Raw genomic sequence first — 55,340 nt, 5'->3', positions numbered from 1 at the left:
TAAAGTCCTTCATCGGAGAGGTAAAAGAGCTTTTCCTTTAGTTCGTTTATTACTGTATCTATCACCGAACTCGGGATTTCCGGTACTATAGAGCTGAGCTTGAGCTCTCTTATGCTGCTACCCCTCTCCCCTCTGCCCGAGAAGGATGTCATAAATATAGTTGTGCTTACAACAGTTCCCAATCTGTAGGGCTTATAGGAAAGCAGGGATTCATCAACCTTCTTTGCTCCGGAGTCGGGAGAAGTTATATCCTGTGCTATTATGCTATCCCACTCTTGTCCTATATGTTTGACAAGCTCCCTCCTAATTTCATTATTGTTTAGATTGAAATCTCCCAAGCGTATAAAGGGTATCTTTTCCTCAAGAAGGTCATGAACCACTAAAGAAAGAAGTCTCAAAACCCCACGAGTTCTCTGGAAAGTAGGAAAGGAACCCCACCTTTTGTACAGAATGTCTATAACGTCTGGCTTGAAAGGGTAGCTTTTGATGAACCTTTCCCTGAACAGTCCTTCCTCATCTTCCTTGAGCAGCCCTTCCTTTCTCGCATAGCTCACGAATTCATCAACTACTTTTTTAGCTTCCGTGAGATCTATATGTTGAAATAACCTCGCTCTGATAACGTGTTCTATCTCTTCGTCCTCTACAGGAGTGTATATTTTTTCCATTCTTCCCGTTATCTTCTGAAGCTGCTGGAACATCCTCTCCGCAGTTTCATCGTAGTGTTCAAGGATACTTGCGGGTAGGGTTATTACGAGGAGGGCGTTCGGCACCGTTGAAACCGCACCGCTCAGCTCCTGTATGAATGCAAGAAGCTGAGAAGCGAGGTTAGAGTCTCCCACTCTCACACCTGCCGCTTTCGTTGCGTATTCAAGGATTTCATCCATAAGTATGAGAACCGGAGAGCTTGAGGATATAAGGTCTACGATTTTTTCTTTTCCTGGAGAGATCTCTCCCTTAGTTATTTCGATCTTACCCGTTAGCTGTCTCTCAATTTCCTCCCAGGGTCTAACTTCTGCAGGATTGAAAGCCGTTCCATCAAAAACAGCAACTTTTGCGTTCCACTCCTTCGCTTTGTGATACAGAGCTATAAGTGCATGGGTCTTCCCCCCTCCGAAGGGTGTCTGAAGCTGGATTACAGAATCACCGATATTTCCACTTAATCTTTTCTCTGCGACTTCAATTATGTTCTGCAATCCTTTAGTCATATAAGTCTTTTTAAAGAAAAGGTCAGGATCTTTATAGTCCGCAGGAGCTTTTCCCGTAACGACCTGCCACAGGTCCGCTGCGAAAATATCCATAGTAAGCTTTCCTTCAACAACGTCCCTGTGAGGAATCGCAACCTGCGCAAACGCTTTCATCACCATATTCTCCCCTGCTTTTTATCCTCTTTTATTATCTCACCTACAAGCTTATCCTTTCCGCTGAGAAATCCGTCAAGAAGCTTCTTCTCCTTATTGTCCTGAGACAGCGTTTCAGAAATAGCTTGGGCTACCCTGTAAAAGGTTTCCCTCTGCCCGTAACCGGTCTCTCTAAGTATCTTCTTCATTTCCTCCTTCATTCCTGCTTTCCAGAGGAGCAGAACCTTGTGGAGAACGTCTATCATCTCATAGGCATCACCTATTTCCTCAAGCTTCCTGCTCTGAGGCCCGAGAACTTCTACAAACTCCCCTGACTTCCTTATAAACCCTCTGTTCCATTCCTTTTCAAGGTCAATTCCCACGGATTGTGCGAGCTTTCGGGCATCGTCAAAGGGGACTTTACTTTCCCCGTAAGTCCACCTCCACAGAATATAAAAGCGTGTTAGAGGAGATAGCTCTTCCGATATGCCGTTGTGTAATATCTGCTTTATTGCATACTCTGTTACAAGCTCCCTCACGTATTCAAGCAACTTTCCCGAATCTATCTCATTCCCTTCGTAGTCCATCACCTTTTTATACTTGCCGAACACCTCTATAGATGAACCTATGGCCGACACGTAATAGTCCGCACCGCTCACCCCTTCCTGCCACAGATACTCCAGCTTGTTATGGATGTGCTTTCTTATCTCGTCCTTAACCTCCGGTAGCCAGCCTATCTCTTTCCTCACCATCTTTCTGCATACGAGGTAGATTGAAGAAGCGAGAGCGGCATTTCCTTTAGCCAACAACCTTGCTTTCATCTCGGTATCTATTGGCCACGATGCGGTGGGGATAAGGTCTGATTCAAGGAGAGAGTTTATGAGAGTTTCCCAACCGGATGTTGACTTGTGGGTATAGACTATTACCGCTATGCCTTCCGGCTTTAGAACCCTTGAGATTTCCTCAAAGGACTTTTTAAGCATTTCCTCAAAGTATCTCTTTCCTCCCTCGTATCCTCCCTGATTGTGAGAGTATGCGACTATCTCCTTGGATTTCGGAGTAAGCGGAGTGGTAAAGAGTTCAGGGTAAAGGTCTCCTATGCTTCTTTTGAGCCACACGTAAAAGAAATCAGCAAGTGTTGAATAATTAATATTATCGTAATAGGGAGGGTCTGTAAAAACCGCATCAAAGTAATTGTCAGGATAGGGAAGTTCCGTGGCAGAACCTTGAAGGACTTGGGGGATTAAGATCTTCCTTCCCATATTTCTTCCACCTCTTCAAAGAATTCATCATGGTTAAATCCTTCACAGGGAAAAAATGTGTAGTGGTGTCTGTCCGCTCCTGTTTTATAGAGGTCTCCTTTATCAGGGCGATATTTTCCTCTTACGAGCTTATATTTTTGTTTGGGAAGTTTCTCATTGATAATATTTATTACAGCCTCTTTAGAGGGAAATACTGAAAGTCCGCATCCTAAGCATGCAGGTATTTTTTTCTTTGCTCTCTTTTTATAGAGCTTTGGAGCACAAATAAAGTAAGGATATTTATCCTTAACTCCCTTTATAAACCTCCATATTTCCATTTCGCTGTTTACTTTATTTGCTTTTCTTATTAATTTTTCTGGACATTTTTCCTTAATGCTTTCAGCTATCCTTTTAATTTCCTCATCATTTACCTTACCTATAAGTGCTATATAATGGTATCTCCTCTCATTGCACATATCTACTTCGGAGGTTTAACTTTCATAGGAGGATAAGGAGGAATAAATATTCTTGCTTCTCGGTGCAAAAGATCTGCTGTATGTCTTATGTAAGGATATACGGTTAAGAGACCTGTTCCTTCGGCGTATTTCATTAAAACATCTTCTTCCGAGATAACCTCTTTAACTTCTTCTGTATGTTTAAGAAGAAGATTCAATGCGTATTCTATCCTCAAGTCAGCTACATTTTCCTTATCTTCATTTTCTTCTACAGAAGATAGTTTCTCTTCATGTACGTATTTTATGACAACTGCGTAGTATTTTCCTTTACCATTTTCCTGCTCAGCTTCGCTTTGACTTAAACCTATACTGAGCCTATGTTCAGCTTCTAATTTTTTAGGGCGCACTTCTACAAGCTCGGATAACCTGTTAAAGTCAACTTTGTTAAGAATTATGAACTGGCGCTCTATGCTGTCTATTAAGGTTTGCAATTGCTTCTGTAAATCCTTGGAACCTCCCTTTTTCTTTTTCATGCCGCTATGGATATCTCAGCTTCAATCTCTTGGAATTCTACATCGGTAAACTCTTGACTATTAAGGATTGTGTTTTCCTCACTAATAATGGAGCGCATTAAAGACTTTATCTCCCTGAGCGTTCCCTCATCTATCTCAATTTTTGCTCTGTAAGTGGGAAGCTCGTTTTCTTTTATAAATCCTTCCTCTATCTTCTTCTCAAGAGGTTCAAGATACTCTATTACATCATCCCCACCTTCATAGCTCCTGAATCCTACATACACCTTCCCACTGTCAAATATATCCCTTACAGACTTCTTTCCTTCAAGGTATTCCTGTATGATCTGAGGATTTGTTTCAATAACATACCACCACTCTCCGCCCTTATTTTCGTCATCCATAAGAAGGAGGAGGTAAAGCTCCCCGTCATCGGACACATACTCGACAGGGAAGTCAAGTATCTCGAGGGGCAGAAACTCCTTCTCTATCTTCTTCCCGCTTAGCTCTATTCCTATCTTCTCCTTTTCCCATACGTAAGTCATTTCCATATCCTCCTCATCTATATACTGTTACCGCCTACCTTCCTCTCTATGATTTATATTACCACTTTCGGGCGGAGATGGCCGTCCTTTAACCCTCTTCCACAGGGGGAATTTGGGAAAGGTGGGAGAGGACCTGGAGAATCCAGTCTAAAGCTGAGTTCCAGTCTCCTGTTGCTTGACTCCAAGGACATAGTTCAAAGTAATCCCACACCATTGGTAGTGCTTGACGTGTATTTGTGTTTCCAATAAACTCTCCATGTGCAACCCACCTTGATAAAGAAGAATTATAATCAGCCAACCTATTTACTCCCAACCCCAAATAACTCACCACCGCTTTTGCATACTCCTCCTCGTATCCTTCCTCAAGCATCTTCTGATAGGCAAGCCGAACCTTTTCGGTGAAGGTTATAAGTGCCAGCTTCTGGCGGGGGTTGAAAAGATCGCCCCAGACTTTAAAACCGTATCCTCTACCGGCAACTGTAGTAGGATCTTTGGTATCCATTTGTTCATCCGGCACCGGGTCCATTCCCCACTCTTCCATTAGCTTCTGTCTCTTCTCCTTCAGATACTCCTCCGCTTTTTTAAATACTTCAATATCCTTCTGTATGGCAGTTCTGTATCTTTTTCCTTGCTCGCCGGGTTTGTGGAGAACTACCGCAACCATTCTCTCCCCTGCCTTTTCTTCCTGAAAGAGCTTCCTTGTGGTGTTTGCATCGACAACTGAACCGCAAACCGGACAATTCGCTATAGCTCTTGAAACTGTCCCTTTGGAAGGGTTAAAGCCCTCGGGCATGGGTTCATAGCCCGTTCCTACGATTTTGAACTTTACCTTTCCCTCCTCCACGTAAGGGTAAAGAGACACCTTTTTATTGCTCTTTTTGGCAAGCCAGAACTGACGCATGAGAGGTATCTCAGCTCCGCAAGCGGGGTTCTGGCAGGGAATTGTCCTTGCCCATATGTATCCCACAGGAACTGAGCCGTCCTTATTGGGAGGGTAGAACTCTCCTATTTCCTTTCTCGCTTCTTCAAGGATCCAGTTCCCCCATTTTTCCACGTCCTCAATAAGCGGATTGGTTTCTATCTCTTTCTCAAGGAGTCCTTCTTTTATCTTCTTTTTAATTTTTCTTCCATATTTTTGAGGATACTCAAGGGTGCACTTTAGAATTAAGACTGCAACGGGATTGTACTCAAGGGCGTGAACCTCGTAGCCGAGCCGATAAGCTTCAAGGGGTATAGAGCCACCTCCGGAAAAGGGGTCAAGTATGCGGGGAGGTTTTCCACCGTTCGCTTTGAGTATGTCCTCCCTTGCTCTTTTTATTACTTTTTCCTTCAGAGAGTTTTCCCACTTTGCAAGCTCAACTATAAACTTCTTCTTTTTTTCAACTTCTTCCTTACCTTCGGGAAAGGGAATGAGGGCTGCATAGCTCGTTGCCCTTGAGCTTGCGAGCGGTCTCCTTGCCCACCATATGTGCAAGGTAGATATGTGCCCGTGTCTTATGTTCTTCTCCTTTGAGGAGATTTCGCTCACTTCCTTCAGCGGGAATATTTCCTCAATAAAACGTTTTTCCTTCATACCCTCCACACCTCTTGTTTCTTGTTTTTCCACTCATCAGGAGGTATAACGAACCTAACGACCTCCACCTTCTCTACCGCCGTCAAATTTTCTGCAGGGTTATTGATTATGTAAAGTGTAGGATTCGTCAGAGCATTTTCAACTACGTAGAGCCAGTAATTTTCTTTAAACCTCTTTGCTTTCATCCACTCGTTGGGTGTGAGTGCTACTTCTCCCGTTCCCGCCCTCGCTTTCACCTCAATATACCTTACCTCTTTTTCTCCCTTTGACCTTATATCAAATCCGAGATTCCGGTCAGACACGTCTTCCGGCTCTCTTCCGCATTCCCTTTCATATCTCATCGCTATTTCCATTCCTATCCTCTCAACTTCTTCACTTTCAACCATGTCAGAACTCTCAGATATGACTCTGATGACGGTCAAAAGCTCCGGCTGGGTTATGCTTAAGTTCTGCTCCCTTTCAATTTCCTCCGCCAGATTTTTCCTCGCTTCTTCGTATCTCTTCTTCTGCTCCTCCTTATTCCTTATAGGTAAATCCACCTTCTCACCCTTTTCCTGTCTTTCGTAGAGCTTAATGAGATCCTCATCGAGCTTCCCGATGAGGTAGTCAAGGGATTTAAGCCCGTACTTTTTCTTTATCTCTCCCTGTCTTCTCCTTTCCTCCTTTATCTCCTCCTTGTAGTTCTCAACTACCTTTATAGCTTCAAGAAAGGGGGGTTCCTCCGCGAGTTTTCTGTTTTCCAAATTAACGTCTTTTGCGGGCACCAGATCCCACAGAACCGAAGGTTCTATCTCCCTGATACCCTTTTCATCCTGATATAGAGCGAATATCCTCCTACCCGCCACCTCACCTTTACCGTCTTTGACTTCTCCGATGTAGAACCAGATATAGCCGTCAAGCTTGCCCGAAGGGTCTTTAAACACCGCTCCCTTTTTCACCTCCTCCTTGTAGTTCCTGATGACCCACTCTATTAGAGCTTCCAATAGGGGATGTCCGAAGGATATGAACTCAGCGTCAGGGTTTTTCATGGCTTTCTCTTTGTCAAAGGTAGCTTTCGGATACCTTCTCTGGACTATTCCATACTTGTTCTTGAACTCCACACTTTCCACAATACTCCTGATCTCGTAAGGGATTGAGTCTATCGCTATAAATCCATCTTTGAGTTCTCTAAGTTTTCCTCCCGCATTTTTGAAAGCTCTCTTGAAGAACTCTTCAACGTATTCGGGTATGAGCTTCCTTTCCTTTGCTACTTGTTCCATTTCCCTTATACGGGTGTAGTCTATGTATCTCGTGGCTAAGCTCTCTCCGAGGACATCTTTTATCTTCTTTATATACTCTTCGTTGGGAGTTATGTCCAACTCGTTTAAAATCTCGTCCATACTCTTCGCATTTGTTACTGCATCTATAATGAGCTGGTAAAGGTTCTTTCCCTCAAAGACATCTCCGATAACATCAAACACCCTATCGCTTCCGAGCTTCTCCCTTATCTCCTCGAGCTTGTCAAATAACTTCGATAGAACCATACCCTCCCGTGTGTCCTCTGCGACCAAGTTGAATATGTAAACGTCCTTCTGCTGTCCGTACCTGTGTATCCTGCCCATTCTCTGCTCAAGACGGTTAGGATTCCAAGGTATATCGTAGTTAATCATCACGTGGCAGAACTGAAGGTTTATACCTTCTCCCGCCGCTTCAGTAGCTACCATAACGTCGGTTTCGTCTCTAAATGTCTTTTCAGCCTTTATCCTGTCGTCTATGTTCATACCACCGTGTATGAAGTTAACCTTGTACCCCCACGATCTTATCTTTCCGACAAGATAATCTAACGTGTCCTTTGATTCTGTAAAGATAAGTATCTTATGTCGCCCTCCCATTTCCTCAGTTTTTCTGAACCCCTCCTCTATAGCTTCCTTAAGTTCCCTCAACTTGACCTCCTCTTCTCTGTCTATTATTTCCTGTGCTTGGCGAATAAGTTTTTCGATAGTTTCTATCTCTTTTTTTATCTCTTCGGGATTTTCAGCTATAGTTACAGTCTCCCACTCCTCTTCCCTCTTCCATCTTGCACTCTCTTCAAGGTCTTCAACTTCCTCAAGATCGAGGTATACCTCTCTCCGTTGTTTCTCGCTTCCTTTGAGTATCTTTTCCAAGCGTTCCTTTCTTCTTTCAAGGGATCTCAGGAGCGCATAAGTACTTGAAGCCATCCTCCTCTGAAGTATCATCAGCGCAAAAGCCACGTTTCTTTTTTTGTCAGACTGCAGAGCTTTGTTATATTGCTCGATAACATACCTTGAAACATTGAGATATAAGTCTTTTTCTTCCTCAGAGAGTCTATACTTTATAGTTTTTGGGAATCTCCTTGTGAATATAGGTTTTCCCTCGAAGTCCCTAAGATCCTCTTTAAGTCTCCTTATAAAGAGCGGGTTGTCTCTGTTTTTCAGAGATTCCTCAACCATGTCAGGTGTGGCAAAGAACCCCGGCACAAGCAAGTCGAGGAAGAGTCTGAAGTTTTCAGGATCTCCTTTGTGGGGTGTAGCTGTCAAAAATAGAAGGTGATTTGAAGTTCTGGAGAGGACCTCTCCGAGTTTGTATCGTTGGGTTCTCGTTATCTTGTCCCCGTATCTGTATGCGGACATTTTATGAGCTTCATCTACTATTACCAGATCCCAGCTGACGGAAGCGAGAGAAGGAAGGATATCCTCCTGCTTTGCAAAGTCTATGGAAGTTATCACCTGATTGTTCACTTCCCACGGGTTTTCTCCATAATGAGCGTTAAAGGTGTTTCTATCAAGAACAACGAACTTTTCTTCGAACTTTTCCTTGAGCTCCCTTCTCCACTGGTCCTTGAGATGACCGGGAACGACTATAAGAACCCTTTTCACGAGACCCCGGAGTTTTAATTCTTTCAGTATCAATCCTGCCATTATGGTTTTACCCGCACCCGGATCGTCGGCGATGAGGAACCTTATGTGAGGTTGCTTAAGGACGTATCCATAAACCGCTTCAATTTGAAAGGGAAGGGGATCGATCTTGGAAACGTTCATAGCAAGTAGGGGATCAAAGAGAGAAGCATTTTTAAACCTTACCGACTCTAAGAAGTAGAAGGTGTTTTCAGGGTTCGCACCGAAGTCAATCGTGGTATCAGCAACTTCGATGGCGTTTAGGTCGTCCAAAGAGAGTATGTTATTAACGAGGTTTTGAGACTCCGTTGTAAAACCCACAAGACGAAAGCGACCGTTACCAATTTCCTCAAGTTTCTCTATCTTAACCGGCTCATTCCAGAAAGGACCTTTGACGATAACACCCTCTTTTATCATCCCAACCAATAATATAACCTTTAAACATTTGCTTAGCATAGCTATGGGAAATAGATAATAATAGATGAAAAGGGAAATAAAAGAAGAGAAGGAATCAAGGGATTTACAGAAGGCTTTAGTCCTCCTTCCCATGCAAGCCAAATAACTCCTTAGAACTGAGTTCAAACTCTCATTCCTGTTTACCCTCCCCCATACTTCCTTACTGTATGCTTATCTTTCAGTAACCATTCATACACTCTATACGCATCCGTCTCATATTCCTCCGCCTCAGCCAAGTGCCCCAATATCTTTTAAAAAAGTTTCTAAGCTCCTGTCTCCTACAAAAAGATACTTTTCTATCTTCCCATCGCTGTATTCAACTATCACCGACCATATCCATACATCATTCTCTTTCTTCCCCACAAAACTCCACGCTTCGTCTATGCTTATGGCTCTTACCTCCTCCCGTTCCTTTAATTTCTTCAACTTCCTCAAATACTTCTCCTTAGCTAATCTCCCTGCCCTCTGTATCCACATGTAAACAGTTGTGTAAGGTATTTCCAAAGACTTAGCAATAGCACTAATGGACATACCATTTACGAATTGGCGTATGGCTTGCTCTCTGAGAGCTTTAGGACGGAATTTGTGCTTAGCACTGGAGATGAATCGTCTGTAGCACACCTTGCATAGGTAAGTTTGCTTTCCTAATTGTTTTCCGTCTTTTACGACCAGATGGAATCCGCACTCAGGACATTGTGGTCTTGACTTTAGATCCTCTACTATTTGTTTGCTTAACCTTATCATAGTTCTTTAAGTCTAACTTATTCCTCATCTAATGTGAAGACTCCCCCGAAAGTGGACACCTTGAAAATCAAGGACTTGAGAGTAGGGAATTAAGCACATCGTTGAGAGATAAGGTTTCGGAAATCACCTCCAGAACTCCCACGAGTCCCAAGGGGTCAAGGAGTCTGTTAGCATTAACGCAGTTATGTTAGCTACGCCAGTGTATCGTTTTCAGCTCCTATGTCTTGACTTCCCCAGACGGCTCAAATCCCGAATAGAGCTTCCTCCTGACCTTCTCGAACTCGTATGGAACTACCGCCCCGTTCGGAGCCCTAACAAGAACCTTCACACGATCACCGATAGAATACCGACCGTTCTGTCCCTCCAGCCATGCTATCGCTTCGTCCTCCTCCTCAAACTTGAGGTGGTCGGGAGTGTTCTCTTCTATGATCCGCTCGACTTCTTTTTCGGGAAACTCTCCCGACCTGTATCGTCGCACCACGTCCACGATTTCGGGGATGGACAGTCTCGTCATGGAGAGACGATCTATCAGCTCCTCCTCCGTGATCTCCTTCTCCTCCTCTTCCTCCTCCGTAGGTTCCTCAGCTTCCGTATCCGTGGTCCTTCCCAGATCCTCCGTCCCCGTATCCGTTTCTGAACCCGTTTCCGTTTCTATGCCCGCTTCCGTATCCCCTCCCGGATCCGTGTTCGGTACTCCGTCCTTCACCTCAACCCCCAGCCGTGAGAGAAGGGTTCGCAGTTCCTCCGTGACTACACGATCCCACTGTTTTCTCCACCTTCTCAGGTTCAGGTCGCTCTCCCTCTTTGCTCCTCTCAGGACGCCGAACAAGAAGCGGAGGAGAGACTTCCGTAGCTTTTCCCGCTTTTCCTTTATGTCCTCGTCCCTCCACCCTCTCTTCCTCCAGTCCTCCTCTACCTTCCGCAGTATCTCCTCTACCTCATCCACAACCCGATGAGGGCGGGAAGAAGGAGCAGGAGGGGCAGAGGAACCGGCAGGAGCAGAAGGAGGAGAAGGAGAGGAGGAGGATAAAGACCCTGCTCCTTCCTCCTTTATCCCCACTTCCCCATCCTCCCCCCTCCTTTTCCCTTCCTTAGGAGGAAGGGAGGTAATAGAATGAAGACCTATTCGGACACTTGTCTCTCTGACTAACTTCAGACCTTCGTCCTTGACCTCAATGTCCTTCTTTCCTTTGGTGGACAAGGACTTTTTCAGAGTCTCTTCGAGATACCTGAGCCACCTTTCTCGACCTTGCTCCCTGAGCTCTTCCTTTTGCTCCTCAGTCAAACGGTCTCCTCCCTTTGCATAGCTCTTCATGAGCTCCTGAGCTTCTTCGGGAGAAGAGAGTATTTGCTCCCGTGAGACTATACAGAATATGTCGGCAATAGAGCTCTTCGGGATATTTGTCCGCTTGGCTATCTCTCGAATAGAGAGGTTCGGATCCTCTCTGAGAACCTTGTTGAGGATTGGAATATACTCCCAATAGTGGCGGTGTTTCCTTGGTTTTATCTCCGCTCCCTCTTGCTTCTCCTTCTTCTTTTCCTTCTTCGGTAGAGGTCTGAAAGTCCTCTCTATATACGCTTCTGCTCCTTTCCAAGCCCTATCAAAAGCTCTCGGATCGCGATAGTGAGAGCGAAGCACATCGCCAACCTCGGCGATAGTGTGTCCAGCGTTCAGCATACGGGTGACGACCCCGTTCTTCAGGTTCGTCACGATGAAGTCTGCCGGATTGCTCTCGTTTCCTCCTTCTGGCTCGATGGTCGTAGCTACCCCTACGACCCGTTTCCTTCTGCTGGCTCTGAGAACTTCCCGCTCAAATTTCCTCCACGCTTCCTCCCGTATTTCCTTCTCCCATACAGGACGGAGCTTCTCGAAGAGCTTATCAAGACGATGAACCGCTCCGTTCCAGATTTTTGTGCTCTTTCGTCCCTCCTTAAGAGGATTTTCAACCCCTTCAAGCCATACCGCTCTGTCTACCGATACAGAGTCATACTTGATAGAGAGCTGTTGCAGTATGCTCTTCAGAGCTTTGACTATCAATTTGAGCCGGTAGTCCGAGGAGTATGGAAGGAACTCTCTCCTTTCCTTCCTCCCGTCTATCCCTTGGACCCACCGAACCTGCCCCGTCAAATGAACGTAAACGTGCCAGCCCCCGCCAGCTGACCTCCAAACCTCTGGATATATGCCGAGCTTGTGAAGGTATTTCACGAACTTCCGGACATGAACCTCCTCAACCCCGTGCTTCCTGTCCAAGTCTATGAGAACCCACGGAACGAGTCTCCTGAGTCTGCCGAGTTTGAAGAGCTGTAACCTCAGACCTTTCCAGCGCTTCTCCTCTCCCGTTTTCGGATCTACGTAGGTCTCTCCTCTCTTCGCTTTCTCCCACGTTTCCTCACACTTTACATATTCCTTTTTATATCTCTCCCACACGTCCCTCGGTATGGCAAACATACCTTGGTAGAGAAGGGAATAGCCGTTCTCTTTTGTTTCAGAAAGTAGCTTTCCGAAGGTTTTGTCTGAGCGGAGAAGTCTGCGGTCGATCGGTCTTCCTCCCTTCCAAATGTCGACTACATGGAAAATCTTGTACGTGTTCCTCAGTCTGCATACGTATGCAACTCTCTTTCCCTGTTGCTTTGCTGGCTCTATTAGTTTCTCGTAGAAAAACTCATATTTTGCCAGTCCATACATATTTACTAATATAGATTTTATTGTAAATTTTGCAAAACTGCCACAAGATAAAGGATAAATCCGATCGTATTCTTGGGTGCTACTCTTTTCTTATACTTTAACTTCCTGTGACAGGAGTATCTCCTTAAGTACCTTCTCGAGGGACTTCCAGTCGAGATGCTTTATCCTCTTTAGTGCGTAGTCTATTATCCTCATAACCACTTCCGTCCTTCCCGTCCTTCCTATGTCCCCCCTCTCTATCCCGATCTTGAGCAGGAGGAGGATGAGAAGTAGTTTCGTGCTCCTTATCGTCTGGGGATCGTATTTTAATCCGAGGGCATACTGAACCTCGTAGTTGTTGAACTTAATGTTTTCGAGCTCCTCTCCTATCAGGTTCTGGAGGGCTTCCCTGTATTCTGGCTTCAACCTCGCTACCGTTATGACCTCTCTCCAGTAGTTGTTTATCAGGTCTACCGCTTTGTAGTAGCTCCACCTCTTCCCCTGCACATCGGGAGGAATGTCTTTCGGTATGTTCTTTACATACTCCTCGACCTTTTTGTACTCCTCTTCGGGCAGTTCTTTCTTTGCTTTTTCAAGGGCTTCTTCGAGGTTGGCGCTTTTCTCGATGAATGCGATAGGGACTTTCGCTTCCGCTAACCTCACAAGTCTCTTTACATCTACCATAGCTTATACCTCCTTTGAAGATTTTTCTTGAAATATAATTTACAAAAAGATGTATAATTTTGCAAGATTATACAAGACTTCAGATTTACTATAGAAAGATTATGAGACCATCTAAACCTTCTCCCCCAAGGATTTCCGAACTTGTCGAAAATTTACCGAAAATCAAACTACACGAAACGACCAGAATTTTACATAAAACTGCAAGTTTGCAAAGTTAAGCTAAAACATCAAGTCTTTGTCTCCGTTGGGAGATCGTTGATTTTTATTGGGAATGGCGGAGCCGACGGGATTTGAACCCGCGCCCTCCGGCTTGACAGGCCGGCGTTCTGACCGGGCTGAACTACGGCTCCAGCCAGACTTATATTATATTCCTTTCCTCCAAACTTTTCAAAGAGCTTTCACTCCACGTTAGCCGCCTGCTGCTTTATCCTATCTATTTCAGCCTTTATCTCTACAACGAACTCCGACAAACCCGGTATCTTGTTGCCGAGCGTGGTTATCTCCCTGTGCATTTCCTGAGCGAGGAACTCCAACCTCTTTCCCACCTCTTCCTCCGACTCGAGTAGCTTTTTAAAAGCTTCTATGTGTGTTTTTAACCTCGTTATCTCTTCCTCGACGTCCATCCTCTCTAAGAGGAACATGATCTCGTTTAGTACTGTAGGATGCTCGTCAGGAAGCTCGAGTCTCTTAGCCCTCTCGAGGACTTTCTCCTTTACCTTCTCAATAATCTCGTCCTTCCTGTCTACTATCCTATTTAAGAGTTCTTCTATTCTCTCGATTCTTCCATTCAGATCTCTCCTGAGGGCTTCTCCCTCCCTTTCCCTGCTCTTTATGAGTTCCTCTACGGCTACCGTTACAGCTTTTAGTACCGCTCTCTCAAGATCCTCCTCCACCTCGGTTACTGTCTTTTCTGAATATTTCCAACTCAGCTCAAAGATGGTATCGTCGCTTGGCTCCACTCCTACTTCCTTCGAAAGATCTTTGAGCATAGATACGTTTCCTCTAAGCTTGCCGGTATCAACGGGAGGCAGGATCTGCTTTGATTCGACATCTACAACTACGTAAACACTTCCCCTTTTGAGTCTTGATTTTATAAGTTCCTTGATCTTCTGCTCAACAGGCATCAGAAAGGTTGCCATTCTCACCGATATATCTAAACCCTTTCCGTTCAAGGACCTGATCATAGCAACTGCTTTCCAATTTTCACTCTCCGCCTCACCTTTGCCAAACCCGGTCATACTAAGCATGCCTATAATTTTAAGAGTTAGGCGGGGTGGCGGAGCGGACGAACGCGGGGGATTCGAAATCCCTTGCAGGGTGATTTAGCCCTGCCGTGGGTTCAAATCCCACCCCCGCCGCCACATAAAAGCATGAAGGTAGCGACTTACAACGTTAATTCAATAAAGGCGAGAAAGGAACTCTTATTGAGCTGGCTCGAGAGGGAGCCGATCGATATCCTCTGTCTTCAGGAACTGAAACAGAAGGAAGACACCTTTCCTTTTAAAGAATTTGAGGAAAGAGGATACAGGTGTGAGGTGTTCGCCCAAAAGACCTATAACGGAGTCTGTATATGTTCCAAGTTCTCTATAGAGGAAGTTAGAAAAGGTTTCGGAGATTCCTACTTTGATGAGCAAAAGAGGATAATAAGCGCGAGAATAAGAGGTGTTTGGTTCATAAACGTCTACGCACCCCACGGGGATGTGAGGGGAACGGACAAGTTCTACTACAAGCTGGAGTTTTACGACAGGTTGCTCGCTTATCTGAAGGAAAACCACTCTCCAAACGAGCCGATCTGCATGGTAGGAGACTTCAACGTAGCGAGAGACGATAGGGATGTGTTCGATCCTGAACTTTTGAGGGATACTATTGGAACTATGAAGGAAGAGAGGGAGGCTTTTGAAAGTATAATGAACTGGGGCTTTATAGACGCCTTCCGTTATCTTTATCCTGACGAAGTTCAGTTTACCTGGTGGGATTACGTAGGTGGGATGATATGGAAGAATAAAGGCATGAGGATAGACTACATACTTATAACGGAGCCCCTTAAGGATAAGCTTGTTGATGTTTACGTTGATCTCTGGCCCAGGAAAAGAAGAACGCCGAAACCTTCGGATCACGCTCCCGTGGTGGGGGTATTTGAGCTGTGAAGGCGGTAATATTTGCCCTACTGTCCGCACTCGTCTGGGGAACCGCCCCCCTGATATTCAAGTTGGGGCTCAGGGGAGAGATACCCCCGATAGTTGGTATCTTCTTCCACAATCTCACAGCGGCTGTATTCGCCCTGCTTTCGATCTTTATCCTTAGGGAGAACATAAACTACCCCTTCAGAGATATACTTACCATATCCTTCGGCGGGTTCGTGTCGGGTTTTCTCGGACTCTTGTTGTATTACAAGGCAATAAAGGTAGGGGACGTGTCAGTGGTGGCCCCCATAGTTGCAAGCTCCCCCCTCTGGGCAAGCCTCTTCGCTTTCCTGCTTTTGGGAGAGAGTTTTTCCTTTCTGAAGCTTTTGGGGGCTATCCTCGTTTTTTCAGGAGTTGCACTTATAACCATCTCGAAATGAGAACGGCCTTTGCCATTATTATCTTGTTTCAATTCCATCCTCTCCTTTGATGGGGTGCCTTCATGTAAAAATCTGGAGTCCTCCCTCTTCGTCAGCGTGGGAGGGTTCTTTCTAAAGGCATCCTTCGCAAAACTCCTTGAAGTTCTGAAGTATTCTCAGTCCCTTCTTCTGGCTCTTTTCCGGGTGGAACTGAACCGCCCACAAGTTATCCTTCTGAATCGCGGAAACAAAGTTTAGACCGTAGTCTGTTTCTGAAGCGATGACCTCTTTGTCCTTTGGAACCACGTGGTAGGAGTGGACGAAGTACAGATAATCTCCATCGTCTAAATTTGAGTATATTCCCTCTCTTTTCTTTATCCAGACCTGATTCCAGCCTATGTGGGGAAGTTTAACCGTCGGTGGGAGGAGAACGACCTCCCCTTCAAAAACGCCGAGACCCTTGGTTTCCCCGTGCTCATAACTCTTTTCAAAGAGGAGCTGGAGTCCGAGGCATATACCGAGGAAAGGCTTCCCCTTCTCTATGTGATCCAGCAGGGGCTTTATGAGACCGAGATCCTTGAGGTTTTCCATAGCCTTTCTAAAGGCTCCCTGGCCGGGGAAGACAAGAACGTCCGCTTCTGAGACCTCCTCCCTATCTCCGCTCACCTTAACGTCCTCAAAACCAACGTACTCCAGCGCCTTAGCTACGCTTCTGAGGTTTCCCATCCCGTAATCGACAACTACGAGCCTCATATTCCCGCTCCGAGGGAGGCAAACCAGCTCAGCTTATCTAAAACCAACAGAACGCCGAGGGTTATAAGGAGCACTCCACCCACGAACTCAACGATTCCAAAAAACCTTCCGAACTTCCTTACAAAGCTCAAGAACAGTGAGAAGAGGAGACCGGCTATCAGAAAGGGAATTCCGAGTCCTATCGAAAAGAGGAAGAGCATAAGAGCACCTTCCCTAACTGTTTCCTGCTGGGAGGCTAAGAAGAGTATAGAACCTAAGATAGGTCCTATACATGGTGTCCACCCGAAGGCGAAGACCACACCTATCAGGAAGGCTCCTATGTAGGAAGCCCTCGCTTTGGCTTCAGTTTTAAGCTGTCTGTATAAGTACTCATGAACGCCGAAGAGGTAGAGGGTGAGGACGATAGCGAGAGCGCCAGTGAGGTTGAAGAAGGTATCCCTACCCATTACGTTGAAGAGGTATAGAGCTGTTAGAAAAGCCTGAACACCGATAAGTTCCTTAAGGAAGTTGGGTCTCAGAAATGCTCCTGCAAAGTGGAGACCGAAGAATATAACGAGTCCCCCGCCTATTTTGGCTATCTCGGTCTGGTAGGCTCTGAGGAACTGACCTATGAAGGAAGCCCCCGCTCCGAGCATTGTAAAGACAATGGAGAAGCCAATAACGAAGAATAGGGCTGAGAGAAAGACCTTGGTGTTGAACACTTTGCTCTCCTTCTGAACCTCCTCAACTCCGACACCGGAGATGTAGGACAGGTATGCGGGTATTATTGGGAGAACGCACGGAGATAAAAAGGCTAATATACCGGCTATTAGGGCTCCAAAGAAGGTAACTTCAAACATCAACTATATATTAGTCTAAAGTGAACCGCCTTGTGTAATCCATATCACTCCACAAGAACGAGTATGAAGGAGAGATCTTCCTTTAGAGATCGCTGGTGATATAGCTTCTCTATATTCTCCGCACTCGCCTCAAGATCTTCCGATATCGCTCTACTGAGTTCTTCCTCTCCTATACTCCCCGTCACTCCATCGGAAACGAGAAGGAATATATCCCCTTTCCCTAAGGCTCCTTCTCTGAGAACAACGTCAGGGTTCCAGTCTATTCCGAGAGCCTTTACGAGCTTCTTCCCTGCCCTGTACTTGATCTGATCTATTGTCAGGAGTTCCATCTCCCCTTTCCTTTTGAGGTAAATCCTTGAATCCCCCACATGTCCGATTAGGAAGTTATTTCCAGAAAAGGATATAAGGCTCAATGTTGTTCCCGCAACGTGCCTGTCTCCGAGCCTCGCTATGTCCTCCATTATCCTCCTGTTGGTTTTCTGGAAGAAGGAGTATATCTCGTCTAAGCTGGTAAAGGGTCTGCTCTGGCCGAGGAGTTCGATAGCTCTCTCCGCTGCAACCCTCGCACCTATACCCGTTCCCATCCCGTCGGCAATGGCGAAGGTGTTTTCCGAGGTAAAGACTCTGTCAGCGTAAGTCTCCTTATCCCTGAAGATCTCTCTCACGACGAACTTCAAACGAGACCCTCCTTCATCATGTAATCTCTGAGCTCCATAGCTGTCCTGAAGCGCTTCCTGTAATCTTTCTCGAGCATCTTACTTATTAGATCCCTGACCTTAGGAGAGAGGTTTTCGGGCAGTTCGTAGATGACCTCTTTGTTTCTTCTCTGTTTCTCCCTCCTGTCCTCGGTATCGAAGGGATCCTTCCCGAAGAGCGTGAAGTATAGGAGGCTGCCAAGGGAGAATATATCGCTGCTCCTATGGATCTCCCCTCTAAAGACCTCCGGAGCTATGTATCCAAGGGTTCCCTTGACATCTAATATTGAGGTGGAACCCCTTATCTTCAGAAGTCCGAAGTCTCCAAGTTTCCAGACGATGCTCTTCAGAACTCTCTTGCCAAAGATGTTCTCCGGCTTGATATCGCTGTGGATGTACCCCCTGCTGTGGAGAAAAACGAGACCCCCGACGACGTTCCAGAGGATCCGGATAGCCTCCTCTTCGGGCAGTCCTCCCTTGGATAGGACGTATTCCTTCAAATCTCCCACGTCCATGAGCTCGTAGAGAAGGTAAAGCTCCTTAGTTTCTTTTTTGTAGAGGTAGCTCTGGAGGGATATTATGTTGGGATGGTTGAAGAGGATGAGGGTCTGGGCTTCCTTCCAGAGGTTTTCCACCGCGTAAGGGTTTGAGGCTACCTTCAGGGCGAAGATCTTTCCTTTATATCTACCCCGAACACCCTTCACCTTATAGACTATCCCGAACTCTCCCCTACCGATTATGTCAAGAACCTCGTAGTAGCCGAGGATAAGATCTCCCCTCTTGAACTGAGATTCAACGGGTTCCATGTGTTTTTAATTTACTACCGGGAGGTTGTATTTTTTCAGAACTTCCCTGAGTTTCTGCTCGTTTTCGGGCTTCATCTCACATAAGGGAAGTCTGAACTCCTTCTCACACATGCCGAGCATCCAGCAGGCTGTTTTTACAGGGATCGGGTTGGTCTCTATGAAGAGAACCTTGAAGAGGTCATGGAGGTAAAGGTGGAGCTCTCTTGCCTTCTCGAAGTTCCCTTCCAAAGCGTAGGTGGTGAGAGCCTTTATCTCCCTCGGAACTATGTTGTTGGCAACGGAGACGACCCCCTTAGCTCCAATAGCCATCATCGGGAGGGTTAGGCTGTCGTCCCCCGAAAGGATGGAGAAGTTATCTCCGAGCCTCTTCCTGAGCTCCGATATCCTGTCCATGTTCGGTGTGGACTCTTTGGAACCTACGATGTTGGGATAATCGGAGACGAGCCTGTATATGGTATCCACCGCTATCTCCACACCTGTCCTTGAGGGTATGTTGTAGAGAAGTATCGGGATGTCCACCTCTTCTGCGACGGTGGCGAAGTGCCTGTAAAGCCCCTCCTGAGTGGGTTTGTTGTAGTAGGGAACTACCAAGAGCGCCGCGTCCGCTCCCACCTCCTTGGCGTGGGCGGTGAGGTGAACCGCCTCGTGGGTGGCGTTGGCTCCCGTTCCCGCTATTATCTTTATCCTGCCTGCCGCGTGCTTTACCGCGAACTCCACCACCTTGTCGTGTTCTTCAAAGGTGAGGGTCGGAGACTCCCCTGTAGTTCCGCAAACGAGAACTGCGTCCGTTCCGTTGTCTATATGGAAATCAATGAGCCTGCCGAGAGCTTCGTAGTCAACTTCTCCGTTTTTGAAGGGCGTTATAAGGGCGACAATTGAACCTTCAAACATGGAGATAATTTTATAATACTTTTCCATGAAGGTCGGGGAATACGTCAAGAAGGGATTGAAGAACTTTGTGGAAGAGGCGGAAGGGAAACAGGGTAGCCACTCCGAAGGTTGCCACAGAGTAACGGTCTTTGTGAAGCTTGAAAACGGGAGGATAGTTGACTGCAAGTTCAACTCCACCAAGAGGTGTAAGAAGCTCCTCGCGGTTACCGACTACATGTGCGAGCTCGCAAAGGAGAATGGGGAAATACCTTCCAAGGAGGAGATACTTTCCAACTTTCAGGAGGAGAAGGAAAAGGACAAGATGGAGAACAGGGTAGGTATAGCCTTGAAGGCTCTGGAGAACGCGGTTTCTTAGTCCACCTTCAGAACCACCTTACCGAAGTGTTTGGACTCCTCCAAATACCTGTGAGCCTGAGCCGCCTCCTTCAAAGGGAAAACCTTATCCACTACGGGCTTCAGCAGTCCCCTTTCAAAGAGTTCCGTTATCTTGAACAGAGTAGCTCTCCTTCCCATGTAAACTCCCTCAAGCCCTATCTCTCTGACGAAAACGTACCTTATATCTATCTCCGCCTTATCCCCAGTTGTCGTTCCAAAAAAGACGAGCTTACCCCCTTTCCTCAGACACTCCACACTCTTCCAGAAGGTGGCTCTCCCCACATGATCCATCACAATGTCCACCCCTTCTCTGAAGATCTCCCTGACCCTTTTGACCACGTCCTCCTCGTAGTGGTTTATCACAACGTCTGCACCGAGTTCCTTGCACTTCCTCATCTTCTCCTCGTTCCCAGCGGTGGCTATTACAAAGGCGGAAAAGAGCTTTGCAATCTGTATCCCCGCCACACCTACTCCCGAAGAACCTCCCCATATGAGAACTTTTGAATAGGGCTTCAGATTTCCCCTCTCCACAAGGGCATTCCAGACCGTCAGGAAGGTTAAAGGATAGCTCGCTGCCTCCTCAAAGCTGAGGTTTTTGGGCTTCTTTATAACGTTACGCGCAGGAACGACGACGTACTCGGCGTATCCTCCCTTACTCTTCAGTCCCAGGATATCGTAGTGTTTGCAGTGGTTGTCCTCCCCGTTTTGGCAGTCGTAGCAGATACCGCAAGAGAGACCGGGAGCGATTATAACTTCTTCTCCTTCTCTAACGTTCCTTACAAGTCCTCCCGCCCTCTCCACTACACCGCTCACGTCCGAACCGAGTATGTGAGGAAGTTCGGGCTTCACCGCAAGAGCACCCATCCTTACCCATATGTCTAGGTGGTTTAAGGCAACCGCCTTCACCCTTACGAGAATCTCGTCCTCCCTTGGCTCTGGCTTGGGAAAGTCCTCTACGAACCTAAGACCTTCAACACCTCCGAACCTTTCCAGAACGACTGCTTTCATTTTCTCCTCCGGGGCTTAAATTTAGGTAATGAGAGTTCATAACCTATTTTACAGGGAAGAGGGGGACATAAAGAGATTTGTCGAGGAAAGAGGAATAGAGGATTCCGATGGACTTCTTATACAGGTATTTACCGGAATAACCGACCCTAAGTTTATAAGAGGCATCCAGAGGGAACTGAGGGACATCTTTGAGAGGGCTGCCGTAATAGGAACTACGACTGGAGGTGAGATATACAACGGTCAGGTTACGGAAAGGTCGACGGTTCTGAGCTTCACTCTTTTTGAAAAGGCTAAGGTAAAGTGTACCTGTTCGGCATCGGAGGATTCATACCGGGCGGGAGAAGATATAGCCAAGTCTTTAAAAGATGGAAACCTAAAACTGATAATCCTCTTCGCTGACGGATTGTTTAGTAACGGAGATGCCCTGATAGATGCATTTAACGGGGAGCTATCGGAGGTTCCCGTTGCCGGAGGGCTTGCGGGGGACAACTTTACCTTTACCGGGACTTACGTCTTCACCGCCGACGAGCTATTACTTCAAGGAGGAGTTGGGGCAGCCGTATACACCGACGAACTCTACATTACAGGGCACTACAACCTTGCATGGATACCCATAGGTAAGGAGATGGAGGTTACAAAGGCGGAAGGAAACAGAATATACGAGATAGAGGGAAAGCCTGTTATCGATGTGTACAGGGAGTACTTGGGAAGCACGGCGGATGAACTCCTTCCTCACATAGCCATAGAGTTCCCGTTGGTGTTCGAGAGGGACGGAATACTCTTTGCGAGGGCATGTCTCGGTCCCGGAGACGATGGCTCGATGATCTACGAGGGTGCTATCCGCGAGGGAGAAAAGGTCAGGTTCAGTATATGGGATACGGGGGTTATGCTCGACTCTGTTGCGGAGAACCTGAGAAAGTTCAGGTGCCGTCCCTCCGAGGCTATCTTCGTTTACACCTGCCTGGGGAGGAAGTATCTTATGGGAAGCGAGGCGGAGATAGAGTCAAAGTATCTTCAGAATATAGCTCCTACCTCCGGCTTTCTGACTTACGGTGAGTTCTTCAGGCACGGAGGGAAGAACAGGTTCATGAACTACACGTTCACGGCAATTTCTCTTTCGGAAAGGAATGAAATAAGGGGAAACGTCGAAGAGGATCTTAGAGAAGAACCCGACAGGGAGATGATACGCTTTAGAGCTCTTGTTTCCCTTGTCAACTCTATAACCAAGGAGTTACAGGAGGCGAATGAAAAACTCGAAAAACTCGCGGAGAAGGATCCTCTCACGGGACTTTACAATAGAAGGAAGATGATGGAGATACTCAGGTCGGAGGTTTCCAAGGCCAACAGGTACGGGAGTACCTTCTGCCTTCTGATGATAGATATAGACAACTTCAAGCTCATAAATGACAGCTACGGACACGCCGAAGGAGATAGAGTTTTGAGCGAGATGGCAGATCTGATGAGGGAGCTTTTGAGGGAAACGGATACAGTGGCAAGGTGGGGAGGGGAAGAGTTCCTAATCTTACTGCCTAAGAGCGGAACGGGAAATGGGTCTAAGGTAGCGAGGAAGATAAAAGACGCAGTTAGGAATAGGTTCTCAAAGCAGTTTAAGGAAGGAGTAAGCGTGAGTATAGGCGTATCTTCTTTCAAGAAAGGGGAGGATATAGACGAGACAATAAAAAGAGCAGATTTTGCCATGTATACGGCTAAGAGAAGGGGTAAGAATCAGGTGGTAGCCTACTGATCCTCCACTGCGTATATACCAGGCAGGTTCCTTCCCATCTCACCCCAGTCGAGACCGTACCCCACTAAGAACTTATCGGGAACTTCAAAGCCCACGTAATCTACCGAGAAATCAACCTTCCTCCTCTCCTTCTTGTCCAAAAAGACACAGGTCTTTAACACCCGTGGTCCTTTCATCTTTAAGAATTCGTAGATCTCCTTCATCGTTATCCCTGTATCGAGTATGTCATCCACGAGGAGAACATTTCTACCCTCTATATCTGTGTCGAGATCCTTCACTATCTTTATAACGCCAGAGCTCTCCATGGACTGTCCGTAGCTCGACACCCAGAGAAAGTCCACCTCTAAGGGTAAATCTATCTCCCTTATCAGATCTGCGACGAACACGAAGGCTCCCTTCAGTAGACCGATAACCACGAAATCCTTGGTACCGGAGAAGTCCCTCTCTATCTCCTTACCTAACTCCCTTACCCTCCTCCTTATGTCGTCCTCCTTTATCAGAAGCGAGAGCCTCTTTCCCCTTATCTCCTTCATCTCCTTTTATTCTATCAAGCTCAAGCTCCATAAGGAGGGCACTCTCTCCGTCGGAGTAAAACTTTGGCCTCTCCTTTACAATCCTAAAACCGAGAGACCGGTAGAGCCTTATGGCAGGGAGGTTTGACTTCCTGACGTCGAGCTGGAGCACTTGAGCCTCACCCCTTAGCTTGGCTATTATCCTTTCGAGAAACTTTCTGCCGAGCCCTCTGTTGCGAAAGGCAGGATCTATGGCGAAGGTCATTAGGAAAGCCTCACCCTTTATCACCCAGAGAACAGCGTAGCCAAGGATGTCCTCGTTTTCTTCGAGAACGTACCTCTTGGAGTAGTTCAGTTTGAATTCACGTTCTATTGCGTCCTTGCTCCACGCGTCGGTAGTAAAGGATCTTCTGTTTATCTCATAAACTCTGTCTATATCTTCGGGGGTCATATCCCTAATGCAGAGATCCATGGGCTGGAAGTTTATTTTAATCCCTTTCTTTCCTTAGGGCATTGCAAGACAGGAAAGCCAGAGAAGTCCTTACGGTTGTGAGGGATGAGTCGCAATCCCTTTCTTTCCTTAGGGCATTGCAAGAGGTCGGATTAAAGTCCTTAATTTTCAAGGGGGACAGAGTGAGAATTGTTCTCAATTAGACTCGACGTCGGGATTTTGCAGAAATATCAATGAGTTTCTGATTTAGGCTGTCCCCCAAGAGTTTGAGCCAATTTTTGCCTATTCCCTTGCCAAGGAGCCGTGAGGGCTATCTCAACACTCCCCTACTTACACAAGAATTTAAGCAGATATACCGAAAATTTAAATATGATCTTCGTCATCTAAAAAATTTTAAAGCAGTATCAAGAGCTTATGATATGATAACTACACTGCCATGTTGGTAATTCTTCTGCTCCTGATCTTCTCATTCGGCTTTCCTCAGATATTCGTAGCCAAGTGGGATGGGGCTATAACTCCCATAACAGCCGACTACATAGAGAGGGCTATAGAGAAGGCGGAGAGGGAAGGCGGTAGAGTCTTCGTCCTTGAGCTAAACACCCCCGGAGGACTTGCCGAGTCTATGAGGAAGATAGTTCAGAGTTTTCATAAGACCGACCTCCCCGTGGTGGTTTACGTTTATCCCCCCGGAGGGAGGGCAGCCTCGGCAGGAGCGATAATTACGGTGGCGGCGGACATAGCCGCCATGGCACCCGGAACGAACATAGGCGCGGCACATCCTGTTCAGCTGGGAAGAACGGGCGAGAAGAAGGAGAAGGAAGGTAAGGATGTTATGGAGGAGAAGATCCTTCAGGATATGTTAGCTTTCGTGCGGAGCATAGCGAAGGAGAAAGGAAGGAACGTGAAGGTCATAGAGAGGATGGTAAAGGAGAGCTTAGCCCTCTCGGCGGAGGAGGCTAAGAGAGAGGGAGTGATCGATCTGATAGCGACGGATCTTCAGGATCTCATCAGGAAGATAGATGGGAAGAAAATAAAAAAGTTTGAAAGGGAGATTACCGTTGAAACGGAAGGACTCGCCGTAGTTTACGTAGAGGAAAATCTCAAGGAGGAGATCCTCAAGATACTGACGAACCCCACCGTAGCTTACCTCCTCCTTATGCTCGGCTTTTACGGACTCTTCTTCGAGCTATACAACCCGGGGGCGGTGGTGCCCGGTGTCGTCGGTGCGATATGTCTCCTTTTAGGTCTCTACGGGCTTTCCCTCATATCCATGAACTGGCTCGGTTTACTCCTCATATTCTTAGGAGTTCTACTCTTCGTCTTAGAGCTCATAACACCAACCTTTGGAGCTCTGGCGGTCGGAGGGATAATATCCTTGGCTTTAGGATCCCTTTTCCTAATAGATCCGGAGTCTCCTTACGGCGAGCTTCCCAAGTCGATAATAGTAAGCGTCGTTCTGGCGAGCGCCCTCTTCTTTATGATAGCCGGGAGGCTCGGACTTAAGGCTCAGAAGAGGAAGAAGCTAACTGGGGCCGAAGGGATGATCGGTGAGGAGGGAGAGGCTATAACTAACTTCAAGGGGGGAAGGGGAAAGGTTCTCGTCCACGGGGAGATTTGGGACGCCTTTAGTGAGGAGGAGATAAGGAAGGGGGAGAGAGTGGAGGTTATAGATGTGAAAGGATTGAGACTCAGGGTCAGGAAACTCTCTCACGAATCTCCTGAATGAAGACGAGAACCCTTGCGACCGCCTCGTAAAGAACGGGAGGTATCTCCTCGAAGACCTCTATCCTCAGAAGGGCTTCCACGAGGTTCTTATCCTCGATTACGGGAACGCCCTCCTTTCTGGCGAGCTCTATTATCTTTTCCGCAAGATCACCCTGTCCCTTGGCGACCACCACGGGAGCTCTGTCCCTTTCAGGATCGTACCTGAGCGCCGCTGCCTTTCTTTTCTTCTCTTCCGCCATGATTAGACCCTCAGATTAAAGGTCCCCTCCTCTCCGAAGAAGTTCCCCACCTCCGCCTCGAAATCCTCTTTAGATCGGGACAAGACTTCAAGCCTAACCACCTCAAGACCGAGCTCCTCAAGTTCCCTCTTCAAACTGTCCAAACCTCTCCTGATCATACCGGCGACCTCTTCCCTGTCGGTGCTAAAGAGTAGGCTTATTCTATCGGGATTCTCCTTTCTCGGAGACTCTATTATCGCTCCCAAGTAACCATCCCCGAGATCTATCCTCAAGAATATCCTGAAGGCGTCCCTGAGCGAAAAGCCAAGCAGTCCCCTCTCCTCCTCATCCCCGAAAGGGATCACGAAGTTCCTTCCCTCCATCGCTATCAGGAAGGACTGAAGATGAGCTATGAGCTCGAGTTTGGACAGGTTCTCGCTCAACCTCGGAGGTATCTCCGATAGCCTGCGACTCATATCCTTGATATTCTCCACCTCTTCGGAGAGTTTCCTGATCTCTTTGGAGAGTTCCTGAAGGTCGGACACTCCAGTTTTCGATGATATGGTCCTAACCGCACCCCTTATCAGGCTATCCAAGCTCTTCCTGAGGTTTTCCCCCCGGACCGGCAGATGCTCCGTATTCTTTATTTCTATCCCCAATAGCTTCAATCTCTGGACGAACTCTCCTGTCCTTCCTTCCTCTAAACCTCTGAGTGCTTCTCTGATTATGTCGAGGCTCTTGGGACTCGTCTCCATTCCCCTGAGAACCTCCTCCCTGACGGAGAGGGAAAAGCCGAGCTCTCTTAAGTTCTTCAGGAGGTTGTTGAGAAGGTTGGACGAGACCTCACGGATCACGTTCCTTAAGGTTTCTATCCTCGATTCCCTCTGAGTAAGCGCCTCCGAGAGCCTGCTTCTGAGCTCGAGAACGCCTAAGAAGAAGTCTGCCTTCCTACCCTCAGCGAGAAGGGAGAGAAGTCTCCCCACCTCTCCCCTAAGATCCTGCGGGAGTCTTGAGTTCTTGAGGATCCCCTCGAGTTCCGACACATCGGCTTCCATGAGCACATTCAGGACCTTAAACTTCTCGTCGGACTCCAATAAACTCCTTTCAAGGGAACCTTTCAGGAAGTCCCACACCTTCCTTTCATAGAAGATCCCCGAATTAAAGATGCCCACTCTCGGTTCTTCTCCTCTCATGAGTGAGATACCGGAGGATAGGAGTTTGTGGATAAGAGTCTCCACACCCCTCAGACCGGAGAAGGATCTCTCAACCCTGAGCGTGAGGGGATTCTTTGACTCGACTATAAGGGAGAGTTCCTCACCCTCTCTCACCGGCATGGAGAGCCTGTTCTGAGCCTCCACCTCATATCCGTTCTCTAACATCAGTAAGACCTTACCCTCCCTGAGTCCCCTAACACTCGCTCTGAGCCTCGTTCCCACGTCCCCGAGGGAGGCGAGGAGCGCCTCCGGAACCCTCGAGAGTATCCTTATCTCGTAAACCCTTGCGGTTTCGTAGGCTTCGTGGGCTCTGTTTCTTAGAATGGCGGTGTCTAAGAAGACCCCCTCTACCCTTCTGCCTTCCATCAAGTTCTAATATCGGTCGCTCGCTCCTTGATAAAAGCGAGAGCTCCCCTCGCTCCCATAAACTCCCCTGCGGAGGAGAACCTGAGTGTAAAGCAGGAGGCAGGAAGGGATTCGGAGAGGAACTTAACCCTATCCTCCATATCCTGAAGGAGCTCCTTCGAGGACTCCACGAGACCACCACCGAGGACTATCCTGTCTGGATTGAAGATGTGAACGAGGTTCATAAGACCGGTCGCAAGCGTATCCCTGAACCTTCCAAAGGCCTCCAGAGCCTTCCTGTTGCCCTCCTTAGCCTTTCTTACTATCTCGTAGTCCTTAAGGTTCTCATCCGTGAGTTCCCTATAGATCCTCTCGAGTCCGTAGGAGGAACAGTAAGCCTCCCAGCAACCTTTCCTCCCGCAGTGGCAGGGGTGTCCGTCCTTCACCACTATGTGGTGTCCTATCTCCATGGCGGACCCGCAAACTCCGAAGAAAGGCTTCCCCTCTATCACGAGCCCCCCTCCCAAGCCCGTACCTATCGCCACCAAGATGAGAACCTTCGAATCTCTGTTGTCGAAGTACCACTCTCCGAAGGCACCTACGGAGACGTCGTTACCCACAACCACGGGAAAGCCGGCGTCGCTGAGCAGGGAGGAGAAATCGACTCCGTTCAGGACAGGTATGTTCGGAGACTTGTAAACCTTTCCCTCTGTGGAGGTAAAGCCTGCGACCGCGACACCCACCCCCGTAGGATTCCCGTTCAGGATTATCTCTTTGATCCTTCTCAGAAAAAGTTCCTTATCCTCCTTAATGTCCTTTATGTAATGCTTCTCCTTCCTTCCGTCTTCCCAGAGAACCTTTACGAAGGACCCTCCTATATCAACTCCCTTCAGCATACTCCACCCCAACTATCCTGAACTCCTTCCCCTCCTCCTTCCCGTAAACCTTAACCCTCAGCCTTCCCTCCACCTTCACAGACAGTATCTTGAGTGAACCCTCCTCCTCGAAACTCTCCTCCACAGAGAGCTCGCCGGGAAGTCTCTTTGAGTTCTCCCTGCATCTCTGGAGTATTCCCTCCACATCCCCGAGGTCTTTAAGTAGTTTCCTATCCATGTATCCCGCAACCTCTAAAACCCTCTTCGCCTCACACCTATCGAAACCGAGCAGAAGAAGGTATACCGATCTCAGTATCTTCCTCTCGTCCGCTCTTTGGGAAGGTTCCTCGAGCTCTATCAGGATGATGACTATCAGTGGATAGATAAGGGCAAGGATCACGAAAGTTCCTATAATTACGTCCTCTACCTTCGGTTTTCCCTTCAAAGCCAACCCTTCCTCCTTACCCAGAGCAGTAGAGCGAGTGTTACTAAAACCATAAGGAGTAGGGAATAGGGATATCCGTATTTCCAAGCGAGCTCGGGCATATACTCGAAGTTCATACCGAAGATACTCGCTATCAGGGTGGCGGGCAGGAATATAGTTGCAAGGACGGTGAAGACCTTAACGGCTTCGTTCTGTCTTATCGTTATCAATCCTAGGAGGGAGTTCTGTATGCTGTCTATCTTCTCCATGTAAAAGGCTGTGTATTCGAGGAGTGTAGTGAGGTCATCTAAGAGAACCCTAACCTCCCTCTTGGTCTGGGCGTTTATGAGAGGGCTTTTGAGAAAGCGGGCGAGTATTCTTACCTTTTCGTTTATCGACTCCCTCAAAGTTATATTGAGCTCGTCGTAGTAGGCTATGTCCTTTATCATTTCCTCCGATTGCTCGACGAAGATCTCCTTCCAGACGTTCCTTATCCTCTTCCCCAAGATCTCGAGCCTGTCACCTATCCTGTCCACCTCTATGCTCAGTATCTCCGCAAAGAGGGATTCAGCGAACTGAATATAGGTCCTGTTCGTCTTCAGTCTGTTCAGAAAGATCATGAGCGAAGGTATATCCCTGTAACGGAGGGTGACGAAGTACCTCTCTCTTATGAAGAATACCACCGGTTCTACTACTATCTCCTCCTTCTGCTGTATCACGAAGGACATGGTGATGCTTATGGCGTCCCCCATCTCGGTGTACTTCGAGCTTATCTCTATGTCCCCCATCACCTCCTTGGAGGGGATCTCGAAGTTTACAGTATCCCTGAGCCAGGTTATCTCTTCCTCCGTAGGCTCTAAGACGTCTATCCAGAGGATACCTTTTTTGCGGGCTTTCTCAAACTCCTCCTGTTTCCACTCCGATATCTCCCTTCCCGAGATTACGTAGAGCTTTACCACACTTAAATTTTAGCACTGGGTCTCCCAGAGCTCCCTTATCTCCTCGGGAAGCTCCCTTATCACATCTTCTACCTCTCCCCACGTAACGTGCCTCTTGATAGCTCTGAAAACAGCTCTCGTAAACCGCTCAGCCTCCTGGAGATCCTTAATATCAGCTCCCTTTACGAGTCCCGGATCCTCCATAACCCTCCTGAGGAAGTCCTCCTTCTTTTTTATGGTCTTGTCGGGACCTCTGGTAGGATCCCAAGCCTCGCACCAGACCGCCTTAAAGACCATAGGTAGTTGAGCCGCGAAGTCCTTTCCCTCCCTCGGATCGAGCCTGTCCCTGAGGGCGTGGAGGACCGCTTTGGTAATCCTGTAAGCCCTGCGTTCATCATCGATTCCCAGCTCCTTCATAACGTCGTGCAAGAACTCGTGACCTTTGTGGACCCACTCTTCAAAGAGAGCCATCTCTCCACCTCCTCCTGATTTTTGGTTTCTATACAGTAATAATTTATTTCCTTTGCCTGCGAAGTCTTGCCACGTTTCTCCTATGCTGAGAATAGGTGGTGCTGAAGAGGTGCCTCCTCTTTTTGGGATCAACGACAAAGTAGAGGTAGTTCACCTTAGCTGGATTGAGGGCTGCCTTGAGGGATGAAAGTCCTGGATTACATATGGGTGTCGGCGGAAGACCGAAGTAGAGGTACGTATTGTAAGGATCATCTATTTTAAGGTGCTCTTTTCTCAGATCTCCCTCCCACATACCCTTCCTCTTAAGGGCGTATATGACTGTAGGATCTATCTGGAGCTTCATTCTCTTCCTGAGCCTGTTGTATATGACTGCAGCTATGAGTGGTTTCTCGTCCTCCCAGAAGGTCTCCTTCTCTACCATCGAAGCGACGGTGACCCACTCCTCTATGGTCAGTCCCTTCTCCACCACTTTGGGTCTGAGCTCTGCGGTCTTCTTCAGGAAGTTCCTGTACATTGTATCTATAACCTTGATAGGATGGGTATTTTTGGAGAAGAAGTAGGTATCGGGGAAGAGAAAGCCCTCCATCGTCGGGCTTGAGAGTCCATAACCCCTCGTAACTTTATCGGAGGTGGCGTATCTTATGAAGTCCTCGCCTTTGCAAACACCCTCCTTCTCCAGAATTTTCGCTATGTCGTATATATCGCTCCCCTCAACGACCACTACCCTATGGAGCTTGTGGATCCCCTTCGAGAGCTTCTCATAAACGTCGAAGGGTGTAACGTAACCCTTAAACTCGTACTCCCCGGCTTCGAGCTTTTTCTTTTTCAGAGCGTGGATTATGGCGAAGGAGAGCCGGCTCCTTATCAACCCCTCCCTATGGAGCAGGTTCATGATTTCTAAGGTGGAAGTTCCGTAAGGTATCTCGATAGTTTTCTCTTCCATGTAAACGGGAAGGAAGGAATAGGTAAGGTAGAGAAGACTCAGGAAGAAGATCAAGGAAAGGAGAAGGAGTTTCTTCATAGGCTATCCAGGAACTCCTCAAGGATTATCTGTGCCGAGAGGGCGTCTATCTCCTCCTTGGAGGCCTTTCCTCCAACCCTCCTCATAGCCTCCTGAGTTGTGTACCTCTCGTCCCATAGGACTATCTCCATATCAGGCAGTTTCTTACTCAAGTCTTCGATGAACTTACGGACCTCCGAAGCCCTTTGCCCTTCCCTTCCAGAGGGTGTGAGAGGGAGGCCCACCACAACGATACTAACGCCACTTTCCCTAACTAACTCCGCTATCCTGTCTACCAATCTCCTGTTGTTTTTTAAAGTCCCCTTTGGAACTGCTATCTTTAACTCCGTATCGCCTACGGCAAGCCCTACTCTCTTAGCCCCGTAATCTATGGATAGAACTTTCAAGCTTCCTTAAGGGTCTTAAAACCTACCACCTTGTAGAGGGGACAGAACCCCACCACCGAGGTGATTATGAAAATGATACCGACTATCCCAAGAATCCACCAGGTCCCTCCGTTAGTATAGGCAAGGTATAGAAACACGATGGCGAGAACTATCCTAACTATTCTGTCCCAAGAAGCCATATTCTTCTCCATGGCTCATCCCTCCTTCTTTATCTGATTATAGCTCAGTGGCGGAAGGGGAGGGATTCGAACCCTCGGTACCCGAAAACGGGTACACGGCGTTTCCAGCGCCGCGCCTTCGACCGCTCGGCCACCCTTCCTGCTCAGGAATATTAATTATAATCTTTTGAGGGGGAGAGTTGTGGAGACACTCATATTCGATATAGAGACCGTTCCCATAGACGAGGATTCTCTTAGCAAGGAGGAGCTCGAGTATTTATTCAGGAGAGCGGAAGACGAAGAGAAGGAGAACAGGATCAGGGAGATGATGGGGCTCTGGTCCTTCACCGCCCACATTGTCAGCCTCGGACTTATGCTACATGAGAGGAAAAGGGCTATGGTTCTGTACGTGAGTGATGGAGACGACTTTTCCGAGGAGTGTATAGAAGGTTTCAGTGTCAAGTTTCAGTCCTTTTCCCTCGATAGGGGTATAGAGGAGGCTGAGAGGAGTATACTCGAAAGGTTCTGGGAGGTTCTATCGAGCCCCAGCGTAGGTCCTCTCGTGAGCTTCAACGGCAGGAGCTTTGACGCCCCCTTCCTTATGTTAAAGAGCTTTATCTTGGGAGTAAAGGCTACGCGCAATCTGATGGGAAACAGATACGACTACAGGAACCACATCGATATCCTCGAGCTCATATCCTTCCACGGTGTTGGGAGGCTCTACTCCCTCGACTTTATATGCCGGAGGCTCGGAATAGACACACCGAAGTTAAAAATGAAGGCTGACGAGGTTAAGGACAGATTTAGGGAGGGGAGGTATAAGGATATAGCACTGTACAACTTCCACGATCTGCTCGCCACGGGAAGGATTTACGAAAGGTTGAAGGATACCCTCGGAGAGGTTTTGGGTCTGTAGGGATTATAATTCTTTGGGTGAGAAGCCCCAAGATAAGCCCATCCAAAGCTATCCTGCTCTCCTACATGTTCCTTATAGCCGTTGGCACGTTACTTTTTATAGCACTTCCAACTACCAGGGAGGATATTACTCCGATAGATGCCCTTTTTACGGTAACCTCTGCGGTCACGGTCACCGGTCTTACTGTTCTGGACACAGGAAAAGACCTGACAGTCTTAGGTCAGATCCTCGTGCTCATGCTAATCCAGATAGGTGGGCTTGGCTACATGACCCTGACCACCTTCTTCTTGATAGCTCTCAGGAGAAAGATAGGTTTAAAAGACAGGCTGATCTTAGCGGAATCCCTCAACTATCCGGGACTGTACGGACTCGTTAGGTTTCTGAGAAGGGTGATGCTCTTTGTTTTTTTGGTAGAGCTTGCTGGATTCTCCCTTCTCCTTCTGCGTTGGTCAGACTTCTACGACTTTAAGGAAGCTACCTATCTTTCCCTCTTTCACGCAGTCTCCGCTTTCAACAACGCCGGCTTTTCCCTATTTTCGGATAGTCTGAGCAGGTTTAGGGGGGATATATACACGAACCTCGTAATGATCCTTCTGATTATCCTCGGAGGAATCGGCTTCTTCGTTATAAACGACATATTCCTCTTTCTTACAGGAAGGGTGAAAAAGCTCTCGACCCATACCAAGATAGCCTTATTCACTTCTTTAGTTCTCATCTTAGGTGGATGGATCGGTCTTCTGCTCACAGAAGCCTTTCACTACAAGGGTGCGTGGTCTCTGCCTTGGGAAGAGAGGGTTTTATCGACGTTGTTTCTGAGTGTCTCCTCGAGAACGGCGGGCTTCAATACTGTAGATCTCCTTTCCCTTTCGGAATCTTCCCAGTTTTTACTTATCATGCTGATGTTCGTGGGAGCTTCACCTGGTGGGACGGGAGGAGGGATAAAGACGGTAACCTTTGCTGTCGTTATGCTTTCGGTATTATCCTACGTAAGAAGTAAAAAGGAAGTGGTGTTGTTCGAGAGACAGATAGCCGGTCATCAGATACACAAAGCTATGGTCATAATCACGTTGTCCTTCACATACATAACCTTTGTAAACCTGATAATAGACAGGATAGAGGAAAAGGACTTTCTACAAACCTTTTTTGAAGTCGTATCCGCCTTCTCCACAACGGGACTCTCACTCAGCTCAGCAGAAGGATTAAGTTTCTCTGCCGAGTTCTCAACCTTAAGCAAACTCCTTATAATCCTATCGATGATAGCTGGGAGGGTTGGTATACTTAGCTTTGCGGTTGCCATGGTGGGAGAGGAAAAGGAACCGAGAATAAGACATCCAGAGGCGAGGTTGTTAATTTGAGCAGAGTCTTTGGAATTATAGGCTTAGGGAGGTTTGGCTTCCACGTTGCCAAAACTCTGGCGGAGGGTGGTGCCGAGGTAATAGCTATAGATAAGGATGAGGAGAAGGTTAGGCAGATAAGTGAGCTGGTTACCCATGCTTACATAGCCGACGCTTTAGACGAAAGGGCTCTTGAGGAGTCCGGTATCTTCACCGCAGATACGGTGATTCTTAGCATAGGTGCCAACATAGAAGCGAGCATACTGGTGACCGTAATACTCCTGAACAGGGGCATTAAGGATATAGTTGCAAAGGCTATAAACCCACTGCACGGTGAGGTTCTAAGAAGACTTGGCGTAAATAGGATAGTTTATCCCGAGATGGAGATAGCGGTAAAGCTCGCCAAGTCCCTCCTAATAGCTGGCGTGGTGGAAGAGATACCCTTCGCACCTGGTTACAGTATCTTTGAACTAAAGGCTCCCTCGGGTATGATCGGTAGGACTCTAAGGGAGCTCGATCTTAGGAAGAGATACGGCATAACGGTTCTTGCAATAAAGAGAGGGGATGAGGTTCTCGTAAACCCCTCGGCAGAGGACAGGGTAGAAGAGGGGGATGTTCTGCTCATCCTAGGTAGTGAGGAAAGCATAGCGAGTATTTCGGGATAGCTCGAGAGTTGCGTTTAAAACTCCAAAGTCCGGAGATCCTCTATCCACTGTCTGTACTCCTCCGCCATAGAGGGGTGGTTGAACTTAAGAGCCTTCTCTATGCCCTCTTCAAGAACCTCGATGGCGCGTTTAACGTCGCCTATCTCCTCGTAGCATTTGGCAAGTATCCTGTAAGCGGCACCTTCGTCCTCGTGAATTCTTATATACTCTTCAAGATGCTTTATAGCGTTTTCGTAGCCCCTCACCTTGTAATACTCCTGTCCGAGGGAGTAGTGAACCATAGGATTGTCGGGAGCCTTTTCAAGCAGCTGCCTAAAGTACTCGAGCCTGTTCATCCCTTACCTCCTTCAGAAGCCTCTTATCGCCCCTTACCTTTTCGAGGTATATATTCGCACTTCCTACGGTGAACCTGATCTTCAGCATAACGGGGATGTTTGTCTCCTTATCCACCCAGACATACCACTTACCCTTAGGTTTCAGGACTCCTTTAGTTTCCACCTCCGGAATTATCTCCACTTTCCAGGTATCGTAGTGCATGCTCCCAACCTTAACTCTCTCTTCACCTACCGTTCTGTAACGGACGTTTTGAACCTTTTCGTCGTAGAACATTTGGAGAACGGTCTCCTTAAAGTTGGGTGTATCTATGTATATGAGTAGAGAGGCTGAAAAAGGATCGAACAGATAAACGGTACTCCTGTAAAATCCTTCCTTTATCCTATCACCATCGGGCTTGTACCTTACTATCCTGTACTCTATTCCCTTCTCCTTAAATACATAGATATGGTCTCTTATAAAACTTCCTTCCCTCTGATAAAGGGAGAAGGTTTCGGGTTTTAAATTAACAAGCCTCGACTCTCCCCAGCTGTTTACAGGTTTCACAAACTTACCGACCGATATGGTTTTAGCCCAGGACTTGAGAATAAACCTTTTACCCTCCTTGCTATAAAGAACACAGCTCTCAGCCACAGGGAGGAACCAGAAGTAAACCTTGTAGCAGGTCTCGAGCTCTGAAGAGAAAGTCATAAGAGGAAAGAAAAGAATCAGAAAAAGTTTCCTCATTGCATTAAGACTCTGTTTATCTCTTCAAGAGAAGTAATACCTTTTTTAACCTTTATTAGACCTGACTGATACAGCGTTCTCATACCCTTCTGCTTTGCAAGATCCCTTATATCGTCCGCTGTTCCTCCCTTGATTATAAGCTTCCTTAAATCGTCGTCTATCTCCATTATTTCATGAACCGCAGTTCTACCTTTGTAGCCCGTGTAGTTGCACACTTCGCAACCTTTTTCGCTCGCCCTGTAGATAACTATATCCTCGTCTGGAGACTTTATAAGTCCCATTCTGAGCAGTGCCTCCTTAGGTATATCATGGGGTTTCTTACAGTTAGGGCACAGCTTTCTTATAAGCCTCTGGGCTACCACCAGGATTAGGGAGGAGCCTACAAGGAAAGGTTCTATCCCCATATCCGTCAATCTCGTTATGGTTGTCGGGGCATCGTTGGTGTGCAGGGTCGAGAACACGAGGTGTCCGGTGAGAGACGCTCTTATAGCTATGTCACCGGTTTCATAATCTCTTATCTCACCCACAAGAATTATATCCGGATCCTGTCTCAGGAAGGCCCTCAACACGTTGGAGAAGGTAAGCCCTATCCTCTCGTTCACCTGAACCTGGTTTATCCCGGGTATTGCCACTTCAACAGGATCTTCGGCGGTCATAATGTTTACGTCGGGGTGGTTTCTTTCCATAAGTGCGGAATATAGGGTTGTTGTCTTACCGGATCCCGTGGGTCCAGTCACAAGTATCATTCCCCAGGGTTTCCAGATAGCCCTTCTGAACTTTTCAAGGTCGTCAGGCTCAAACCCGAGATCTTCGAGCTTCACGTTTAAGTACTTTTCCGCCTCCTGAATTCTCATAACCACTTTTTCCCCGTAAACCGTGGGAACGGTGGACACCCTGAGGTCTATCTTCCTATTTTCAATCTTTATCCTTATCCTCCCGTCCTGAGGCTTTCTCTTCTCAGCTATATCCAGATTTGCCATGATCTTATATCTCGCCACGAGGCTATCCTTCACGTTCAGGGGAAGCTGATGGTATATTCTTAGAACCCCGTCCACCCTGTATCTTACAATCACCTTCTTCTCAAAGGGCTCTACGTGAATATCGGAAGCTCCCATGCTGACAGCTTCGTAAATCAATCCGTTAGCGAGCTTTACAATCGGAGCTTCCTCAGTAGCATGAATAAGCTCCTCTATCGGCGTATCTTCCTCTCCCTTTTCTATCTCCACCTCCGTGCCTTCTATCTGGCTAAGCACGTCACCAAGCTTCGGAAACTGCTTATCGAGAATCTTTTCTATAGTAGAGAGGGGGGCTACGTAGGGTACTATGCTGTTCGCCTTCGTATAGAACCTGAGCTCGTTCAGCACGGCTTGATTGAGGGGATTCAACATCAGGACATGAAGCTTCCCTTTTTCGTACTTTATCGGGACGACCTTGTACTTTCTCATAAATTCCTGAGGTATGGAGTTAAGTATATGTGAAGGGATATTAAGCTCGTTTATATCCCCTTTCCATATCTTCTGGGGAAGGATGTTCTGAAAGAAGTTCATTATGTCCTTCTCGGTCAGTATGTTTAACCTGAGAAGTGTTTGGAATATATCTTCATCCTCCTTCTTCTCCTTAAGGACTCTCTTCATGTCCCCGTTTTTAAGGAATCCAGCCTTCACAAGCAGATTTAGGATTTTTTCATGCTCCATAGCTCTCCTCTTCTGAGGGGAAGTCTCCCCTCTCTACATCTATTTTAAATTTGCTGAGCGCTTCCTTAAACAACTTAGCTCCCTCGAGATACCTTCTGACGAACTTCGGCTTAATGTCCTCGTATAGTCCGACGATATCATGAAAGACAAGAACCTGCCCATCGCAGTACTTCCCCGCACCTATTCCTATCGTAATTGCATCGGAAGATTCGGTTAGCTCTTTAGCCAGCTTCCACGGCACGCTTTCCAATACTATCATGAAAGCCCCTGCGTTCTCTAAAGCCTTGAAATCCCTTCTTAGCTTCTCCGCCTCCTCCTCTTCCCTGCCGACCACCTTGGGTCCCCCAAAACTATGAACAGACTGAGGAGTAAAGCCCAGATGACCCACAACCGGGACGCCTATGCTGTTCAGTTTGTAAACGATCTCGGCAATCTCCTCGCCTCCTTCTATCTTTACCGCCTGAGCGCCCGTTTCCTTCATCACCCTTCCACAGTTTCTGACGGCATCCTCCACAGATACCTGATAGCTCAGAAAGGGCATATCGACGATAAGAAATAGGTTTGGAGCTCCCCTCCTGACCGCCTTGGCGTGGTAAATCATCTCCTCTAAGGTAACCGGAAGTGTAGAGTCAAGCCCTTGAAATACCATGCCCAAGGAATCTCCCACGAGAACGGAGTCTATTCCCACTTCCTCACAGAACTTCGCACTTAGGTAATCGTAAGTCGAGACCACAGTTATTTTTTCCCCTCTATCCCTTTTACTCCGGAGTGATCTCGTGGTAACCTTCCCCATCGAACTTATTTTAAGTTAAGCCCTTTTCTGTAAAAAATCTTTACAAGAATACAGGCGACTATCCTCCTTTGGAGGCTACCTCGGGCTATGCAAAAGTTTAGTATTCTGCAAAGCCAGGGAGTGGTGGTGAGCGATAAGTGGTTGGGTGCGAAGGAGTTTGAAAGTTATTACAGGGCAAGGTGGAATATAGAGCACTGAGATAAGGACTATGAAGGTAATGGGGTTTGGGTTTCTTGAGCTGTTGATATACCGAGGTTTGAGACCCTCTCTTTTTCCTGATGATAGGCAGGCTCTGTTTACGCTCAGAGACTTGATAAGAAGTTGCTCATGTCCAACAGAACTTTAGTATATTCAATCTCGAATTGATGATCCGTTGTGTGAAAATTACCGAAAGCTTGAGCTTAAGAGCGTATACAAAAGGCGGGCTTTTTCTTAAAACTGAGTTGACTAAGAAGAATTGCAGAAGTGATCATCCTGTTCTTGCAGAAATATTACGTCCTTACCTCGAGGGGAGAGGAGATGTGGATATAGAGTTGGATAGACTGGATCTTTCTGATTATTCGAAAGATGTTATAGAGGTTTATAGAACTTTAAGGAAATTTGTTCCTCCAGGGAAAGTGATATCGTATAAAGAACTTGGTAATCTTACGGGGAAACATCCCAGATTCATAGGTTACGCGATGAGAATCAATCGTTTTCCTGTACTTATACCTTGCCATAGAGTTGTATCGAAGCGTGGTGTTGGAGGCTTTTCTTACGGGCAGGATATGAAAAAAAAGCTCCTCGCTTTCGAAAAGAAACTATTCGGAAGATAACTTTTCTGCACACTTTTTCAGTTCCTCGTAGATTTTTTCATATTCCTTTATAAGCTTTAAGCCCTCTTTTGTGAGCTTAGCTCCTTTTCTCCTCCTCCTCTCTAAGATTTTCTTGCCAAGCCTTTCCTCTATAGACTTTATCTGGCTGTGTGCCCTTTTGTAAGTCAGTCCGAGGTTTTTGGCAGCACCCATTATGGAACCGACTTTCTCTATCTCTTTTAGAAGCCGGTACTTCCCTTCGCTGATTATCGGCTCTCCCTCTATCTCAAGCCAGACCTTGAACCTTACCCTCAATATCTTCTCTCTCCGAAAAGAAGCGTCCCAACCCTAACTATGGTAGCTCCCTCCTCTATAGCCACCTCGAAGTCGTGGGACATGCCCATGGAGAGGTGAGGTAGCCTTATTCCAAACTCTCTTTCCATATCCTCTTTGAGTCTTCTGAGCTTGGAGAAGTAAGGTCTTACCTCTTCGGGATCTTCTAAATAGGGAGGTATGGTCATAAGCCCTTTCACCTTAAGATTCTTCTTTTCAAGAGCATACTCTAACAGTTCCTTCAAATATTCCGGAGCTACCCCTCCCTTTGTCTCCTCACCTCCGAGATTTACCTCTATCAAGACGTCCTGAACGAGACCGGCTTTTTCAGCTCTCTTCTGGATCTCGTCTGCAAGGGAGATCCTGTCTAAGGAGTGAATGAGGGAGACTTTACCCATCAGGTACTTAACCTTGTTGGTCTGGAGCCTTCCTATGAAATGCCAGTCGATCGGTAGATCCCTTAGAGCCTCATACTTCCTTAGGAACTCCTGAACCCTGTTCTCACCAAAGGTCCTAAGCCCGCACTGGAAAAACTTTTTTATAACTTCTGAAGGAACGGTCTTGGAGGCACCGAGGAGTGTTACCTCCTCCCTCTTCCTTCCTGCCCTTTCGCAGGCTCTCTCTATCCTCTCCTCTACCTGACTTAGCCTATCGCAGTGGCTCATGGTATAGCTTTATAATAGCATTCCCATGAAAGAAGGTAGGTACTCCTTTGAAGATCTTGTTAAAGTGATGGAAGAACTCCGAAGGAAGTGTCCCTGGGACAGGGAACAGACTCACGAAAGTCTAAAAAAGTACTTGATAGAGGAAGCCTACGAGGTCCTCGATGCCATAGACTCGAAGGACGATGGGAAGCTAAAGGAGGAACTGGGAGATTTACTTCTGCAGTCCGTCTTTCATGCCCAGATAGCAAAGGAGAGAGGAGCCTTCGACATCTACGATGTGATAGACGCTCTGGTAAAGAAGCTGATAGAGAGACACCCCCACGTTTTCGCAGATGCAGAGCCTGAAGATATTTTGAAAAACTGGGAGAAGAAGAAGATGGAGGGAAGGGAGAGCGTTTTAGAGGGCATTCCGAAACACCTCCCCGCCCTTATGAAATCTCAGAAGCTTCAGGACAAGGCTTCCCAGGTGGGCTTTGACTTCACGGACATATCGCAGGTCTTCGGAAAGATAGAGGAGGAGATAAACGAGCTGAAGGAGTCCCTCGAAAAGAACGACGGAGAGAATATAAAGCACGAGATAGGGGACATACTCACGGCGGTCGTGGAGCTGGCAAGGTTCGTTGGTGTCAACGCTGAGGAAGCCCTTCAGGAAGCCAACGAGAGGTTCATAAGAAGGTTCACTTACATGGAGAAGAAGGCAAAGGAGGAGGGGAAAGACCTGAGGGATATGAACCTCGAAGAAATGGACGAGCTGTGGAACAGAGCAAAGGAAGAGTTGGAGGGTCAGAGGTAATCTGGATAAGACACCACTCTGTCTATCTTCCTTCCGGTTATCTCCTCAAAGTATTTCTGTCCCACTCTTCCGAGAGAGTGAGCTCCCAGAAGCACTATAGCGATCCTCCCCTCCGCTATATCCACCGAATTACTCTCGATAAGTTTGGAGATCTCCTCCTCTCTGTGACCCCTTCCGTCCTGAAGGGTGTCTGTAGGCACGCCTATCAGGTGCTCTGCTTCTTCCCTTCCTACTACCAAGACTCTCGTCTTCTCGGGAACGAACTCGGCGTTTAGCCTTACCTCTATCCTGTTCTCGAGGAGTAGATTCTTATACTCCTTAGGAACTCTGAAGGTGGGAGAGGTATGTCCGGGAATTTCCTCGAGAGGCTCGTCCCTAAGATCTTCCGTTAGAACAATCCTCACGAACTGCTTGTTAAGGTAGAGGATGTCGCCGACCATCCTCTCCACGTCCGCCCTAAGCTTACCCCTTACCGGCTGGGAGTAAGGAACTACGAGGGAGGGAATAGCCTTTTTTTCAACCCACACTCCGCCCTCTAAGAGCTTCCAGTTGAGGAAGGGAACCTCAAACTCCTTGATAGGGAGTCCCAACACCTCCGCCTTTGTCCTCAACATCTTTACAAAAAGGCTTTCCTCCTTGGAGCCCGGTCTCCTCCCCTTAAAGGATACGAGATCCCAGAAGATTTCCCCTTCCTTCTGCTTGAATAATCCGTAGATACAGCCGCAGTAATCCTGCTGGTAGAGCTCGTTCTCCTTTGTTAGGCGGAACATTTCCTGCGTTCCTCCTCCCTTCCTGTAGTCGGGAGCCAAGAACTCGATTCCGTATAGCTGGGCAACCTTCTCACCGCTTTCCCTGAGCTGGTGGAGGCTCTTCTTGGGACTCATGAGGAGGGTCGTGGTGAGCGCATCGCAACCAAGCTCCTTGGCAAGCTTCGCCGACCTTTCGAGCCTGAAGTCGAAGCATACCGAACACCTCTTGCCCCTCTCCGGTTCGTCTTCAAAACCTTTCACGCTCTCGAGCCAGTTATCAAGGTCGTACTCCCCTTCTATAAGCTCTATACCCAGTTTCCTACAGGTTCTTTCCGTCTCCACATACCTGAGCTTGTACTCCTCGTAGGGATGTATGTTGGGGTCGTAGAAGAAGCCTTTGATCTCGGCATCCTTATAATCGGATCTTAGCCTTTCGAGGAAGTAAAGAGCGTCGGGAGCGCAACAGATATGGACGAGAATCTTCATAGAAAAAAGTTTAATCTTTCGTCTTCTTCGCCGGTATGATGTCCTCCAGCTTCATGACCTTCCTTTTCGGAACGCTAACTATCGCCTTCCTAAGTTCCTCTCCTTCGTAGATCTTGGAGAGCTCGTTCTGTATGAACTCCAAGAGCTGATCTATCTGCTTCTGGAGCTCCTCCATCTGCTCCTTCATGTTCAGGATTATGTCTACACCGGCGAGGTTGACTCCGAGCTCCCTCGTCAGGAAAAGGATGAACTCGAGCCTCTCCAGATCCTCGTCCGAGTAAAGCCTCGTATTTCCTTCAGTCCTGGAGGGTTTGAGCAGCCCTTCCCTCTCGTAGAGTCTTAAGGTCTGAGGGTGTATGTCGTACATCCTCGCAACCACACCGATGGTGTACATCCCCTTCTTCTTCATGGCTCTTACCTCTCCTTTATCCTTTCAGGTTTAGGAAGGAGCTCGTTTAGCTCCTTGAGTAGCTTCTCAACCTTCTTACCGTCCCTAAAGACTTTGTCCATCACTCCTATCTTTGGAACTTCTATGTTCACTCTCACATAAAGGTCACCCTTGCCCTTACCTTTAAGCTTCGGCATACCGTAGCCTTCTACCTTTATGAGATCTCCGTGTCCCGTTCCGGGGGGTATCTTTACCTTAACCTTCCCCCCCGAGAGCGTAGGGACCTCTATCTCCGTTCCGAGAACTGCCTCCGGATAGGTCAGGTTTACATCTATGTAAAGGTCGTCTCCTTTCCTCTCGAAGATCCTGTGAGGCTTTACTCTGACCTGTATGTAAAGGTCTCCTGGAGGTCCACCGAACCTCCCCGCATGACCCTTCCCCTCTACCACAAGCCTTGAGCCGTTGTCCACTCCGGGAGGGATCCTTACCTTTATGCTCTCTCTCTTTCTTACAGTCCCTCTTCCACCGCATGCCTTGCAGGGTTCGTAAACCGCTCCCTCGCCCTTACAGGTGGGACAGGTCTGGGATATGGTTATGAAGAACTGCCTCTGAACGACCTGACCCGTCCCCCCGCAGGTTGGACAGGTTCTTACGCCCTTCTCCCTGTCGTATCCCGTTCCTCCACAGGCTTGGCATTCCACCTCCCTGTCCACCTCTACGTTCACCGTCGTTCCCCTGTAAGCGTCCTCGAGTGATATCTCCACCGCCTTAAAGATGTCTTCTCCTTTAAGAGGTCTCCTCCTCTCCCTTCTCCTCCCTCTTGTTGCCCTCTCGAATATGGTGTCGAAGACAGATCCGAAGCCCTCACCGAAGAACTCGTTGAATATCTCTTCAAGATCAGGAATGTGCGTGTAGGTTTGCTCTTGAGCACCCGTGCCCTCGAAAGCAGCGTGTCCATAGGTATCATAGAGCTTCCTCTTTTCAGGATCGGAGAGAACCTGATAGGCTTCGTTTATCTCCTTGAACTTCTCCTGAGCCTCAGGACTCTTGTTTATGTCGGGATGATACTTCCTCGCCAGCCTCCTGAAAGCCTTCTTTATCTCCTCCTGGCTTGCGTTCCTCGGAACACCGAGGATCTCGTAGTAATCCTTCTTGGTGGAAGGCATCTATAAACCTCCTGCTCAACCTTTCTAATCTGCTATTAAGATAAAATTTGAGCGATTATGTGTCAAGTTTTCAGGATCTCTCCGGAGATCAAAAGCCTCTCGGGTTTGAGAACTCCACTCCTCAGGAGTCCTATTCCTACGAAGGTATCGTCAATATATATTCTAACGTATCCCTCCTTAACTCCGTTCCCAACGAGAACAGGATTACCGCTCAGAACCTTCTTACCGTTAAAGTAATCGAGACTCACCTTAGGAAGGAAGGAGAGAGCCTCCTCCACGGGAATAACGTAATCCCATGGGTCTTCAGAGTTAAGGAAGTCTTTTAAGGAGACAGAATCTTTTAGGGAGAAGGGTCCTATCTCTTCCCTTACAAGTTCCTTCACGACGGCACCGGTAGAAAGCTCCTTTCCTATATCGTGTATCAGGCTCCTCACGTAGGTTCCGGAGGACACCTTTATCCTAAGCTCGAACTCAGGGATCTCGCAGCTGATCAGCTCTATCTCGTAGACCTTCACTCTTACGGGCTTCAACTCAGGCGTTAAACCCTTCCTAGCGAGGGAGTAAGCCCTCTTTCCCTTCACCTTCTTAGCGGAGAAGGGAGGAGGAGTCTGCTCTATCTCCCCCACAAATATATCGGTAGCTTTGACTAAATCCTCGCAGGAGACCTTTACCTCTCTACTCTCTAAAACCTCTCCCTCAAGATCGTAGGTGTCGGTTTTTATTCCAAGGAGAGCCTTCACCCGGTAAGTCTTATCCATGTTCAGAAATATCCACGAAAAACGAGTAGCCTTACCGACAAGGAGAATAAGGAGCCCGGTAGCTATCGGGTCGAGGGTCCCAGTGTGTCCAACCTTCGTTTTGAGTCTCTTCCTTACCTTCTCGACGACCTTAGTCGAGGTTATCCCTTTGGGTTTGTCGATTAGAAGTATCCCTCCGGAGTTCATGTCAGCTGAGAAAGTCCTTTAGATGTCTTTTCATAGCGAGACTTCTCAGCTTCCTGAGAGCTCTCGTCTCTAACTGCCTTACTCTTTCCCGGGAAACACCAAGTATATCCCCTATCTCCCTAAGAGTTTTGGGCTCGTTCCCCCTGAGGCCGAATCTGAGCTCCACCACCTTCCTCTCCTTCTCTGGAAGCTTGTCCAGAAGGTCGTATATCTCCTTCTCCAGGACCTCCTGTAGAACGTTCTCCTCTACCTCTGCAGTTCCGTGCTTGCTCAGGAAATCGACAAAGAAGGTGTCCTCGTTCTCACCCACAGGTGCATCGAGGGACAGGGGTATTCTGCAGACCTGAAGGTATCTCTCCACCTCCTCGGGCGAAAGTTTGTATCCCTCTTTCTTAAATCTTTTTTCCACCTCCTCTTCCGTAGGAGGGCGTCCCAGCTCCTTTTCGAGCTCCTTGGCTATCATGTCCTTACTGAGCTTCTCCGCCACCTCCTCCGGAGTAGGCTCCCTTTCCAACTCCTTAGCGAGTTCGGCGTAGATAGTCCCTATCCTGCTTATCAGATGGGACTGCTTGAGGGGAATCCTAACGGCACCCGTCTGCTGGGAGAGGGCCTGCATTATAGCCTGCCTTATCCACCAGACCGCGTAGGAGATGAACTTAACACCCCTTTCGGGATCAAACCTCTTAGCAGCCTCTAAGAGTCCGAGGTTCCCTGCCGCTATGAGCTCCGAGAAGGGAAGTCCGTAGCCTATGTACTGCTTGGCAACGCTGACCACAAATCTGAGGTTGGACTCCACCAGTTTCTTGAGAGCTTCCTCGTCCCCCTCTTTGGCTCTCCTTGCGAGCTCCTTCTCCTCCTCGGGGGAGAGGAGGGGTATCTTAGATATCCTCTTAAGATATTGATTTATGAGCTCCTGCTCCGTATCAGACATGAACTCACCTCACTCAAGGTTAAGGACCAGGTAAACGTTTGTATCGTTTCTTCTCACCAAGAGTAGAGCTTTCCTCTTCCCCATCTCTTTCAAACTCTCTATTAGTCTGTAAAACTCTCTGACGCTCCTTACCTTCCTGTAATTCACCCGGATAATAACGTCTCCCGGCCTCAGTCCGCTATTTGCAGCGGGGCTACCGGGTGCCACCGCAACTACAAGGACTCCGTCGATGCCGAGCTTCGCTTTCTCCTTAGGTGTAAGGTCCCTTAAAGATAGACCAAGATCCTCACTCTCGTTAGCCCTTGGCTTCGCGCTCACCTTTTCAGGCAGTTCCCCTACCTTCACCTTTACCTTAATTCTCTTGCCCTCCCTTATAACCGTCAGGGTGACCTCCGTTCCCGGCTTCGTCTTCATTATGGAGAGCTGAAGATCCCTGACGTCCTCGAGCTTTCTCCCGTTCAGTTCAACTATTATATCCCCAACTTTTAGACCTCCCTTATCCGCAGGGCTCCCCTTCACAACCTGTGCGACGAGAATTCCCTCCTTCACACCGATCGCCTCGGCTATATCGGGGGTTATCTCCTGTATCACCACCCCAAGCCAACCCCTTATCACCCTCCCATGTTCTAAGATCTGTTCCATCACCCACTTGGCGAGGTTTATGGGAATAGCGAAACCAAGCCCCTGTCCTGACGCTACAATCGCCGTGTTTATCCCTATAACCTCTCCGTGGATGTTTATAAGAGGTCCCCCCGAGTTGCCGGGATTTATGGCTGCATCCGTCTGTATGTAGCTCTCGTATTGGGCTATTCCTATGCTCCTTTTCAAAGCTGATATTACGCCCACGGTTACAGTTCTCTCCAAACCGTAGGGATTTCCTATCGCAATAGCTATCTGCCCAACCCTAACCTTATCGGAATCGCCGAGTTTGGCTACCCTCCTGTCTATATCCTTTATTCCCTTTACGTTTACCTCCAAAACCGCTATATCCGTTTTTGGATCTGTGCCCACGATCTTAGCTCTTCTCTCTGTGTGTTTGTCGAACCTGACAGTTACGCTCTTTGCATCCTCAACAACGTGGTTGTTGGTAAGTATGTAAACCTTGCTTCCTTCGTGTTTAACGATTACACCGGATCCGAGAGACCTTCTCTCTTGCCTGAAAGGCTCTATTGGAAATCGGAAGGGGAGATCGAAATTCTCGAAGGGGTTGAACTCGACCTCCTGAACAGCGTATATGGTAACTACCGAAGGAGAAACGGTATCCACTATCTTCGTGAGTTCTGTCTCAAAGGCTTCAAGCACACCACCGCCGTTCAACAGAGGCGTGTTTACCTGAGAAGATCCGTTGACCTGCGCCTTACAGCCTATAGCTATCGAGAGTAGGAAAAAGGACAGGAGAGCAAAGAACCTCATTCTTCTCCTCCTCATTATACCCCCGCATATAAAAATAGCATACGGAATACGGGCTTTTCTATGGAGTTTATCAAAAGCTCGATCTCTCTCTTTGAAAGAACTCTCTTTCTTAAGGGATTGAGAGAGCTCCCTGTGTGGTGGAAGAAACGGACGAGATCCCACCCTCGAAAGGGTATTTCCACTTCCTCAATGAAAAGTTCCATACATCTATTGTTAACATGCCTTACCACCTCTTCCTCGGAGGGAAAGGGGAAACTGAGTTCCCGTAAGCTTCCTTCTATGGGAATGGCTATTCCAACTCCGATCCTCGCCACCCTAAAGGATTCCTCAAGGCTCTTTCCCAACTCTGTCCAGTGCAGGGAGAAGTTGCTCAGAACGTAATCGAAGCTCCTATTTTTAAAGGGGAGGCACTCGGCATCTCCAACTATACCTCTCCCGAATTTCTGCCGGTATATGTATACCATCTTCTCCGAAATGTCCACTCCTACCGAAGAACATTCAGGTGAAAGGGATTCCGATACAAAGCCAGTTCCACAGCCCAGATCAAGAACCTTACCTTCAGGCTTCACGAACTCAACGAGTCTTTTCGCGGTCTCTCTTTGGGGCAAAGCCCATCTGTCGTAGGTCTCAGCTGACCTTGAGAATCTCAGAGAGTAAGCTCCTTTCATCTTCGGCAGGAAAGTGACCTCCAGGAAGAAGTATTAATTTACTACCTTTTAAAAGACTGTGGAGTTTAAAGGCTTCCCTAACGGGAACCACCTTGTCTTCTACTCCTTGGAGTATAAAGACCTCCTTTCTCAAATAGGGGAGTTTGCTCGTGAGATCGAGCCTTATATAGTCCTCTAACATTCTCAGTGCCCCTTCTTGCTCAAATCTGTCGGAGAACTCTCTTGAGAAAGCCATGCTCCTAAAGGCTTCTATCCCCTTATGCTTTATCATCATCCTGAAGGCTCTTATATTTTTCTCCGACCAAGCTCCCTTAAAGTATGGCGATGTGCCTATAAGGAACAGCCTTCTAACCTTGGAAGGAAAACGCAGAGCGATTAGCAAAGCTATCGATCCACCAAGAGACCAGCCTACAACGTCGTGTTGTGATGGCAAGGACAGTGCTATCTTTTCAACCAGATCTTCAAAGTTGCTGTAGTGATCTGAACTCCTGCCGTGGGAAGGCAGGTCTATCTTTATACCCTGTAGCGAGGAGAATATTCGGGACGAGAATGCCCATCCGTGGATAAAGAGGGGATTTACCAGACCCATGGGAAAATATAATAAGAGCAGTGCCTATTTAAGGAGGAGTTCTATGGAAACGATAAAGGACTGGAATCTGAAGCTTGAGATCGTTAGGACAAAGAAGGGAGCACTGCTTCACAGGATATCTGTATCAGAAGATCACTTCTTTCTGGAGCAGAATCCCCTTAAGGACAGTAAGTACGGAGTGGCTTACAGAAAAATCAAGGAGAAGTACCCGGAATTTTATATGTTCTGGGAGATAAAGAACAACAGGTACACAGGTAAGCTCTTGGCTGGAGCTATACTTGATAAGGACGAGATAGACCTGTTTATAACGGACGTGCTTCAGAACGAAGAGTATAAGAGCTTTGAGGATGTAAAGGAAGAGATAGAGTAATGCTTGTAGCGAGGAACATAAGAAAGAGCTTTAAGGGAAGGGAAGTTATAAAGAGAGTTAGCTTAAGCATAGATAGGGGGGAGATAGTCGGACTGCTGGGTCCCAACGGAGCCGGAAAGACTACCCTCTTTAACTCCCTTGTTGGTTTCGTGAAGGTTGACGACGGAGTCATAAAGCTCGATGGGGAGGACATAACTCACCTCCCGCCTCACGAGAGGGCGAAAAGAGGTATAGCCTTTCTACCACAGGAACACACACTCTTCGAGGATCTAACCGTTATAGAGAACCTGTTGATATTCCTCGAATTTTTTACCGAGAGTAAGGAAGAGGCTCTTACAAAAGCTGAGGCTCTCCTCGAGGACTTCGGTCTCCTGACTTTAAGGAACCAGAAGGCTTTTACCCTCTCTGGGGGACAGAAGAGGAGGCTGGAGATAGCGAGAAGCCTCATAACGAGACCCCGCTACCTGTTTCTCGACGAACCCTTCGCTGGGCTCGACCCTATAATAGTCAGCGACATAAGGAAGATGGTGAGGGACCTAAGGCATCAGGACATAGGCATACTGATAACGGATCACAACGTCAGAGAAACAATAAGTATAGTGGATAGAGTGTACATAATTTCGGAGGGGAGGATAATAGCTCAGGGGGAGCCGGTAAAGGTGGTAGAGCTTAAAGAGGTAAAGAAAACTTACCTCGGGGAAGACTTCAAGCTGTAGCCCTGATTATCCTTCTCTTAAAGAAGAATCCCTGTCCAAAGCGTATGCCCAGCCTTTTTATAACTTTATAGTCTTCTCTATTTTCTATATGCTCTGCTACAAGGTCTATAGCGAACTTCTCTCCCATGATCTTCAAGCTCTCGAGTATAGCTCGGTTATACGGATCTCTCTTAACGTTCCTTATAAAGGAACCGTCGATCTTTATCAGATCTATGAACTTTATGAAGTGTTTCATGTATGAGAGTGTTGAAAATCCGCTTCCAAAATCGTCTATGACTATCTTGTATCTCATACCCTTGACCTGTTCAAGGATATCTCTTGCTCCATCCATGGTGGAGAAGTTCTCCCTCTCTGTTATCTCGATGAACACCCTCGGTCTTAGATGTTTAGGTATAGAGTCGAGGGCGGGCAGGATCTTTCCCCTCTCAAGGGTTCTCGGGGATATGTTTATAAAGAAGCAGAGGTCCGAAAAGTCTTCTCGAGTCAGGAGTTCCTTCAGACACTCTACTGTTCTGAAATCTATCTCTTCGACAAGTCCTACGTCTTCAAGTTGGTCAAGAAACTCCCCCATAGAGATTATTTCCTTCCCCTTTAACACCCTGAAAAGGAGCTCGTAGCCGAAGATCGCTTCCCTATTTAGGTCGTAGATGGGTTGTAGCTCGTGGGTGTAAGCCCCTTCCTGAACTGAGCTGAGCAGGTTTATGCCCTTCCTGAATCTCTCCCTGAAGATCTCCCGATCCGCACTGCCCGCCAGGAGAGCGGTTCTGTCCTTTCCCTCCCTCTTAGCCCTGTAAAGACTTATATCTGCCACCGCCAAGAGCTCCCCTATATCTTCCGTATCCTCTGGATAGTTGGCTACACCCACGCTTACCGTTATGTAAATCTCCTTGTCACCACCCACCCAGAAACTTTCCCTCTTTATAGACTCTCTTATTCTTTCGGCAAGTTCAAATGCACCCGGTTTGTCTGTCTCCGGACACAAAACCGCGAACTCTTCACCGCCGTATCTGTATACACCGTCTGACTCCCTGAGCCCGCCCTTTATAATACGGGCTACCTTTCTGAGCACCTCGTCCCCGATCCTGTGCCCGTAAGTATCGTTTATGTGCTTAAAGTTGTCTATGTCTATCATAAGCAAGCTGAAAGGTTTTTTATACCTTCGGGCTATCCTTCCGTAGCGCTCTATGTCGTAATCGAGCATCCTCCTATTGGGTATACCAGTCAGAGAATCGGTGGAGGCAAGATAGCTTAGCCTTATGGTGCCCACTATATGCTGACTTATTACCTTGAGGTAACCTTCATCCACCCTGTCAGGCTTTTCCTCGAACTCTAAAACAAGTCCGCCTCCCAGCTGGTCGTTTACGGTGAAGAGTATCGCGCTCCTGCATTCTCTTCCATCGCTGAAGCATTTGGGCTCGGGGAAGCTTTCCATGAAATCCTTTCTTTTGGAGATAAAGAGCTCTTCGAGATCCCTTACCTCCTCCTCGGAGCTTATCCTTATCAGGTCCTTTCCTGTTAAGCTGTCCTCGAGTATAAACAGGTACCTACTTACCGAGAAGATCTCTTTCATGTTAGAGAGGGTCTTTCTCACAAACTCCGGCAGATCTTCCGGGGATTCAGCCGTATAGAGAGCGGTTTCCATTATAAGCTCTAACTTCTCCATCCTCCTTTTCACATCCTCTGAGAAGCTCTTTAAAAGTCTTGCGGTGGATCCAAACTCGTCCTGAGCCTGCACCATGTCCTTGAGATCCAGGTTGTGATCCCCGCCCTCTAACTTTTTCACAGCCTCCTTGAGCCTGCGGATGGGATAGTTTATCAACCTGGACCATACAAGATAGGAGGCTGATAGGAATATCAGGAAAGTCAAATACAGGCGCATATAAAGGGAGACTCTGTCAACTACCAGGGTTCTTATAAGATTGTCAAAGGGGACTACTACGTACATGTTTGCATTAGAGAAATTGTTCTCGTAGGAGATAATAACGTCGTCCTCCGAAACCTTGGGTTTTTTCCCCAAGTAAAACTCAGCTCCGTACTTGGATATTGCGCCCAGCCTTTTTGAGAGGATGGTTTCAAGGTAGGGAACCTTATGGCAAAAGGCGTAAGTTCTCCCCGCCACCTTAACAACCGATATCGCAGTCCATTCCTTGGGCACGAGGAAGAAGTAGAAACTCTTGCCTTCAGAGTCCTTTAGCGCCTGTTTCAACACGGGGGCTTTCACAGAACCGAGGGATAGCCCTTCTCCGTAAGCACACGTAATATAGACTCCCAGGAAGGGTGTTAGAGCTTCTACTCCCTTATCCTCGTATAACTTAGCGAGGGACACGTCGGCCTGAAAAATGTTCATGATGGAGTTCCTTATGGCGGTTGTCCTAAACTTTGCCGCTCTGAGACTCGCTTTAGAGACCTCGTCCCTTATTTCCTTAAGGGAGTGTATAACGTCAACAGTAAAGGCGAGGAACATGGATCCGAGTATGAGTAAAGCGAAGAGAACGCTGACCTTCAAAGGGTATGATCTCAGTCCAACCTTCCTTTCGAGGAAGAGGTTTATCTTTGGAATCAAACCCATACGCCTTAAATAATATCAGAGTCCGTAGGTAAGGTCGTGATACAAGGATAAAAGAGCCTTCGCTCCTTCCCCCGCGGCTGTTATTATCTGCTTCGCGAATATGCTCGTGCAGTCTCCCGCCGCGTAAACACCTCTCTCCGAGGTTCTGTTGTTGCAGTCTACTACTATCTCTCCCCTATCGTTCTTTAAAATTCCGAGCTGATCCGCAAGCTCCGTCCTCGGGATAAGACCTATTTCAACGAATACACCCTCCACCTTCATCTCGTAAACCTTTCCATTGTCGAGATCTTCAAGGAGGACCCCCGTTACCTTACTCCCGTCGCCCTTTATCTCCTTTACTGCGTGTTTAAGAAGGAGCTTTACCCTCGGATCGGAAAGGACCTTGTCCTTCAGTATCTCGTCAGCCCTCACCTTGTCGGTAAGCTCAACTATATAGATCTCCTTAGCGTAGTTCAGAAGCTGCTCCGCCGCTTCGAAACCTGCGTTTCCTCCTCCGACTACAAGAACCTTCATGTCCTTGAAGAAGGGGGCGTCGCAGGTGTAGCAGTAGGATACTCCTCTCCCTGTGTACTCCTTCTCTCCCGGCACCTCTAGCTTTCTGTGCTCCGAACCGGTACAGAGGAGGAGCGTCCTGCCCTTGAACTCACTACCCTCCATAGTCTTTACATGAAAAGCATCCTCCCCCTTCCTGACCTCCACAACCCTGTCCAGAAGAGGCTCTATGTTGAAGTGCCTCATGTGTTCTATCATTTTCTCCACCAGCTGAACACCATCGATTTCAGAGTATCCTAAGAAGTTCTCTATCTCTCCCGAGGTCAGAACCTGCCCGCCCAAGCTCTCAGAAATTATAATAAAGTTCATCTTCTTCCTCGCCGCGTATATGGATGCAGATACGCCCGCCGGTCCTGCCCCAACTATGATCACGTCATATATATCTCCCTTCATATCTCCAACCTCCGTAGTAGTACAGTGCCTTCTCCTCTCCAAGTATATCCTTTGCGTAGTTAAAACCGTACATAGGATCGAAGGGCATCATGTCCGACCCAAATATCATATCCACGCCAAGGCGATCGAGGGTGTCTATTGGATCTATCCTCTTTGTTCTCTCCTCGCCGAGGGCTTCAAGGTAGGTTCTTAAGAAGAAGGGCTTGAAGTTGGGCTGCATACAGAGCAGGACCTTAAGCCCCTTAGCTCTGAGCGCCTGATCTTCGGTTATCAGCTCCGCATGTTCTATTCTGTGGTACTCGAGCCTTGCGCTCTCCAGAGCCTGCAGGCACTCTTCTATAGCCCCGTCACCTATCGCGTGGAAGGCTACCCTGAGCCCCCTCTCCTCGAGCTCCTTAACGATACTTTCCAATTCCTTTCTACTCTTTAATAGAACACCCCTCCATCCGGGCTTGTCCCTGTAAGGCTCCTTTAAAAAGGCTGTCCTCGCTCCTATTGAGCCGTCCACGTAAACTTTTACCCAACCCAGAGCAACGTTTTTCGGATTAACCCTTTCGAACAGGTCAAGAACCTCTGTGTAATGCTCGTAGTAAGGCATTAGGACTATCCTTATAAGTGTTTCTTCGTCCATCTCCATAAAGATACGAGCGACTTCTACATCTACGAAGTCGTGAACCTCAACGATGCCTTTGGATCTTGCCTCCTCAACAGCCCGTTTTAGAATTTTCCTCATTCTTTCTCCCCTTGGCTTAAGATCTCCTACCGTATTCCAGAGGGTATCTTCGTAAAGGTAGCCCTTCTCGTGATCGACCTTTCCCTTAGGGGAAAACCTCTCTAAGAACAGATCGTTCGCCACACCTACGTGTCCGTCTATCCTTATGAGCAGAACGGGTTTGCCTACTTCCTTGAGATCTTCCTTTGTCAGAGCTTTTCCGAAGGTATCCTCATCCCAGCCCCAGCCGAGGACAACGTCGTCCTCACAGTTGCTGAGGAAATCCCGGAGCTCTTCAAGGGATCTCATCTCGTGGAAGGGAACTCCCATAAAGGCGAAGAGCTCTAAATGAGTGTGGGCGTCTACGAACCTCATGGGTTAAAATTATCCCAAGCATGGGGAGGAGAATAAGTTGCAAACTCCATGAGAAGATAGAGAACAGACAGACCCTGTCTCAGGAGGACTACAAACAGCTCAGCGATATAGTGAGGGAGGTTCTGTCTTTCATGGCGAGTGAGAAGATAGTTCCATCGCCCCAAAACTACGAGAGATGGTTTCTAATCTTCTGTTATGTAAAAGAAAACGGGCTCAATCTCTCAAAACCCGAGCTCTTGGATCTTTACTTCGACACCTTTCAGGTAAAGATCGACAGGGAGCACACCCAGTCTGCTGAGCTTTTAGACAAAATGATGGAAGATCTCTACGATGAAATTCAAAAGGTTTTAAAGAATGTCTCGGAGCACGATAGGGAGATTAGCAAAGGTGGAGAGAGGCTCGAAGAGATCGCCACAACCGTTCCTTCGCAACATATACACGAGGTCCTCAACAGAATAATGCAGGAGGTAAGAGGGCTTAAAAACATAAACAGAAAGTTCATACGAAAGTTAGAGGAGCAGAGGGGAGAAATAGAAAGGCTCAGGGAGGAACTCAGAAAGGTAAAGGAAGAGGCGAGCATAGACCCTCTCACAGGACTCAGGAACAGAAGATCTTTCGAGAGGGCGCTTCGTGAATTCTTCAGAGACTTTAAAAAGTTCGGCTATCCCTTCTCTATCATCATGATGGATCTTGATAACTTCAAAGACATAAACGATACCTATGGACACTTAGCCGGTGATAAGGTTTTAAAGGAGATAGGGAATATTCTCAGGAACTACCTAAGAGCTAAGGATATTCCGGCGAGGACAGGTGGGGAAGAGTTCACCATAATACTGCCGGGTATAAGTAAGGAGGAGGCCACCCTCGTTGCCGAGAGGTTGAGGAAGGTAATAGCTAACTACACGGTTGAACACGAAAATACGAAGATAAATCCGACCGCCAGCTTCGGCGTCTCCGAGATGAGGGAAGGTATAGAAGCACCTGAGGATCTTATCAAGGAGGCGGATGAGAAACTTTATCAGGCTAAGAGAACGGGAAAGAACAAAGTTGTCTCTTAGGCTACCTTCTCGCTTCCCTTAAGGTACTTCTTCAGGAACATTCCCGTATAGGATCTTTGGTTCTGAGCTATCTCCTCGGGAGTTCCTACCGCTACCACCTCGCCGCCCCTCTCTCCTCCCTCAGGACCCAAGTCTATTACCCAGTCGGCACACTTTATAACGTCGAGGTTGTGCTCTATGACAACCACCGTGTTCCCTCTGTCCACGAGCCTTTGGAGGACGTTTATCAGCTTCTTTATATCGTCCATGTGGAGACCGGTGGTCGGTTCGTCGAGTAAGTAAAGCGTCCTCCCCGTTTCACGCTTGGAGAGTTCCCTTGCAAGCTTTATCCTTTGAGCCTCACCTCCGGACAGGGTTGGAGCCGGCTGACCGAGCCTGAGGTATCCGAGCCCTACATCCCTCAGTAGCTGGAGTTTCCTCCTCAGAGAGGGTATGTTCTCGAAGAACTCGTAAGCCTCGTCTATCGTCATTTCAAGGACGTCGGATATGTTCTTTCCCTTGTAGAGGATGTCTAAGGTCTCTCTGTTGTACCTCTTACCCTTGCAGACGTCACAGGTTACGTAAACGGGAGGGAGAAAGTGCATCTCCACCTTTATAACTCCTTCTCCCTGACAGGCTTCGCACCTCCCTCCCTTGACGTTGAAGGAGAACCTCCCCGGTTTGTATCCCCTCGCCCGAGCTTCGGGGGTGTTAGCGAAGAGATCCCTTATCTGATCGAAGA

Annotated in this window: 59 protein-coding genes and 3 tRNA genes (2 of these 62 cut by a window edge); 14 read left to right on the top strand and 48 right to left on the bottom strand. The window is 47.6% G+C overall.

Annotation, left to right across the window (positions count from 1 at the left end):
- From ACZ483_RS04420 to ACZ483_RS04365, 12 genes are all read right to left on the bottom strand, one after another.
- On the bottom strand, positions 1–1,358 hold the 5' portion of the coding sequence (locus ACZ483_RS04420; protein ID WP_464324963.1) for an ATP-binding protein. 1,189 nt of this gene lie to the left of the window's left edge; 1,358 of the gene's 2,547 nt are visible here — the first part of the coding sequence; its start codon is at positions 1,356–1,358; its stop codon lies beyond the left edge, outside the window.
- Complete coding sequence (locus ACZ483_RS04415) at positions 1,358–2,599, bottom strand: hypothetical protein (protein ID WP_464324962.1); 1,242 nt, start codon at positions 2,597–2,599, stop codon at positions 1,358–1,360. The genes ACZ483_RS04420 and ACZ483_RS04415 overlap by 1 nt, the downstream gene beginning before the upstream one ends.
- Positions 2,581–3,054 (bottom strand): hypothetical protein, encoded by a 474-nt coding sequence (locus tag ACZ483_RS04410; protein ID WP_464324961.1) that lies wholly within the window; start codon positions 3,052–3,054, stop codon positions 2,581–2,583. The genes ACZ483_RS04415 and ACZ483_RS04410 overlap by 19 nt, the downstream gene beginning before the upstream one ends.
- Before the next feature lie 2 nt (positions 3,055–3,056).
- Positions 3,057–3,566, bottom strand: a complete 510-nt coding sequence (locus ACZ483_RS04405; RefSeq protein WP_464324960.1) for a hypothetical protein — start codon at positions 3,564–3,566, stop codon at positions 3,057–3,059.
- Positions 3,563–4,093, bottom strand: a complete 531-nt coding sequence (locus tag ACZ483_RS04400; protein ID WP_464324959.1) for a hypothetical protein — start codon at positions 4,091–4,093, stop codon at positions 3,563–3,565. Before ACZ483_RS04400 ends, ACZ483_RS04405 begins: the two co-directional genes overlap by 4 nt.
- Before the next feature lie 82 nt (positions 4,094–4,175).
- On the bottom strand, positions 4,176–5,693 hold the full coding sequence (locus tag ACZ483_RS04395) for a DUF1156 domain-containing protein (RefSeq protein WP_464324958.1): 1,518 nt from the start codon (positions 5,691–5,693) through the stop codon (positions 4,176–4,178).
- Complete coding sequence (locus ACZ483_RS04390; RefSeq protein ID WP_464324957.1) at positions 5,657–8,971, bottom strand: helicase-related protein; 3,315 nt, start codon at positions 8,969–8,971, stop codon at positions 5,657–5,659. Before ACZ483_RS04390 ends, ACZ483_RS04395 begins: the two co-directional genes overlap by 37 nt.
- A gap of 267 nt (positions 8,972–9,238) precedes the next feature.
- Positions 9,239–9,754 carry an IS1 family transposase gene (locus ACZ483_RS04385; protein ID WP_464324956.1) on the bottom strand — a complete coding sequence of 172 codons (516 nt, stop codon included), beginning with the start codon at positions 9,752–9,754 and terminating at the stop codon, positions 9,239–9,241.
- Between the two features lie 217 nt (positions 9,755–9,971).
- Positions 9,972–12,440: a hypothetical protein gene (locus ACZ483_RS04380; RefSeq protein ID WP_464324955.1), complete on the bottom strand. Its 2,469-nt coding sequence runs from the start codon at positions 12,438–12,440 to the stop codon at positions 9,972–9,974.
- A gap of 90 nt (positions 12,441–12,530) precedes the next feature.
- Complete coding sequence (locus ACZ483_RS04375) at positions 12,531–13,103, bottom strand: hypothetical protein (RefSeq protein ID WP_464324954.1); 573 nt, start codon at positions 13,101–13,103, stop codon at positions 12,531–12,533.
- 272 nt (positions 13,104–13,375) lie between these two features.
- Positions 13,376–13,453, bottom strand: a tRNA-Asp gene (locus ACZ483_RS04370).
- A 48-nt stretch (positions 13,454–13,501) separates the two neighbouring features.
- Positions 13,502–14,341 (bottom strand): YicC/YloC family endoribonuclease, encoded by an 840-nt coding sequence (locus tag ACZ483_RS04365; protein WP_464325170.1) that lies wholly within the window; start codon positions 14,339–14,341, stop codon positions 13,502–13,504.
- Positions 14,342–14,370: 29 nt separating this feature from the next.
- Here ACZ483_RS04365 and ACZ483_RS04360 point away from each other — a divergent pair.
- From ACZ483_RS04360 to ACZ483_RS04350, 3 genes are all read left to right on the top strand, one after another.
- Positions 14,371–14,464, top strand: a tRNA-Ser gene (locus ACZ483_RS04360).
- 9 nt (positions 14,465–14,473) lie between these two features.
- Complete coding sequence (gene xth / locus ACZ483_RS04355) at positions 14,474–15,250, top strand: exodeoxyribonuclease III (RefSeq protein WP_464324953.1); 777 nt, start codon at positions 14,474–14,476, stop codon at positions 15,248–15,250.
- On the top strand, positions 15,247–15,666 hold the full coding sequence (locus ACZ483_RS04350; RefSeq protein ID WP_464324952.1) for an EamA family transporter: 420 nt from the start codon (positions 15,247–15,249) through the stop codon (positions 15,664–15,666). The genes xth and ACZ483_RS04350 overlap by 4 nt, the downstream gene beginning before the upstream one ends.
- 111 nt (positions 15,667–15,777) lie before the next feature.
- On the opposite strand, the gene hisH is transcribed toward ACZ483_RS04350, so the two are convergent.
- The 5 genes from hisH to dapA are packed head-to-tail and all read right to left on the bottom strand — an operon-like array spanning position 15,778 to position 19,629.
- Positions 15,778–16,398, bottom strand: coding sequence for an imidazole glycerol phosphate synthase subunit HisH (hisH, locus tag ACZ483_RS04345; RefSeq protein ID WP_464324951.1), 621 nt, complete (start codon positions 16,396–16,398; stop codon positions 15,778–15,780).
- On the bottom strand, positions 16,395–17,237 hold the full coding sequence (locus tag ACZ483_RS04340) for a cytochrome c biogenesis protein CcdA (RefSeq protein ID WP_464324950.1): 843 nt from the start codon (positions 17,235–17,237) through the stop codon (positions 16,395–16,397). The genes hisH and ACZ483_RS04340 overlap by 4 nt, the downstream gene beginning before the upstream one ends.
- Before the next feature lie 44 nt (positions 17,238–17,281).
- A complete protein-coding gene (locus tag ACZ483_RS04335; protein WP_464324949.1) occupies positions 17,282–17,914 on the bottom strand; it encodes a PP2C family protein-serine/threonine phosphatase in 633 nt (210 codons plus the stop codon).
- Positions 17,911–18,738: a serine/threonine protein kinase gene (locus tag ACZ483_RS04330; RefSeq protein WP_464324948.1), complete on the bottom strand. Its 828-nt coding sequence runs from the start codon at positions 18,736–18,738 to the stop codon at positions 17,911–17,913. Before ACZ483_RS04330 ends, ACZ483_RS04335 begins: the two co-directional genes overlap by 4 nt.
- A 6-nt stretch (positions 18,739–18,744) precedes the next feature.
- Positions 18,745–19,629, bottom strand: a complete 885-nt coding sequence (gene dapA, locus ACZ483_RS04325; protein ID WP_464324947.1) for a 4-hydroxy-tetrahydrodipicolinate synthase — start codon at positions 19,627–19,629, stop codon at positions 18,745–18,747.
- A 25-nt stretch (positions 19,630–19,654) separates the two neighbouring features.
- On the opposite strand from dapA, the gene ACZ483_RS04320 reads away from it, so the two are divergent.
- Positions 19,655–19,984, top strand: coding sequence for a nicotinate phosphoribosyltransferase (locus ACZ483_RS04320; protein ID WP_464324946.1), 330 nt, complete (start codon positions 19,655–19,657; stop codon positions 19,982–19,984).
- Here the strand turns inward: ACZ483_RS04320 and ACZ483_RS04315 are convergent.
- The gene (locus ACZ483_RS04315; protein WP_464324945.1) at positions 19,981–21,012 is read right to left on the bottom strand and encodes a zinc-binding dehydrogenase; all 1,032 of its coding nucleotides are present in this window, start codon (positions 21,010–21,012) and stop codon (positions 19,981–19,983) included. The two genes, ACZ483_RS04320 and ACZ483_RS04315, sit on opposite strands and share 4 nt — an antisense overlap.
- A 28-nt stretch (positions 21,013–21,040) precedes the next feature.
- On the opposite strand from ACZ483_RS04315, the gene ACZ483_RS04310 reads away from it, so the two are divergent.
- Positions 21,041–22,756: a sensor domain-containing diguanylate cyclase gene (locus ACZ483_RS04310; protein ID WP_464324944.1), complete on the top strand. Its 1,716-nt coding sequence runs from the start codon at positions 21,041–21,043 to the stop codon at positions 22,754–22,756.
- On the opposite strand, the gene hpt is transcribed toward ACZ483_RS04310, so the two are convergent.
- Together hpt and rimI are read right to left on the bottom strand one after the other, a co-directional pair.
- A complete protein-coding gene (gene hpt / locus ACZ483_RS04305; protein ID WP_464324943.1) occupies positions 22,750–23,289 on the bottom strand; it encodes a hypoxanthine phosphoribosyltransferase in 540 nt (179 codons plus the stop codon). The genes ACZ483_RS04310 and hpt overlap by 7 nt on opposite strands.
- A complete protein-coding gene (rimI, locus tag ACZ483_RS04300) occupies positions 23,210–23,740 on the bottom strand; it encodes a ribosomal protein S18-alanine N-acetyltransferase (protein ID WP_464324942.1) in 531 nt (176 codons plus the stop codon). The genes hpt and rimI overlap by 80 nt, the downstream gene beginning before the upstream one ends.
- A gap of 415 nt (positions 23,741–24,155) precedes the next feature.
- Between rimI and ACZ483_RS04295 the strand changes: the two genes are divergently transcribed.
- Entirely contained in the window at positions 24,156–25,445 is a 1,290-nt protein-coding gene (locus tag ACZ483_RS04295; RefSeq protein ID WP_464324941.1) for an NfeD family protein, read from the top strand.
- On the opposite strand, the gene ACZ483_RS04290 is transcribed toward ACZ483_RS04295, so the two are convergent.
- From ACZ483_RS04290 to ACZ483_RS04245, 10 genes are all read right to left on the bottom strand, one after another.
- Entirely contained in the window at positions 25,414–25,683 is a 270-nt protein-coding gene (locus ACZ483_RS04290; RefSeq protein WP_464324940.1) for an EscU/YscU/HrcU family type III secretion system export apparatus switch protein, read from the bottom strand. The genes ACZ483_RS04295 and ACZ483_RS04290 overlap by 32 nt on opposite strands.
- A 2-nt stretch (positions 25,684–25,685) precedes the next feature.
- Positions 25,686–27,242, bottom strand: a complete 1,557-nt coding sequence (fliK, locus tag ACZ483_RS04285; protein ID WP_464324939.1) for a flagellar hook-length control protein FliK — start codon at positions 27,240–27,242, stop codon at positions 25,686–25,688.
- Entirely contained in the window at positions 27,242–28,117 is an 876-nt protein-coding gene (locus ACZ483_RS04280) for an ROK family protein (RefSeq protein ID WP_464324938.1), read from the bottom strand. Before ACZ483_RS04280 ends, fliK begins: the two co-directional genes overlap by 1 nt.
- Positions 28,101–28,547: a hypothetical protein gene (locus ACZ483_RS04275; RefSeq protein WP_464324937.1), complete on the bottom strand. Its 447-nt coding sequence runs from the start codon at positions 28,545–28,547 to the stop codon at positions 28,101–28,103. The genes ACZ483_RS04280 and ACZ483_RS04275 overlap by 17 nt, the downstream gene beginning before the upstream one ends.
- On the bottom strand, positions 28,538–29,479 hold the full coding sequence (gene corA, locus ACZ483_RS04270) for a magnesium/cobalt transporter CorA (RefSeq protein WP_464324936.1): 942 nt from the start codon (positions 29,477–29,479) through the stop codon (positions 28,538–28,540). Before corA ends, ACZ483_RS04275 begins: the two co-directional genes overlap by 10 nt.
- A 9-nt stretch (positions 29,480–29,488) precedes the next feature.
- Entirely contained in the window at positions 29,489–29,929 is a 441-nt protein-coding gene (locus ACZ483_RS04265) for a DUF2267 domain-containing protein (protein ID WP_464324935.1), read from the bottom strand.
- Positions 29,930–29,972: 43 nt separating this feature from the next.
- On the bottom strand, positions 29,973–30,950 hold the full coding sequence (gene mltG, locus ACZ483_RS04260; RefSeq protein WP_464324934.1) for an endolytic transglycosylase MltG: 978 nt from the start codon (positions 30,948–30,950) through the stop codon (positions 29,973–29,975).
- Positions 30,947–31,336, bottom strand: a complete 390-nt coding sequence (ruvX, locus tag ACZ483_RS04255) for a Holliday junction resolvase RuvX (RefSeq protein ID WP_464324933.1) — start codon at positions 31,334–31,336, stop codon at positions 30,947–30,949. Before ruvX ends, mltG begins: the two co-directional genes overlap by 4 nt.
- Positions 31,333–31,527 carry a YgaP family membrane protein gene (locus ACZ483_RS04250; RefSeq protein ID WP_464324932.1) on the bottom strand — a complete coding sequence of 65 codons (195 nt, stop codon included), beginning with the start codon at positions 31,525–31,527 and terminating at the stop codon, positions 31,333–31,335. Before ACZ483_RS04250 ends, ruvX begins: the two co-directional genes overlap by 4 nt.
- A gap of 36 nt (positions 31,528–31,563) precedes the next feature.
- A tRNA-Ser gene (locus ACZ483_RS04245) sits at positions 31,564–31,655 on the bottom strand.
- A gap of 41 nt (positions 31,656–31,696) precedes the next feature.
- Here ACZ483_RS04245 and ACZ483_RS04240 point away from each other — a divergent pair.
- From ACZ483_RS04240 to ACZ483_RS04230, 3 genes are read left to right on the top strand one after another with little or no spacing between them, the layout of a single operon-like run.
- Positions 31,697–32,410 carry a ribonuclease H-like domain-containing protein gene (locus ACZ483_RS04240; RefSeq protein ID WP_464324931.1) on the top strand — a complete coding sequence of 238 codons (714 nt, stop codon included), beginning with the start codon at positions 31,697–31,699 and terminating at the stop codon, positions 32,408–32,410.
- Between the two features lie 17 nt (positions 32,411–32,427).
- Complete coding sequence (locus ACZ483_RS04235; RefSeq protein ID WP_464324930.1) at positions 32,428–33,765, top strand: TrkH family potassium uptake protein; 1,338 nt, start codon at positions 32,428–32,430, stop codon at positions 33,763–33,765.
- Positions 33,762–34,409 carry a potassium channel family protein gene (locus ACZ483_RS04230; RefSeq protein WP_464324929.1) on the top strand — a complete coding sequence of 216 codons (648 nt, stop codon included), beginning with the start codon at positions 33,762–33,764 and terminating at the stop codon, positions 34,407–34,409. Before ACZ483_RS04235 ends, ACZ483_RS04230 begins: the two co-directional genes overlap by 4 nt.
- 14 nt (positions 34,410–34,423) lie before the next feature.
- Here ACZ483_RS04230 and ACZ483_RS04225 read toward each other — a convergent pair whose 3' ends face one another.
- The 4 genes from ACZ483_RS04225 to panB are packed head-to-tail and all read right to left on the bottom strand — an operon-like array spanning position 34,424 to position 37,955.
- Positions 34,424–34,744 carry a tetratricopeptide repeat protein gene (locus tag ACZ483_RS04225; protein ID WP_464324928.1) on the bottom strand — a complete coding sequence of 107 codons (321 nt, stop codon included), beginning with the start codon at positions 34,742–34,744 and terminating at the stop codon, positions 34,424–34,426.
- Entirely contained in the window at positions 34,722–35,468 is a 747-nt protein-coding gene (locus ACZ483_RS04220; protein ID WP_464324927.1) for a DUF3108 domain-containing protein, read from the bottom strand. Before ACZ483_RS04220 ends, ACZ483_RS04225 begins: the two co-directional genes overlap by 23 nt.
- Positions 35,465–37,162: a GspE/PulE family protein gene (locus ACZ483_RS04215; RefSeq protein WP_464324926.1), complete on the bottom strand. Its 1,698-nt coding sequence runs from the start codon at positions 37,160–37,162 to the stop codon at positions 35,465–35,467. The genes ACZ483_RS04220 and ACZ483_RS04215 overlap by 4 nt, the downstream gene beginning before the upstream one ends.
- Positions 37,152–37,955, bottom strand: a complete 804-nt coding sequence (gene panB / locus ACZ483_RS04210) for a 3-methyl-2-oxobutanoate hydroxymethyltransferase (RefSeq protein ID WP_464324925.1) — start codon at positions 37,953–37,955, stop codon at positions 37,152–37,154. The genes ACZ483_RS04215 and panB overlap by 11 nt, the downstream gene beginning before the upstream one ends.
- 377 nt (positions 37,956–38,332) lie before the next feature.
- Here panB and ACZ483_RS04205 point away from each other — a divergent pair, with 377 nt between their 5' ends.
- Positions 38,333–38,770, top strand: a complete 438-nt coding sequence (locus ACZ483_RS04205; RefSeq protein ID WP_464324924.1) for a methylated-DNA--[protein]-cysteine S-methyltransferase — start codon at positions 38,333–38,335, stop codon at positions 38,768–38,770.
- On the opposite strand, the gene ACZ483_RS04200 is transcribed toward ACZ483_RS04205, so the two are convergent.
- Both ACZ483_RS04200 and ACZ483_RS04195 read right to left on the bottom strand, forming a co-directional pair.
- Positions 38,756–39,064, bottom strand: coding sequence for a winged helix-turn-helix domain-containing protein (locus ACZ483_RS04200; protein ID WP_464324923.1), 309 nt, complete (start codon positions 39,062–39,064; stop codon positions 38,756–38,758). The genes ACZ483_RS04205 and ACZ483_RS04200 overlap by 15 nt on opposite strands.
- Entirely contained in the window at positions 39,061–39,747 is a 687-nt protein-coding gene (locus ACZ483_RS04195; RefSeq protein WP_464324922.1) for a YggS family pyridoxal phosphate-dependent enzyme, read from the bottom strand. Before ACZ483_RS04195 ends, ACZ483_RS04200 begins: the two co-directional genes overlap by 4 nt.
- 25 nt (positions 39,748–39,772) lie before the next feature.
- Here ACZ483_RS04195 and mazG point away from each other — a divergent pair, with 25 nt between their 5' ends.
- Complete coding sequence (gene mazG, locus ACZ483_RS04190) at positions 39,773–40,540, top strand: nucleoside triphosphate pyrophosphohydrolase (protein WP_464324921.1); 768 nt, start codon at positions 39,773–39,775, stop codon at positions 40,538–40,540.
- On the opposite strand, the gene ACZ483_RS04185 is transcribed toward mazG, so the two are convergent.
- The 8 genes from ACZ483_RS04185 to ACZ483_RS04150 all read right to left on the bottom strand — a co-directional run bounded on the left by ACZ483_RS04185 (position 40,531) and on the right by ACZ483_RS04150 (position 47,874).
- Entirely contained in the window at positions 40,531–41,775 is a 1,245-nt protein-coding gene (locus tag ACZ483_RS04185) for an epoxyqueuosine reductase QueH (protein ID WP_464324920.1), read from the bottom strand. The two genes, mazG and ACZ483_RS04185, sit on opposite strands and share 10 nt — an antisense overlap.
- Positions 41,776–41,785: 10 nt before the next feature.
- Entirely contained in the window at positions 41,786–42,184 is a 399-nt protein-coding gene (locus tag ACZ483_RS04180) for a heat shock protein transcriptional repressor HspR (RefSeq protein ID WP_464324919.1), read from the bottom strand.
- Between the two features lie 5 nt (positions 42,185–42,189).
- The gene (dnaJ, locus tag ACZ483_RS04175) at positions 42,190–43,329 is read right to left on the bottom strand and encodes a molecular chaperone DnaJ (RefSeq protein ID WP_464324918.1); all 1,140 of its coding nucleotides are present in this window, start codon (positions 43,327–43,329) and stop codon (positions 42,190–42,192) included.
- 62 nt (positions 43,330–43,391) lie between these two features.
- The gene (gene truB / locus ACZ483_RS04170; protein WP_464324917.1) at positions 43,392–44,273 is read right to left on the bottom strand and encodes a tRNA pseudouridine(55) synthase TruB; all 882 of its coding nucleotides are present in this window, start codon (positions 44,271–44,273) and stop codon (positions 43,392–43,394) included.
- Position 44,274: 1 nt separating this feature from the next.
- Positions 44,275–45,204, bottom strand: coding sequence for a sigma-70 family RNA polymerase sigma factor (locus tag ACZ483_RS04165; RefSeq protein WP_464324916.1), 930 nt, complete (start codon positions 45,202–45,204; stop codon positions 44,275–44,277).
- 9 nt (positions 45,205–45,213) lie between these two features.
- Positions 45,214–46,617, bottom strand: a complete 1,404-nt coding sequence (locus ACZ483_RS04160) for a DegQ family serine endoprotease (RefSeq protein WP_464324915.1) — start codon at positions 46,615–46,617, stop codon at positions 45,214–45,216.
- A 14-nt stretch (positions 46,618–46,631) separates the two neighbouring features.
- A complete protein-coding gene (locus tag ACZ483_RS04155; RefSeq protein WP_464324914.1) occupies positions 46,632–47,285 on the bottom strand; it encodes a class I SAM-dependent methyltransferase in 654 nt (217 codons plus the stop codon).
- Positions 47,245–47,874, bottom strand: coding sequence for an alpha/beta fold hydrolase (locus ACZ483_RS04150; RefSeq protein ID WP_464324913.1), 630 nt, complete (start codon positions 47,872–47,874; stop codon positions 47,245–47,247). Before ACZ483_RS04150 ends, ACZ483_RS04155 begins: the two co-directional genes overlap by 41 nt.
- Positions 47,875–47,917: 43 nt before the next feature.
- On the opposite strand from ACZ483_RS04150, the gene ACZ483_RS04145 reads away from it, so the two are divergent.
- Together ACZ483_RS04145 and lptB are read left to right on the top strand one after the other, a co-directional pair.
- The gene (locus ACZ483_RS04145; RefSeq protein ID WP_464324912.1) at positions 47,918–48,244 is read left to right on the top strand and encodes a DUF7132 family protein; all 327 of its coding nucleotides are present in this window, start codon (positions 47,918–47,920) and stop codon (positions 48,242–48,244) included.
- Positions 48,244–48,960, top strand: coding sequence for an LPS export ABC transporter ATP-binding protein (gene lptB, locus ACZ483_RS04140; protein ID WP_464324911.1), 717 nt, complete (start codon positions 48,244–48,246; stop codon positions 48,958–48,960). Before ACZ483_RS04145 ends, lptB begins: the two co-directional genes overlap by 1 nt.
- Here lptB and ACZ483_RS04135 read toward each other — a convergent pair.
- Genes ACZ483_RS04135 through ACZ483_RS04125 form a run of 3 tightly spaced genes read right to left on the bottom strand, consistent with a single transcriptional unit; the run spans position 48,950 to position 53,561 of the window.
- Complete coding sequence (locus ACZ483_RS04135; protein ID WP_464324910.1) at positions 48,950–51,529, bottom strand: bifunctional diguanylate cyclase/phosphodiesterase; 2,580 nt, start codon at positions 51,527–51,529, stop codon at positions 48,950–48,952. The two genes, lptB and ACZ483_RS04135, sit on opposite strands and share 11 nt — an antisense overlap.
- A gap of 15 nt (positions 51,530–51,544) precedes the next feature.
- Positions 51,545–52,474, bottom strand: a complete 930-nt coding sequence (locus ACZ483_RS04130) for an NAD(P)/FAD-dependent oxidoreductase (protein WP_464324909.1) — start codon at positions 52,472–52,474, stop codon at positions 51,545–51,547.
- Positions 52,455–53,561: an amidohydrolase gene (locus tag ACZ483_RS04125; RefSeq protein WP_464324908.1), complete on the bottom strand. Its 1,107-nt coding sequence runs from the start codon at positions 53,559–53,561 to the stop codon at positions 52,455–52,457. The genes ACZ483_RS04130 and ACZ483_RS04125 overlap by 20 nt, the downstream gene beginning before the upstream one ends.
- Before the next feature lie 20 nt (positions 53,562–53,581).
- On the opposite strand from ACZ483_RS04125, the gene ACZ483_RS04120 reads away from it, so the two are divergent.
- Complete coding sequence (locus ACZ483_RS04120) at positions 53,582–54,619, top strand: GGDEF domain-containing protein (RefSeq protein WP_464324907.1); 1,038 nt, start codon at positions 53,582–53,584, stop codon at positions 54,617–54,619.
- On the opposite strand, the gene uvrA is transcribed toward ACZ483_RS04120, so the two are convergent.
- Positions 54,616–55,340 carry the 3' portion of an excinuclease ABC subunit UvrA gene (gene uvrA / locus ACZ483_RS04115; protein ID WP_464324906.1) on the bottom strand. The gene runs 2,059 nt beyond the window's last position, so only the last 725 of its 2,784 coding nucleotides appear in the window; its start codon lies off the right edge, out of view — the gene reads right to left on this strand; the stop codon is at positions 54,616–54,618. The genes ACZ483_RS04120 and uvrA overlap by 4 nt on opposite strands.

This window comes from Hydrogenivirga okinawensis (genome assembly GCF_055385515.1).
The sequence above is the reverse complement of the archived record's forward strand: the minus strand, read 5'-3'. Positions and strand labels throughout refer to the sequence as shown.

Bases quoted from the DNA above. Each gene is read 5' to 3' on its own strand.
- ACZ483_RS04415 (WP_464324962.1), bottom strand. From the start codon at position 2,599: ATGGGAAGGAAGATCTTAATCCCCCAAGTCCTTCAAGGTTCTGCCACG.
- ACZ483_RS04410 (WP_464324961.1), bottom strand. From the start codon at position 3,054: ATGTGCAATGAGAGGAGATACCATTATATAGCACTTATAGGTAAGGTA.
- ACZ483_RS04405 (WP_464324960.1), bottom strand. From the start codon at position 3,566: ATGAAAAAGAAAAAGGGAGGTTCCAAGGATTTACAGAAGCAATTGCAA.
- ACZ483_RS04400 (WP_464324959.1), bottom strand. From the start codon at position 4,093: ATGGAAATGACTTACGTATGGGAAAAGGAGAAGATAGGAATAGAGCTA.
- ACZ483_RS04390 (WP_464324957.1), bottom strand. From the start codon at position 8,971: ATGATAAAAGAGGGTGTTATCGTCAAAGGTCCTTTCTGGAATGAGCCG.
- ACZ483_RS04385 (WP_464324956.1), bottom strand. From the start codon at position 9,754: ATGATAAGGTTAAGCAAACAAATAGTAGAGGATCTAAAGTCAAGACCA.
- ACZ483_RS04380 (WP_464324955.1), bottom strand. From the start codon at position 12,440: ATGTATGGACTGGCAAAATATGAGTTTTTCTACGAGAAACTAATAGAG.
- ACZ483_RS04375 (WP_464324954.1), bottom strand. From the start codon at position 13,103: ATGGTAGATGTAAAGAGACTTGTGAGGTTAGCGGAAGCGAAAGTCCCT.
- ACZ483_RS04365 (WP_464325170.1), bottom strand. From the start codon at position 14,341: ATGACCGGGTTTGGCAAAGGTGAGGCGGAGAGTGAAAATTGGAAAGCA.
- xth (WP_464324953.1), top strand. From the start codon at position 14,474: ATGAAGGTAGCGACTTACAACGTTAATTCAATAAAGGCGAGAAAGGAA.
- hisH (WP_464324951.1), bottom strand. From the start codon at position 16,398: ATGAGGCTCGTAGTTGTCGATTACGGGATGGGAAACCTCAGAAGCGTA.
- ACZ483_RS04340 (WP_464324950.1), bottom strand. From the start codon at position 17,237: ATGTTTGAAGTTACCTTCTTTGGAGCCCTAATAGCCGGTATATTAGCC.
- ACZ483_RS04330 (WP_464324948.1), bottom strand. From the start codon at position 18,738: ATGGAACCCGTTGAATCTCAGTTCAAGAGGGGAGATCTTATCCTCGGC.
- dapA (WP_464324947.1), bottom strand. From the start codon at position 19,629: ATGTTTGAAGGTTCAATTGTCGCCCTTATAACGCCCTTCAAAAACGGA.
- ACZ483_RS04320 (WP_464324946.1), top strand. From the start codon at position 19,655: ATGAAGGTCGGGGAATACGTCAAGAAGGGATTGAAGAACTTTGTGGAA.
- ACZ483_RS04315 (WP_464324945.1), bottom strand. From the start codon at position 21,012: ATGAAAGCAGTCGTTCTGGAAAGGTTCGGAGGTGTTGAAGGTCTTAGG.
- ACZ483_RS04310 (WP_464324944.1), top strand. From the start codon at position 21,041: ATGAGAGTTCATAACCTATTTTACAGGGAAGAGGGGGACATAAAGAGA.
- hpt (WP_464324943.1), bottom strand. From the start codon at position 23,289: ATGAAGGAGATAAGGGGAAAGAGGCTCTCGCTTCTGATAAAGGAGGAC.
- rimI (WP_464324942.1), bottom strand. From the start codon at position 23,740: ATGGATCTCTGCATTAGGGATATGACCCCCGAAGATATAGACAGAGTT.
- ACZ483_RS04295 (WP_464324941.1), top strand. From the start codon at position 24,156: ATGTTGGTAATTCTTCTGCTCCTGATCTTCTCATTCGGCTTTCCTCAG.
- ACZ483_RS04290 (WP_464324940.1), bottom strand. From the start codon at position 25,683: ATGGCGGAAGAGAAGAAAAGAAAGGCAGCGGCGCTCAGGTACGATCCT.
- fliK (WP_464324939.1), bottom strand. From the start codon at position 27,242: ATGGAAGGCAGAAGGGTAGAGGGGGTCTTCTTAGACACCGCCATTCTA.
- ACZ483_RS04280 (WP_464324938.1), bottom strand. From the start codon at position 28,117: ATGCTGAAGGGAGTTGATATAGGAGGGTCCTTCGTAAAGGTTCTCTGG.
- ACZ483_RS04265 (WP_464324935.1), bottom strand. From the start codon at position 29,929: ATGGCTCTCTTTGAAGAGTGGGTCCACAAAGGTCACGAGTTCTTGCAC.
- mltG (WP_464324934.1), bottom strand. From the start codon at position 30,950: ATGAAGAAACTCCTTCTCCTTTCCTTGATCTTCTTCCTGAGTCTTCTC.
- ACZ483_RS04250 (WP_464324932.1), bottom strand. From the start codon at position 31,527: ATGGAGAAGAATATGGCTTCTTGGGACAGAATAGTTAGGATAGTTCTC.
- ACZ483_RS04225 (WP_464324928.1), bottom strand. From the start codon at position 34,744: ATGAACAGGCTCGAGTACTTTAGGCAGCTGCTTGAAAAGGCTCCCGAC.
- ACZ483_RS04220 (WP_464324927.1), bottom strand. From the start codon at position 35,468: ATGAGGAAACTTTTTCTGATTCTTTTCTTTCCTCTTATGACTTTCTCT.
- ACZ483_RS04215 (WP_464324926.1), bottom strand. From the start codon at position 37,162: ATGGAGCATGAAAAAATCCTAAATCTGCTTGTGAAGGCTGGATTCCTT.
- panB (WP_464324925.1), bottom strand. From the start codon at position 37,955: ATGGGGAAGGTTACCACGAGATCACTCCGGAGTAAAAGGGATAGAGGG.
- ACZ483_RS04195 (WP_464324922.1), bottom strand. From the start codon at position 39,747: ATGAGCCACTGCGATAGGCTAAGTCAGGTAGAGGAGAGGATAGAGAGA.
- mazG (WP_464324921.1), top strand. From the start codon at position 39,773: ATGAAAGAAGGTAGGTACTCCTTTGAAGATCTTGTTAAAGTGATGGAA.
- ACZ483_RS04185 (WP_464324920.1), bottom strand. From the start codon at position 41,775: ATGAAGATTCTCGTCCATATCTGTTGCGCTCCCGACGCTCTTTACTTC.
- ACZ483_RS04180 (WP_464324919.1), bottom strand. From the start codon at position 42,184: ATGAAGAAGAAGGGGATGTACACCATCGGTGTGGTTGCGAGGATGTAC.
- dnaJ (WP_464324918.1), bottom strand. From the start codon at position 43,329: ATGCCTTCCACCAAGAAGGATTACTACGAGATCCTCGGTGTTCCGAGG.
- truB (WP_464324917.1), bottom strand. From the start codon at position 44,273: ATGAACTCCGGAGGGATACTTCTAATCGACAAACCCAAAGGGATAACC.
- ACZ483_RS04165 (WP_464324916.1), bottom strand. From the start codon at position 45,204: ATGTCTGATACGGAGCAGGAGCTCATAAATCAATATCTTAAGAGGATA.
- ACZ483_RS04160 (WP_464324915.1), bottom strand. From the start codon at position 46,617: ATGAGGTTCTTTGCTCTCCTGTCCTTTTTCCTACTCTCGATAGCTATA.
- ACZ483_RS04155 (WP_464324914.1), bottom strand. From the start codon at position 47,285: ATGAAAGGAGCTTACTCTCTGAGATTCTCAAGGTCAGCTGAGACCTAC.
- ACZ483_RS04150 (WP_464324913.1), bottom strand. From the start codon at position 47,874: ATGGGTCTGGTAAATCCCCTCTTTATCCACGGATGGGCATTCTCGTCC.
- ACZ483_RS04145 (WP_464324912.1), top strand. From the start codon at position 47,918: ATGGAAACGATAAAGGACTGGAATCTGAAGCTTGAGATCGTTAGGACA.
- lptB (WP_464324911.1), top strand. From the start codon at position 48,244: ATGCTTGTAGCGAGGAACATAAGAAAGAGCTTTAAGGGAAGGGAAGTT.
- ACZ483_RS04135 (WP_464324910.1), bottom strand. From the start codon at position 51,529: ATGGGTTTGATTCCAAAGATAAACCTCTTCCTCGAAAGGAAGGTTGGA.
- ACZ483_RS04130 (WP_464324909.1), bottom strand. From the start codon at position 52,474: ATGAAGGGAGATATATATGACGTGATCATAGTTGGGGCAGGACCGGCG.
- ACZ483_RS04125 (WP_464324908.1), bottom strand. From the start codon at position 53,561: ATGAGGTTCGTAGACGCCCACACTCATTTAGAGCTCTTCGCCTTTATG.
- ACZ483_RS04120 (WP_464324907.1), top strand. From the start codon at position 53,582: ATGGGGAGGAGAATAAGTTGCAAACTCCATGAGAAGATAGAGAACAGA.